Genomic DNA, 55,720 nt, shown 5'->3' with positions numbered 1-55,720 from the left:
GAATCGATAAAATCAATCATCAAATCTTATTTTTGTACGCTAAAGGCATGACCACAAGAGAAATTATGGATACGTTCAAAGCAATATATGATGTTGATATCTCTCCAACGCTCATTTCTAAAGTGACAGATTCAGTGAAAGAACAAGTGATTGAATGGCAAAATCGCCCACTTGATAATCTGTATCCGATTGCTTATTTGGACTGTCTTGTTTAAAAGTGAAACAAGATGGCAGCATTATCAATAAGTCGATTTTTCTTACCTTAGCTATCAATTTGGAAGGTAAAAAAGAACTTTTAGGCTTATGAATAGCTGAAAATGAAGGGGCTAAATTCTGGCTATCGGTATTAACAGAGCTGTAAAATCGAGGGGTGGAGGATATTTTAATTGCTTGTGTTGATGGTTTGAAAGGTTTTCCTGATGCGATTAATTCGGTTTATCCAGAGACTAAAATTCAGCTATGCATTATTCATATGGTGCGCAACAGTTTGAAGTTTGTTAGTTGGAAGGATTATAAAGCCCTAACCAAGGACTTAAAATCGATTTATCAGGCACCGACACAAGAACTGGCATTACAGGCGCTGACTCATTTTTAAGAGGTATGGGATGATAAATACCCATATATTGGTCAGGCTTGGCGACGGCACTGGGAAAACCTCAGTATCTTTTTTGTTTATCCGCAAGATATCCGTAAGGCGGTTTATATAACTAACGCGATAGAGTCTAGGTTTATTTAATATTTTTAACACCAACGATCTTAAATATATAGCTAAGCGTTCTTTATTTAACACATTAAATACAACCTTAGTGAAAAAAGCATTTGTATCTATTTGCACTCCTTTCATTTTTCTATATTATTGAAAATATCATCAATAAAATTCTTATTATTAATTAGGCCTGATATGTATCAATTTTTTGAAAAATTGGTGTCATCTTATCCAAAAGATGAACCTAAACCTATGGCTAAAAATTTTTTTAGTTTCATCTGGCAATCAACTAAAGGAACTCGATTATTTTTACTATTATTAATTATTTTTAGTGCATTAGCTGGAGCTTTTGAGGCTTTTTTATATGCGGCCCTAGGTAAAGTTATTGACTGGCTTGCTGTTGTTGAACCCAACAAATTTTGGCAACAAGAAAAAACAACATTAGCACTATTAGCCTTAATCATCTTAGCAAGTACCATTATTATTGGACTGCAAACTATAATTAAACATCAGTGCCTAGCTGGAAATTTTCCAATGCGAATGCGTTGGAATCTACACCGATTAGTCCTAAATCATAGTATGCGCTTTTTTCAAGACGAATTTGCAGGAAGAATATCAGCAAAAGTCATGCAAACAGCCCTTGCAGTGCGTGATACTTGCTTTTTAGTAACAGATATTTTTATCTATGTTTTGATTTCGTTTATTACTATGGCAACTATCATCGGACAATTAAATATTTGGTTATTAATTCCATTTATGTGTTGGTGTCTTATTTATGGTATAGCTATGTATTATTTTATTCCCCGCTTAAGTAAAGTGGCTAGTATGCAAGCTAATGCTCGTTCTACGATGACAGGGCGTGTAACAGACGCCTATACCAATATTATGACAGTCAAACTATTTTCTCACTCTGGTAATGAGGCAAAATATGCCCAAGAATCAATGGATGAGTTTTTAGTTACTGTTAATAAGCAAATGCGCTTAGTCAGTAGTTTTGAAATTGTTAATCATTTATTATCTATTTTGTTAGTATTAAGCACAACAGGCGTTGCCTTATGGCTATGGACAAATCAATTAATTGGTGTTGGAGCAATTGCAACAACAACAGCTGTAGCGCTTCGATTAAATGGTTTTTCACACTGGATCATGTGGGAAATGACAGCCCTATTTGAAAATATTGGTGTTGTGAAAGATGGTATTAATACTTTTTCTATAACTAAAACTGTTGTCGATCAACCTAACGCTTCTAAACTTAATGTAACTGAAGGAAAAATCGAGTTTAAACATATTAATTTCAGCTATGATGAAAAAAAACAAAGTTCAATAATTAAAAATTTAGATCTAACGATAAAACCAGGTGAAAAAATTGGTTTAGTTGGTCGTTCAGGAGCAGGAAAATCATCGCTTATCAATTTGTTACTCCGTTTTTATGATTTACAGAGTGGCAAAATTATAATTGATGGACAAGATATTACAACTGTCACACAAGAAAGCCTACGATCTCAAATTGGTATGGTTACACAAGATACGTCATTACTACATCGAACAGTTCGAGAAAACTTGCTCTATGGTAACAATCAAGCGACTGAAGACCAAATGATTATCGCAGCCAAAAAAGCACACGCTGATAACTTTATTCAAGCATTAGTTGACGCAAATGGTAGAGTTGGGTATGACGCATTTGTTGGTGAGCGAGGAATAAAATTATCGGGTGGCCAAAGACAACGAATTGCCATTGCACGCGTCATTCTTAAAAATGCGCCTATTTTATTATTAGATGAAGCAACAAGTGCGCTAGATTCTGAAATTGAACAAGCAATTCAAGAAAGCCTATACACATTAATGGAAGGGAAAACGGTGATCGCTATTGCTCACCGTTTATCAACCATTGCGGCAATGGATAGATTAGTTGTAATTGATCAAGGTAAAATTATTGAACAAGGAACTCACCAAGAATTGCTTAAGAAAAATGGATTATATGCACAACTTTGGAAACATCAAAGTGGTGGATTTTTAGGGGGATAAATATTGATCCTTGCCAAAATATTAGGCAGTACCACCTCTATTATTTTATCATTTTATCGTTTTGGTAATATTGTTGTTCATATTGCAGAGGCGATACCCAGCCATTGGCTGAGTGACGATGGATAGGATTGTAATAGATTTCATTATATTCAAATAGTGCTTTGTCAGTGAGTTCATTGACAAAAAAGTGAGAATAAGATAACGCATAATCAACAGATTGTTGTTTAAATTTGATACTAAATTTTTTGACCATAATATTTTTCCTCTATGATTTTTGTATATATCATAGGGGCGACTTTTTTCTACTTTTTTGGCGACGACCAGTTTAATTGCCCATTTTGGGCAAAAGTACAGTTTTTACCCCAAAGTTTACTGGTAAGGGGATGGGTATTTTCTAGCGCAACACACCACGGTTTGCTTGTCGAATATGAGCAATCACTGCTTTAGATTTAATAGAATACTCCTTCACCATTTTAGTAATAGGTGAATAGCTACAGGCCTCGGGAGCTTTAAATGTTCGGCAACCTTTTCCTTCATAAAAAGTAATTCCCCAACCATCTTTGTGAGAGTCTTTATCCCTCCTCATTTTATTAGGCTTGTAAACTAAAACAAATATCGGTTGGCACATTGGCGCGTATACCCAATAATTCGCACATATTATTTAGCCATCTCTTTTTCAATAAGCATAATAAGAATATGAATAACTTTGATGTGTATTTCTTGCACACGATCAGCATAACCAAAGTGTGGAACACGAATATCAACATCGGCAAGCCCATTCATCTTACCACCATCTTTACCTGTTAATGTAATGATTTTCATGCCTTTTTGTTTAGCTGCATCAATTGCTTTTAATACATTAGTTGAATTACCTGAAGTTGAAATACCTAACAGCACATCACCTTTTTGCCCAACACCCTCAACATAACGTGAAAAAATAGAATCGAATCCAAAATCATTACCAACACAAGAAATATGGCTTACATCAGATATTGCTATTGCAGGGTAAGCTGGACGATTATCCCGATAACGCCCCGTTAATTCTTCAGCAAAATGCATTGCATCACAATGAGAACCGCCATTACCACATGATAGGACTTTGCCACCTTGTTTAAATGAATCGGCAATTAAAATTGCCGCTTGTTGAATTTGTTCAAGGTTTTTATCATCTGAAACAAATTTAGTTAATACGTCAATGGCTTGATTTAACTCATTACGAATATCGTCAATGTACACTACTATTCTCCTCAATAAATTTATACACCATTTTAATTCGTTCCAAATAGCTTGCAAGTAATAAAATTATCAATTTTGAACAATACTTTCAGAAAGGCATATGTTTAAGCATAAAAAAATATCTAAATAAAAATAAACTAAAATTATTACTATTAACAAAAAACAAAATCACAACAAAATTTAAATTAATTTTAATGTTAACAAGTACTGTTTTTACAATAGTAAAATTCTTTGCATTTTTTTTTAAATAATATCTTGTATATAACTTGGTCGTAACGCTATTTGTTAATAGGATAAGCCTTTAATTCGTGATACAATTTATTCAGTATTTTTTCATTTAAAAGAAAATGAAACAGCATTTAAAATAAAATCAATAAGGAATTTATATGCAAACAATTGAAGGTAAAGTAGCTACGCCGAAAGCCAAAATTGCAATTGTGGTGGCACGTTTTAATCATTTTATTAATGATAGCTTAGTCAGCGGTGCAATTGATGCATTAACGCGTATTGGGCAAGTCGATGATAACAATATTACAGTTATCTGGGTTCCAGGTGCTTATGAAATTCCACTTGCCGCAAAAGTAGCGGCACAGTCAAAAAAATATGATGCAATTGTGGCATTAGGTACAGTTATTCGTGGAAGTACTGCACATTTTGATTTTGTTGCTGGTGAATCAAGTTCAGGTTTATTAAGTGCAAGCTTAGATAACACTATTCCTGTTGGATTTGGTATTTTAACGACTGAAAGTATCGAACAAGCCATTGAACGTGCAGGTACTAAAGCGGGTAATAAAGGTGCGGAAGCGGCATTAACTGCACTGGAAATGCTAAATATTATTAAAGCAATTAAGGAGTAATTTAGTGGCATTAATTAATCCTCGTCGTCGAGCAAGAGAGTGTGCGGTACAAGCAATTTATTCTTGGCAAGTGTCTAAAAACGATCTTGCAGATGTTGAGAGTAGCTTTATTGCAGAACAAGATATGAAAGGCGTTGATGCCAAGTACTTTCGTGAATTATTAAACGGTGTGGCAAAAAATACCGCCGAATTAGATGCCAAAATGGCACCGTACCTTACCGAACGTACTGTTGATGAATTAGGTCAAATTGAATTAGCGATACTTAGAATTGCGCTGTACGAATTAATGAAACGTCAAGATGTACCTTACAAAGTTGTGATTAACGAAGCGATTGAACTCACAAAAACGTTTGGTGCAGCTGACAGCCATAAATTTGTTAATGGTGTATTAGATAAAATCGCCCCGACTATTCGTACGCGATAATCGATTAATAGTGAGATTGATATGAACGACAATACCGAAAAAAGCAAACCAACTATTTTTTATACTAAAAATAGCGAACCTAAAAAGCACTCTCGCTCAGCTCAGAAAAAGCCTACAGCGTGGAAAGGTAATCGTAAGGATAATTCATCTCAGTTTAAGTCTAAACACGATCATAATGATCGAATTGAAACGTTTAAACCTAAAAGTGACCAAGCAAAATTTGTCAAAAAACGTTTTACAGTTGAACTTAATCAATCTCAATCTGCTATTGACAACAATTCACCATGGCAGAAAAAGGTGCGTGCAAATGATCAAACCCCTACATTTGGTTATGATGGTTATCGTCAACGCAAAGAAGAGACATTAGTTTATAGCGAAAATAGCTGTAAAGCGGTTTTCAAACATCGACGCACAGCCATTATTAAATTATTTATTATTCAAGAAATGACCTATCAGTTTAAGGAATTAATCAGCTGGTTAGTTCAACAGCGTTTAGGTTATGACGTTGTTACAAATGAACAACTGAATAAAATAACCGAAACTCAGCACCATGGTGGTGTTTGTTTAATTGTTAAAAAGCGTACGCCACTTACCTTGTTGAATTATTTAGAAAATAATGGCGGTAAAGATCATGATTGTATTTTAGCGATTGATGATGTGAACAACCCTCACAATCTAGGTGGCTTAATACGAAGTGCTGCTTTTTATGGTGTTAATGGTGTTATGTTACGCCAAACCAATTTACTTGATACGGGTGCAGCTATGCGGGTATCAGAAGGTGGAATAGAAGCTATTACGGCAATTAAAAGTGATGATTTTATTGCTTCAATCGATATGCTTAAACAACATGGTTACCAAGTTGTTGCACTATTACCTTGTCAGGCAAAATCTATTGCGTCAAGCGAATTGCATAAAACCCGATTTAACAAAAAAGTAGCTTTGGTTATTTTTCAGCAAATCAATATGAAGTTGGTTAATAATGCAGATATTATCTTGCATTTACAAGGTAATGAAAATATGCCGGCACTTAATATTTCTGTAGCAACGGGGATTTTATTATCAAATTTGCAAAAGTAAACCTTTGCGAAATTCATCTTTATCATCCGATGTTCAATCAATGATTAAAATGATAATGCTATTTTTTACTGATGATAGATATCAATAGCATCATTTGGTTAGAAATTGCATTTTTTTTCTGTAAAGTGTGAGCAAATATTTGAATATGTCGGTAGCAGTTATGTCGTCTAAATATAAAGTTGGTTTAATTTTTGGTAAGTTTTATCCTTTACATTGTGGTCATATTTATTTAATTGAAAAAGCTGCAAGTCAAGTTGATGAGTTGCATATTTTACTTGGTTGTGAAGCATCACGAGATAAACAACTATTTAATAAAAGCCGACTTTCTAAACAACCTCAAGTCAGTGATCGTTTTTCATGGTTAAAAACGACATTTAAAGATCGTCATAATATTCATATTCATATTCTTGATGAAACAGGTATTGATTTTTACCCTAATGGTTGGCAAGATTGGAGTTGTCGTGTTAAGAAGCTCCTTACCGAACATAAAATTACTCCCGATGTTATTTTTACCAGTGAAGCTCAAGATGTCAAAAACCATGAACACTATTTTGATTGTTCAGTTTCCATTGTTGATGCTGATCGGCACTTTATGAATATCAGTGCCACACAAATCCGTGAAACCCCCTATAAAAACTGGTCGTTTATTGCGCAGTCAGCAAAACCTTTTTTTGTTAAAAAAGTGGCTATTATTGGTCAAGGTAGATTTTGTGAATTACCTATTCAACTGGCTAATATTTATAATACGCAATATGTGCCTAATGGCTATATTAATTATATCGAGCGGGAAATTTCGAACCGTCATAACTATTTAAGTGAATGTGATTATATTAAAATTGCAATGCTACATGTTGAACGACTATCAAAAGCAGTTGAAACTGCGAATAAACTTGTTTTTACCTCGATTGATTTTGAAACATTAGCGCAGTATTACAGCCAAATCTTCGAAAAAGAAAACGATGTTTTACAAGCCCTAAAAAACAGTTACCAATTTGATTTAGTCATTCACGAAAAAGACTTAAAACAACAATGCTCCCAACTGGAATATTTTGAAACAATTTCAAAGAAGGTTAAAGCATTATTGATTTAGTTCATCACATTTATTATGGCTTGTGTTAAAATAAGCTAAATCTTTGTGCTAGGTAAATTTTATGTCTCAATCTTTTGATAAATCAGACAACACAAACCAAGAAAAAATTGATTTTGGTTACACGCAAGTACCCAAACAGGAAAAAGTAAAACGTGTGGCTGAAGTATTTCACTCAGTTGCTGATAAATATGATGTTATGAATGATCTGATGTCGTTTGGCATACATCGTATTTGGAAAAAAATCACCATTGAATATAGTAGTGTGCGCAAAGGTCAAAAAGTTTTAGACCTTGCCGGTGGCACAGGTGATTTAACTGCAAAATTTTCACAACTTGTTGGCGATGATGGATTAGTTATTTTAGCCGATATTAACGAATCAATGTTAAAAGTTGGGCGAGACAAATTACGTGACAAAGGCTTAATTAAAAATATTGAATATGTACAAGCAAATGCTGAAGAACTTCCCTTTGCTGATAACTATTTTGATTGTATCACTATCTCATTTGGTTTACGCAATGTTACCGATAAAGAAAAAGCCTTACGCTCTATGTGGCGTGTATTAAAACCTGGTGGACGTTTATTAATCCTTGAGTTTTCTAAACCGCAATATCAAATTTTAAATAAAGCCTATGATCTGTATTCATTTACCATGTTACCGCTAATGGGCAAAATTGTAGCAAATGATTCTGAAAGTTATCGCTATTTAGCTGAATCAATTCGTATGCATCCAGATCAAAACACATTGAAAAAAATGATGGAAGATGCTGGATTTGTTGATGTGAAATATCACAATATGACTGGTGGAATTGTAGCGTTACATACTGGTTTTAAATTTTGATGCGATAAAACATAATGACATTCTTTCGAATTTTTAAAATATTAACTATATTTCGAGCTTATCAATTAAATGAACTGTTACCTAAACACCGTTCATCAAAATGGCTCCGCGCTTTGTTATTCTGTCTTTTTTGGATTAGACCTAAAGCAAAACACCAAGAAATTGGTGAACGTTTACGGCAAGCACTACAAGAGTTAGGACCAGTTTGGATCAAGTTTGGACAAATGATCTCAACTCGGCGTGATGTTTTACCTAAACACATAGCCGATGCTTTAGCAAAATTACAAGACCAAGTTCCCCCTTTTGACGGTAAAATAGCGAAACAACTGATTGAACAAGCATTAGAACAACCAATTGATTATTATTTTAGTGATTTTGACGAAAAACCACTCGCATCGGCATCAATTGCACAAGTTCACACGGCGATATTAAAGTCTAGCAATGCCGAGGTTGTTATCAAAGTTTTACGGCCTAATATTTTACCTGTTATCCAAGCCGATATAGGTTTAATGTATTGGGTTGCCAACCAATTTACAAAACGAATAAAATCAGGCGAAAGATTACGCGCGGTTGAAATTGTGCATGATTATGAAATAACTCTACTAAAAGAGCTAGATTTACGCAAAGAGGCTTACAACACAGCAAGACTACGCGATAATTTTATCAATAGCGATATTCTGTATATTCCTTATGTATACCAAGATTTATGTCGAAAAAATATTCTAGTTGAACAGCGTATTAAAGGCGTGCCGATCGCTGATATTGACCAGCTTAAACAACATAATGTTAATATGAAATTACTTGCAGAACGTGGAGTTCAAGCCTTTTTCACTCAAGTTTTTCGTGATAACTTTTTCCACGCTGATATGCATCCAGGTAATATTTTTGTTGATATTACCGATCCACAAAATCCACGCTATATTGGCATTGATTGTGCCATTGTTGGTATATTGAGCGATGACGACCAGCACTACCTTGCTGAAAATTTCTTAGCATTTTTTAATCGAGATTATCAAAAAATAGCTGAAACCTATATTGCATCAGGTTGGGTTCCTGCAACAACCGATGTTATCGCACTTGAAATGGCAATGCGCAATGTCTGTGAGCCTGCATTTGCCAAACCACTGGCTGAAATCTCATTTTCACAAATTTTACTGCAATTATTTCAAGTAGCAGGGCAATTTGAAATGGACATTCAACCGCAACTTACACTTCTTGAAAAAACGCTTTTTTATATTGAAGGGCTTGGTCGTCAGCTTTACCCTGAGCTTGATTTATGGCAAACGGCAAAACCTTTTTTAGAGGAGTGGTATCAAGATAAATACAGCGCAAAAAAAATACTACAACAAGCTTGGGGATCACTACCTAAATGGCGCAACATATTGCCTCAATTGCCAGATAAATTAAACGACTACGAACGCATCACCAAACAGATGGATGCGCAATTAAAGCAAATTGAACAACAACTACAGCGAAGCAAAAAACGTGAACGAAACCTATGTGGAATGCTAGGATTAGTTTGTGCTTTATGTATTACTATACTAATAATAAATTAAAACTGGGTATTAACAATACACATTAAGTTGGACATATTGGAATATTATAATTTACGTGTATAATTTGGTTAAATACCACTATTGGAGACAACCATCATGATGCCAAGCTTGCCGCAACTACTTATATTAATAGCTGTAGTAGTATTATTATTCGGAACAAAAAAATTACGTTCATTAGGCTCAGATCTTGGTGAGTCAATTAAAGGCTTTAAAAAAGCGATGAGTGATGATGACGGTAAAAAAGATAGTGATAATTCACAAAAAATCGAAAATACCGACTCATCTGATTCTAATACCAATAATAACAAAAAAGAGTAACCCATGTTTGACATCAGCTTTGGGCAATTATTATTAGTATTAATTATTGGTCTGGTGGTATTAGGGCCAGAACGATTGCCTATTGCAATAAAAACCGTGGCAGGGTGGATAAAAGTATTACGCCGAATGTCAGCCACGGTACAGTTAGAATTAAATAAAGAGCTAAAATTGCAAGAATTGCAAGATAGCCTAAAAAAAGCCGAACAAAGTGGACTAACAACACTTACACCCGAAATTCAAGAATCTATTGATGACTTAAAACGTGTAGCTGAGTCATTAAAAAACGAAATCAGCTCGGCAACACAAATCGAACCACAAACACAAGTTGATTCACAAACAAATTCAGATAAAAAATCATGACAGACGACGCTACTCAACCATTAATTGGCCACCTTGTTGAACTTAGAACACGGCTTTTACGCTCAATTATCTGTATTTTGCTAGTATTAGCCTGTTTGCTCTATTTTTCTAATGATATTTATCATATTGTTGCCAATCCGCTCATTAGCCAGTTACCTCAAGGTAGTAGTATGATCGCAACCGATATTGCTGCGCCATTTTTTACACCGATTAAACTAACTGCAGTGGTGGCAATATTTATCTCTATACCGTATGTGTTATACCAAGTTTGGGGCTTTATTGCACCAGCACTCTATCAGCATGAAAAACGCTTGGTTATGCCCCTAATTGTATCAAGCACGATCCTTTTTTATATGGGTATAGCATTTGCTTACTTTGTGGTGTTTCCACTCGCATTTTACTTTTTTATTCATACCGCACCCATTGACGTTGCAATTAATACCGACATTACTAAATACCTTGATTTTGTTATGACTCTTTTTGTGGTGTTTGGTTTTGCTTTTGAAGTGCCTGTTGCGATTATTTTACTCTGTTGGACAGGTATTACTACACCTAAAAGTTTGCGCAAAAAACGCCCATATATTATTGTTGGTGTATTTGCCATTGCCATGTTTGTTACACCACCAGATGTATTTTCACAAATATTATTAGCTGTACCTATCTGTTTACTGTTTGAAATTGGTACTTTTTTTGCAAGGTTCTATCAACCACGCAAAAAAGACAATGACGATGAGTATTATCATGACTCAAATAATGAACAATAAATAAGGGAATAGTGGTTAAAATGATAAGTAAAGGATAAGCATTAATAATGAAAACATCATTACCAGATTTTAATCGTGCCAATGTATTAGTTGTCGGTGATATTATGTTAGATCGCTATTGGTATGGGGGAACTAATCGCATATCACCCGAAGCTCCAGTGCCTGTAGTTAAAATTGACTCTTTAGAAGAAAGACCTGGTGGTGCAGCTAATGTTGCAATGAATATAACTTCACTTTGTGGTAACGCACGACTGATTGGATTAACTGGCATTGATGAACCTGCTAAAGTTCTTGATGAACAGCTAAGTAAACACAAAGTACAATTTGATTTTGTTTCTGTTTCAACGCACCCAACTATCACCAAACTACGGGTTTTGTCACGCAATCAACAATTGATTCGAATCGATTTCGAAGAAGGTTTTGGTAATGTCGATCCTGCGCCTCTTCTTGAACGTATTCAAACAGCCTTGAAGACCAATAAAGTGTTAGTTCTGTCGGACTATGCTAAAGGTGCATTATCAGCAGTTCAAGCAATGATTAAGTTAGCAAATCAAGCCAATGTACCGATTTTAGTCGACCCCAAAGGTACCGATTTTGAGCGCTACCGTGGTGCAACATTATTAACACCAAATATGACTGAATTTGAAGCGGTAGTTGGACATTGTCAAAATGAAGAAGAGATTGTCGAAAAAGGTTATCAGCTTATCAAAAAGTATGATCTCAAAGCCTTGCTTGTCACTCGTAGTGAAAAGGGCATGACACTACTCCAATTAAACAAACCGATTTACCACTTACCAACTCAAGCCAAAGAAGTCTTTGATGTCACTGGCGCTGGCGATACTGTTATTGCAACCTTAGCTGCTTCCTTAGCCGCAGGGCAGTCTTTAGAAGAAAGCTGCTTTTTAGCCAATGCCGCAGCAGGCGTAGTTGTGGGCAAACTTGGCACATCGACCGTTTCACAAGTTGAATTAGAAAACGCCATCCGCGCCCGTGCTGATGATGGCTTTGGCGTTATGAGTGAAGACGAACTAAAAGAAGAAGTCAAAAAAGCACGCATGCGTGGTGAAAAGATTGTCATGACTAATGGCTGTTTTGATATTTTACATGCAGGTCATGTTTCTTATTTGGCAAATGCTCGAAAACTTGGCGATCGACTAATTGTTGCAGTAAATAGCGATGCTTCGGTTAAAAAACTAAAAGGAGAATTGAGACCGATTAACCCACTCATGCAACGAATGATTGTACTAGGTGCGCTTGATTCGGTTGATTGGGTTGTTCCATTTGAAGAACAAACCCCACAACGACTCATTGCTAATATCTTACCTGATGTCTTAGTCAAAGGTGGCGATTATAAACCGGAAGATATAGCAGGGGGTAAAGAAGTTATTGCTGCAGGTGGATGCGTTAAAGTACTTAACTTTGAAGACGGTTGCTCAACAACTAATATTATCAATGCGATAAAAAATCAATAAACCATAATCAATAAAATCGGTTAGTTGCTAAGTAACCGATTTTTATATCACATTGTATTTTTTTATAATAATATAACAAAATACAAAAATTACTTCCCCTTAAATTAATCGATGCTTGTTTTGCTTATCTAATATACTTGCCTCTATCTTAACGTACTAAAGCAAATATCGAGACGAATATAAAAATAGCTGATAACCTTATTTGGGATAACAAAAAAATATTGCCTTACCTGTCATAGATGATAAAATAACCTCTCTTGAAATAAGCAAATGCATATATTTTTCGATTTCTTAATACTTTATAAAGGAATTTAGGTAAATATGGCGAAGTCAGTTGTTGATTATATTGCTTTAGTGATGAAACATCATACTAAATACGATTCCCTTTCATTTCATAGATTGGACGTATCTTCTGCATTATCTACTTTATTGTTTGTTGGTAGGAACAGATTATGCTAGCTATGCAACTAGCTAACTGGCGCTGTAGTAGCTCAAACTTAATCTGACAGACACGTATTACTCATCGGCTTTCATTTTAACAAAATGCGTGTCCGATGAGCAAAATAAATTCTCCAATTGCTTTTCCTTAACCAATCCCTTTGCATCATTCCATGTTTGCCATGGTGTCTTCCCATAACAATATTTTCCAGAGTGTGCTCTTTCTCGATTGTAAAACTCAAGCCATTGCTCAATATCGTTTTGTATTTCACTCAATTGTGTGTAAATCTTACGTCGAAATAAAATATCATAACATTCTGTTTTCATCGTCTTATGGAATCGCTCACAAATACCGTTAGTTTGTGGGCTGTAGGCTTTGGTCTTGGTGTGTTCAATATCTTCTAGATTAAGATAAAGTTCATAAGCATGGCTCTTTTTATGGCCATTATATTCCGTCCCTCGGTCGGTAAGAATGCGTAAAAGGGGGACTTGTTCGCTGTAAAAGAAAGAAAGCACTTTATCATTGAGCATATCGGCTGCAATCAGACTGTTTTTTTCGGTATAGACTTTAGCAAAAGCGAGTCTGGAATAGGTATCAATAAATGTTTGTTGGTATATTTTCCCTATGCCTTTAATGTGCCCTACATAGTAGGTATCTTGTGCACATAAATAACCCGGATGATGTGTCTCAATTTCACCATGCGCTTCTTTTGATGCTTTGGCTTTTTCAAGGGCTGTAATTGATTTTCCGTGAGCACACATCCTTCTTGTGCCACTTTGGTTTCTAGCGCAATTAGGCGTTTTTTAAAACTTTCTAAATCGTGACGTAGCCAAATAGAGCGTACACCACTCCCTGACACCATGATGCCTTCTTGGCGGAGTTGATTGGCAACCCGATGTTGCCCATAAGCTGGATATTCATAGGCCATATTGACAACGGCTTGTTCTATATGTGGCTCTACCCGATTTTTTTCGATAGGCTTTTTACGACTGATTTCTTGAAGCGCAAGCTCACCCCCTTGCTCATACAGTTTTTTAAAGCGATAATAGCTATCTCGACTGTATCCCATGACTTTGCAAGCTTGTTGAACGTTACCGAGTTGCTTAGCTAATTCTAAAAGTCCTAATTTAGGTTTAATGATTTTGGCGGTTTGATTCATTTCTGACTCTCCTTTTGTGTTATAAAATAACTAAAATGTCAGATTGAGTGAAGACTATTACAAGTTATTTTAGGAAAATGTGAGTCCGATGAATAAAATAATTTTTCAATCGCTCTGGTATTAGCTATTTTTCCTCAGCTAAGTTTATTAATGCATTTGCTATGTAACAAGACTTCCTCAAAAATATAAACTGCTGCTCATTTTTGTAACTATCTCCTAAAATAATTCAATTCAAAAGTTATTTCCCCTCATTTTTAGAAATAGTTTTGTTAAGTCAATCTTTCATTAAAATGACAATTCATATGTAAATACTGTATAGCCAACTCAGAAATATAATGACAAAACATGGTATGTCCGCTTTTTGCGAGGATCACTTTTAGGGCTGCTCATTTTCAAGAGTAATATTAGGATCGTTATACACAGCCATATCCATAAGGCCAATTTCACGATCGGTTGCCACTGCCGCTGTCATAGCGCCAGATACATTGGCTAAAGTTCTTGCCATATCAATAATTGGATCCACGGCTAAAACCATCCCAATTAATGGGAAGTATTCGGCCATCCCCATCCCCGATAAAACAACAGTTGCGGCAACTGTTGCTGTGCCGGGAATGCCGGCGATGCCGATTGAACCAATAACGACCACAATGACAAGCATAATATAAAATTGGATATTTGTTTCAATGCCAACCATATGGGCTACCATCACGGCAAGTAAAGCAGGGAAAAAACCTGCACACCCATTCATTCCCATTGTACTGCCAAGTGAGCCGACTAAATTTGCAGTGCCGGTATTCACTCCCATTCGAATGGTTAACGTTGAGATAGTCATTGGTAATGAGCCAACTGATGAGCGACTAGTAAAGGCTAATAACCATGTTCCTAGCGCTTTTTTTATAAACATAGTTGGTGAAATACCATGAATCGAAACAATGGCAATATGCACAATTAACATAATCAATGTGGCAATATAGATGGCGGCAACAAAGCTAGAAACCTGAATAATAGCCGGTATTCCATTAGAAATAATGGTGCGAGCCAGTAACGCAATGACTGCGTAAGGCATGTATTTTATGATTGTCATTGCAATGGACATCACGATTTTGTAAAGCGCTTCGATAAATGTTTTAAAGAGTGCAATAGGTTGTGGATTTTTCTTTTCCATTCTATTAGCGGCAAGCCCCATTAAAGCCGAGAAAATGACTAATCCAACAATGTTTTCATTTACCATTGAGGCAATAATATTACTTGGGATTAGATTTATAAAGGTATCAATAATATTAGTGTATTGTTTTGCTTGGGCTTGATGTACAGAGCTTGAGCTTATTTCACCTAAAGCAAATAGATTCGCTAGCAAAATACCAACGACACAGGCAATGGCTGTTGTAAACAGTAACCAAAAAATCCCTCTAAATGCAATTTGAGGTAGATTTTTTTTGCCCGAAAAGTCGATAATCACTTTAACAATCGATACAAAAATAAGTGGTATCACTAACATTCGGATAAAGGCAATAAATGCTCGACCAAATAGCCCATACCATGTTGCGGTTTCTTGCATCCAGAGGGTTGATGTATCAGGAAAGCCCGCTACAGCTTGAATGCCTAAGCCAAGTACAGCACCAAGGATTAAGCCAACTAACATACGAACTGAAAAATTGACTTTTTTATCTTGTAACGGTTTCATCACCGCAAAAAAACAGATGAGAAGTAGCCCAATACCAATGAGCGTTTGATAATGAGTAATTGATAGGAACTTTTCAAAAAAAGTCCCCTGAAAAATGGCATCTGACATAATTAGCCTCTCTTTTGATAATTCAATTATCTGGTTAACAATCTATATTTAATCACATGACTTTCTGTTTAACTATAAATACATTAATGCTGCTTATTTGGCTATAGAGCCGGCAATATTTAAAATATCCCAAGGTCTGGAAAAAGGTGGCGCATACAGAAAATCCATCATGGCCAATTCATCAATTTTCACATTCGCCCATATAGCGGTTGCTAACGTGTTCACTCTTAATACCGCGCCTTGCCCACCGGCTATTTGTCCACCTAAAATCACGCGGGTATCGGCATGATAAATAAGTTTTGCTGTTACACTTGTTTGCCTAGCAACATAATTACTGTGATTTTTATCTTTAACTATGACAGTTTTATAGGGGATTGCGGCTTTTTTGGCTTCGTTTTCAGTTAAACCAGTGCGCCCTGCTTCGATATCAAAAACTTTTAACGCTGAAGTGCCAATCGTGCCGGGATATTCGCAATGTCCACCACCTAAATTTTCGCCTACAATTTTACCAAGCTTGTTTGCTCCTGTGGCGAGCGGGATATATACCATTGAATGGCTAACTTTATGGTAAAGCGCGGTGCAATCGCCAGCGGCATAAATATCTGCCATATTAGTTTGTCCAAAGCTGTTAGTGATTATGGCACCATTTTCAAGTGTGTTGATGTTAAGACCTTTATAGATATCACTATTTGGTTTTACTCCCGTTGCAATAATAACCATATCAGCGGGATATCGTCCTTTATCGGTAATCACATGCGTGACATTGTGTGAGCCTTCAAAGCCAAGTACTCGCTCTTGCAAGTGTAGGTCGCAATGTTGTTTAATATTATCTTCAATTAGGTCGGTAATTTGTTCATCAAACGCATCGACAAGGATTCTGTCATCCAATTGAATCAATTTAACCTTTTTTTGTAAGGCGACCAGCGATTCAGCGATTTCAAGCCCAATATAGCCAGCACCGACAACAATAACATTTTGGGTATTTTGGTCTGATAATACGTGTTTGATTGCTAATCCATCGCGCAGATCACGTAATGTAAAAATATTTTTTAGCTGACCATTTTTAAAAACCGGCATAATAGGACTTGCGCCAACCGCCAATAATAATTTATCGTAGCTGTCATCAAAGCAATGCCCAGTATTGTGATCTTTAATGGTTAATTTTTTTTGATTAACATCAATCGCCATTACTTCATGTAACGTTTTAATTTCAATACCATCTTTTTGAAATTGTTCTGGTGTTCGAGATATCATTTCATTGGCATCAGTAAAGTGGTTACCAATGAAATAGGGTAAACCACAAGCGCCAAACGAGACAATATTTGATTTTTCATAAATACGGATGGTTGCCTCTGGGTTCATTCTTTTGGCTTTTGCGGCGGCACTTGCGCCTGCGGCTTGAGCGCCAATGATGATGATTTTCATTTTATTTACTCCTCAGTGCTCAGATACTCAATTATTAATAATATCCTATCATACGCCATAAATTATAGGAGAGATAGACAGCTATTTAGCATTAATATTTGTAAATTTGAATCATTTGAACATTTACAATCACCAGTCTTGCATAATCTTTTTAAGTCACATTACTTATGTAAAAAATTTTAGGAGACTATGAGTTTGAGTATAAGTTTTTAAATGTAAGCGGTTGAGTATGATTAATTAGCTCTATGATAAAACTAATCTGTAAGTCGCTCTCATTTAATGCAGGAATATAATAAAACATTTTTCCGCCTGCATTAAAAAACAGTTCTCGATTTTCTTCATCAATTTCATAAAGGGTTTCAATACAATCTACCGAGAAACCCGGGCAGATAACGTGCACGTTTTTAACGCCACTTTGCGCTAGTGTTTGTAGTGTGTCACTGGTACTTGGTGTAACCCATTTACCTTTACCAAATTTGGATTGGTACGCCATTTGGATTGGTCGATTTATACCATTTGCTCGACATTTTTCGATTAATAACTGTGTGGTCATTTCACAACGTTTAATATAATCTTCTTTTCGTTTGTGAATATAGCTCTCTGGAATACCATGATAAGAAAGTACGAGCACTTCAGGCTCTCCTTGATCTTCAAAAGCCTGCTTAATTTGTAAATAAAGTGCATTAATATAACTTGGATGATCAGCATAATCACGAATATAGCAGATGTTATCGATGATTTGATCAGAGGCGATAATTTGTTTAAGTTTGTCAAGTACTGCCAGAGTTGTGGTTGTGGAATACTGTGGAAAGAGTGGCAATACGGTAATTTTTGAGCATGATTGAAGCTTGTTCAACGCCGTTTGCATATCCGGTTCGCCATAGGTCATGGCTAATTCACATTGGATATTAGGTAAACGCTGCTGTAACTTGTTACATAATAATTGGCTGTAATGTAATAAAGGTGATGCGCCATTTATCCAAATTTTTTGGTAATGGTGAATAATATAAGGTACTCGTTTAGGTATCACAATATACTTTAAAATGGGTGACCAAAACAGCTTAGGTAAATCAACTACATGCCGATCGAGCAAAAACTCAGTTAAATACTGCTTTATTGCATCTGGCGTTGCTGCACTTGGCGTGCCTAAATTAACCAATAATAGACCTTGTTTTTTTTCCACAAGCAATCCTTATTTAGAGTAAAGATAATGGTTGATAATGTTAAGCAGCCGATCCAGTGCCCCTTGATTTTGTTTTAATACTTGATATGCCTGTTCACCAATTTGCTGACTATTACTTTTATTTGCCAAAAGCGTATTAACCGCCGAATAAAGGGCGTCTGCTGAGCTAGCACAAATGATCATCCCGTTAGCTGAAATGAGCTGTTCACAAATAACTTTAAAATTGAAAAAGTGCTCGCCACTAATGATTGGGATGTGGTGGAGTGCTGGCTCTAATGGGTTATGCCCACCATGCTTCACTAAACTACCTCCAACAAAGGCAATATCAGCAATGCCATAAAGTTCTATTAACTCTCCCATTGTATTGCCCAAAATGACTTGTGTTTGTTTAGTCGGAACTTGGTTGCTACTGCGGTTGATATAATTTAACCCGCGGTCATTAATTAATTTTTCGACGGTTTTAAAGCGTTCAGGGTGGCGGGGAACAACGATTAATAACAAATCAGGGCATGTTTGTAATAATCGTTCAAAGGCAGACAAGATGATTTCATCTTCGCCACTATGTGTACTTGCAGCAATAAAGACAGGGCGATTTAATTGCCATTGTTGTTTTAGCATTGCAATTTTTTGCTGCTGTTGAGCCGTTAAATCAATATCAAATTTAATACTACCGGTTATGGCTAAATGATCACTCGGCAAACCCAGTGATACAAAACGCTCTCCGTCTTGCTTATTTTGTGCGGCAATGGCGCTGATTTTTGATAGTAAATGGCTAATCGCTCGTCCTAGTTTGCGATATCGGTTAGCTGATCGTTCTGATAATCTAGCGTTGGCAAGAACCAGCGGAATATTTCGTTTGTAACACTGACAAATAAAATTAGGCCAAAGTTCAGTTTCCATAATAATCACTAATTTGGGCTGAATGGTTTTTAAAAAACGATTTATTGCGCAAGGCAAATCATAAGGTAAATAAACATGATGAACACTATCACCGAGTAACGATTTCACTCGCTCTGAGCCTGTTGGCGTCATAGTGGTTACGGTGATAGGTAAATTAGGATATTGTTGTTGCAATGCTTCGATTAGTGGGATAGCGGCAATCGTTTCCCCCACTGATACGGCATGCAGTAAAATACCGTTAGATTCAACTTTATTTTGGCAAAAACCATAGCGTTCAAGCCAACGCTTACGGTAAGCAGGCGCTTTACAGCTACGCCAAAGTAGCCTGAGCCAAACAAAGGGTTGAATCAAATATAATAAAACAGTATATAAAATTTGCATGCTAATTATTGGGTTAGATCAAAAAAATGTTCGCGGTAATAAACCAGTTCGGCAATCGAATCACGAATATCATCAAGCGCTTGGTGCGAACTCTGTTTGCTAATCCCTTTTAACATTTCAGGTTTCCAGCGTTTAGCTAATTCTTTAATTGTACTAACATCTAAATAACGATAATGAAAATAACGTTCTAAATTAGGCATATAGTTAAATAAAAAACGACGATCTTGCCCAATAGTATTACCACAAATTGGTGAACAGTTTTCAGGTACCCATTGTTTTAAAAATTCGATGGTTTGTTGTTCTGCTTGTTGTTCGCTAATAGTACTTGTACGAACACGCTCAATAAGTCCTGATTTGCCGTGGGTATTTTGATTCCATTCATCCATTAATGCTAATTGCTCATCAGATTGATGAACGGCAATGACTGGTCCTTCAGCAAGGATATTTAAATTAGAATCGGTAACAATGGTTGCAATTTCAATAATGCGATCAGTGGTTGGATTAAGTCCTGTCATTTCAAGATCGATCCAAATAAGATTGCTACTGTTAATTTGTGGTTGTTTGCTCATAATTTGCGATAGACATTTTCTTTTTGATACTGAGTAGTGTAGCATAACTGACAATCTGTTTTAGTAAAAAATGAGTGCTATGGCAAAAAATCAACTCTCCCAAAATCAAAAAAGGCGCGTAGCGGCAAAACACCAGCAACGATTAGCTATAAAACAAGATGAAAGTCTATCAAATTTTTCATCCCCTCGTGATGGCGTGGTGATCAGTCGTTTTGGTAAATCGGCTGATGTCGAAGATGATGCCGGCCTTATTTATCGTTGTAGTATTCGGCGCACGTTACCGTCGTTAGTCACTGGCGATAAAGTTTTGTGGCGCGAAAGTTTAGAGCCGAACACCAATGGCATCATTGAAGCGGTTCATCCTCGGCATTCTGAACTTGTTCGGCCTGATTTTTATGATGGTGTTAAACCCGTTGCCGCAAATGTTGATCAAATCGTGATTATTTCGGCTGTCTTGCCAGAACTATCACTAAATATTATCGATCGCTATTTAGTGGCTTGTGAAAATACTGATATACAACCGATTATTGTTTTAAACAAAATTGATTTACTCAATGATCAGCAACGCGCTGATGTTGAAAAACAATTGGCGATTTATACTCATATTGGTTATCAATTATTATATGTTTCATGCCAAAATCAACAAGGTATTGCGGTATTGCAAGATGCCTTGCAAGGTAAGGTTTCTATTTTAGTTGGGCAATCTGGTGTGGGTAAATCAAGTATTATTAATTTACTGTTACCTCATCAATCACAATCAGTGATGACTGGAGATATTTCAGAAATATCAGGTCTTGGTCAACATACAACCACATCCTCTCGGCTTTACCACTTACCAAATGGTGGCGATATTATAGACTCACCAGGGATCCGCGAATTTGGTTTATGGCATTTAGAGCCAGAACAGGTAATTAGGGGGTTTAAAGAATTTGACAATTATTTAGGTGGTTGCCATTTTCGTGATTGTAATCACCTTGATACGCCAGGTTGTTTGCTACAAAAAGCAATGCAAGACGGTCAAATTGCCCCATCAAGGCTTGATAACTATCATCGAATTTTACAGACAATGCAAGAAGTAAAGGCAAAAACTAATAAAAGTTATAAATAATCAGTTATACTATTTTAGTGGGCAGTTAGGTAAATCACCTAGATTCCACCATGAAGTGCAATTTGTCTTAACTCCTTCGAATAAAAGGAGGCAGGGCTTTTAAACTTATGCCGTTTTCTTGGGCGTGTGTTCAATAGATATTGTATTTTCTTTATCTGTTCGTCGTCAACTAATGAAATGGCCGCTGACTTTGGTATAAACTGACGTATTAAGCCATTGGTGTTTTCATTTGTGCCTCTTTGCCAGCTTTTATAAGGCTCCGCAAAGTATACGCTAGTATTTAAATAATGCTCAATCGCATGATGATAATTAAATTCCATCCCATTATCAAAGGTGATGCTTTTAACCATCTTTTTAAACGGCGTTAGCAATTTTATTATCATATCTCTCGTTTTGGCGGCGGTACGTTGATTGAGGCGTTCAATGAGTACTAGTCCAGTTTTGCGCTCAACTAACGTCAATAATGCTTGCTTATCTTTACGGCTAATTATGGTATCGCCCTCCCAATGTCCTTGCGTTTTCCGGCTTTCTACATAACTTGGACGTTGTTTAATTGGCCGTTTATATCGACGGCCTCCTTCTTTAATACTCGGTGCCTTGCAATGCCGATAAGCTTTACCTTTTCGCCTTAGATAAGGTTTGAATTGTTCATAGCGTGCTTTATTTTGATAAAGGTAGTTATAGACTGATTGGACGCTGATTTTCTTTAAACGTGCAGCAATCTGCTCTGGGCTGTAATAAAGCATGAGGTATTTTTCAACTTGACGCCATACCGAATACTCTATTGCCTTACCATTACCGCTGTTTTTTCGCCTTTTCCTAGCAAGTGTCACCGCCTCATGTGCTTGATAGGCTTGATAAGGATGTCTATTGAGTAGCTGCGTTATCTCTTTTTATTCTTTCCAGCTTGTAATAATACAAAAATCTGGTATCTTTCCTTCCCAGAAAGGTGATTATAATACATAGCAATCTCCAAACTGTGGTGGTGCGAAGGGGCTAGTATAAATCACCTTCCTACTTTCTTCACTCCACCGTGTCTAAAATTGCACTTCATGTTTGAATCCAGGAATATCAATTAATGCGATTTGAATTATAGATAATGGGGTTAATTTAATAGTACAATCCCCAATTATATTGGGGGATTTAATTAAAATTTTCTTTTACTGTTTATATTGAGATAAAAATTTAGCAAACCTTCCAATAGCATCTTCAAGTTCACCTAAATGAGGTAAAGCAACCATCCTAACATGATCTGGTTTATGCCAGTTAAAACCAGTTCCTTGCACAAGTAAGACTTTTTCTTGTAATAAAAAATCTAAAACTAATTTCTGATCATTGTGAATATTAAACTTTTTTTGATCAAGTTTTGGAAATAAATACAATGCACCTTGTGGTTTGGTGCATGAAACTCCAGGAATATCATTAAGCAAACGCCATGCTAGCATACATTGATCGTACAAACGTCCGCCAGGAGTGATAAATTCATTAATACTTTGGTAGCCGCCTAGCGCTCCTTGAATAGCATGTTGTAATGGCACATTAGCACATAAACGCATGGAAGCAAGCATATTCAAACCTTCAATATAGCCTTTTACATGGTGTTTTGGGCCACAAAGCGCCATCCAACCTTGCCTAAATCCAGCTACACGATATGTTTTTGACAGCCCACTCATAGTAATGACAAATAAATCTGGTGCTAATGCAGCAATGGAATGATGCACAGCATCATCATATAAAATTTTGTCGTAAATCTCATCAGCAAAAATAATTAAGTTATTTTGACGAGCTATTTCTGCGATCTCAAGTAATACTTCTTTACTATAAACAGCTCCCGTTGGGTTATTCGGGTTAATAATGACAATACCTTTTGTTCTTGGTGTGATTTTTTGTTTAATATCATCTAAATCTGGCGACCAGTTTGCTTCTTCATCACAAAGATAATGTACGGCGTTACCTCCAGACAAGCTAACCGCCGCTGTCCATAATGGATAGTCTGGCATAGGCACAAGTATTTCATCACCAGTGTTAAGTAATGCTTGCATGGACTGAACAATAAGCTCAGATACGCCATTACCAATATAAATATCTTCAACATCCAAGCTTGTGATCCCTCTAGCCTGATAATGTTGCATAATTGCTTTTCGTGCAGAGTAAAGTCCTTTTGAATCACAATACCCTTGTGATGCAGGTAAATTGCGAATAACATCAACCAATAATTCATCTGGCGCGGCAAAACCGAATGGGGCTGGATTTCCAATGTTGAGTTTTAAGATTGTTTGACCTTCTTCTTCTAATCGTTTTGCGTGTTCAAGGATTGGTCCTCGGATGTCATAACAAACATTATCCAATTTGTTGGATTTTTGGAAATTTACCATAATTTTACTCTTTTTTTATTTTTACTGAAAAAAATAATCTACTCCTATTTAGATAATTTTTAAAGATATTATTATGACAAGCTTAAAAAATATCACTTAGTTGAGTGAAATTTATGCGTCATAGAGATGTAAAATAATTTTAAACGCAATAAAACCATTAGTTAGGGAATTAAGAATCTGGTTAAACTTGAAAAATCTATTGGAGATAAATTAAAACAGTAAGCTAAAGGCGATAACAAAACCTACCTGAGAGAAATGCTGCAGGTTGATACCAAAGGTTTACCTTTACTTAAAAATAAAACCAAACAGCAAACTAGAGAATTTTTGCTTGTTGGTATAAATATGATTTTTTGTTTTTTTTACATAAACACAGGGCGTTCCTGAAACTTCTTGACAAAAATGGCGCTGTCTTTGTTGGTTAGATAAATGTTTATGTAGATAAACTGCGATAACTAGCGTATCAAGCAAAAATCGACAAAAACCACCTACCCATAAACCAATAGGAAAGCCGTTAGAGGATTATTTTAATCATGAATGTAAACAACTCAGCGTTTCTATACCTGATGCAATGCATTTTAGTTCTATAAAAATTTGTAAATCAAGTGCTATAAATATCTTAGAGCAAGAGGCTAAAGGAGAAGCAATCATTTGTAAAGATGGTGGAAATCGCACAAGGACAGAGATACGCCGTGAAATAACAAATCGAATAATCGATTTTTTAGCTAAAGCGAATTTAAATTAAGCGCCTATATTTTAGAAATATACTGCGGCAGGAGCCACAGTATATTTAATGAATTACTCATTAAAGGCTTTGTAGTACTTTTTCAACACTGTCTTTCGCATCACCAAATAACATATAGCTATTTTCTTTAAAAAATAGTGGATTTTGTACGCCTGCATAACCAGTATTCATTGAACGTTTAGAAATGATAACAGTCTTTGATTTCCAAACTTCAAGAACAGGCATGCCTGCTATTGGGCTATTAGGATCTTCTTCTGCCGCTGGGTTAACTGTATCATTAGCTCCAATTACCCAAACAACATCAGTATCAGGGAAGTCATCATTGATTTCATCCATTTCTAATACAATATCATAAGGCACTTTTGCTTCAGCTAATAATACGTTCATATGCCCAGGTAAACGCCCTGCAACGGGGTGAATACCAAAACGAACTTCTATCCCCATACCACGTAGTTTTTCTGTAATATTACTGACAGCTCCTTGAGCTTGCGCAACAGCCATACCATACCCCGGAACAATGATAACAGAACGTGCTTCTTTTAATGTTTGAGCAACTTCCGCTGGTTGCATTTCGCGGTATTCACCTTGTTCTTCATCAGATGAACTTGCTGAACTGCCATCACTACCAAATCCACCGGCAATAACACTGATAAATGAGCGGTTCATTGCTTTACACATAATATATGAAAGAATTGCACCTGATGAACCAACTAATGCGCCTGTTACAATTAATAGATCGTTGCCTAACATAAAGCCTGCTGCTGCTGCAGCCCAACCAGAATAAGAGTTTAGCATTGAGATTACAACAGGCATATCAGCACCACCAATTGAAGCGACAAGGTGGAAGCCAAATACAAATGCAATTATTGCCATAATTAATAGACTAATAAGTGCACCAGCTCCGCTTTCTACTTCAATGAAGGTAAACATTAAAATGATAGAAACAACAATTGCAGCTAAATTCCAATAATGTTTATTAGGAATAGAAAGTGGTTTTGAGCTAATGCGTCCATTTAATTTACCAAATGCGACAACAGAGCCGGAGAAGGTTACTGCGCCGATAAAGACACCAACAAAAATCTCAACTAAATGTACGGTTAACTCCCCGCCTTGAAAATTTTGAATGTGTGGATCTAAATAGCTGTTTAGGCCAACTAGAACCGCAGCCATACCAACAAAGCTATGAAGTAGCGCAACAAGTTCTGGCATTTGCGTCATTTCAACTTTCTTAGCAAGATATAACCCAATTGCTGCACCAATAATCATTGCGATTACGATCCAGTGTAATCCACCTTTAATACTTGCAACTGCAGCAATAAGAGCGATAGCCATACCAATCATACCGTAGATATTTCCTGATTTGGCTGATTCTTGGTTAGAAAGACCACGTAAACTAAAGATAAAAAGTAATGCAGCGATAACATAGGCTGCTTGAATGATTCCATTACTCATGGTTTATTCCCTCTCTTACTTGCCACGTTGGAACATTTTTAGCATTCTTTGCGTAACAAAGAATCCACCAAAAATATTGATACTAGCAATCAAAATAGCAACAAAGGCAATTGCCGTAGTTAAGCCATTATCATCACCGACTTGTAATATTGCTCCGACTAATATAATTCCGGATATCGCATTAGTTACCGACATGAGTGGTGTATGTAAAGAATGTGTAACATTCCACACTACGTAGTAACCAACAACGCAAGATAATGCAAAAACAGTGAAATGCCCTAAAAAGCTTTCAGGTACAGAATTCGCAAGCCAGAAATAGGCAAGAATGGCTAATGCAAAAATTCCATATTTTTTACGTGGATCCATTGTTTTTGGTTCAGGTTTAGCAATTGGCTCAGAAGTTTTTTTCTGAGGTTGAGCTGATACTTGAATTGGTGGTGCTGGCCAAGTGATTTCTTTATCCTTAACTACAGTTACACCACGAATTACAACATCTTCAAAATTGATATCAATATTGCCATCTTTTTCTTTAGCAAGCAGTTTTAATAGATTAACAATATTAGTACCATAAAGCTGTGATGCTTGTGCTGGCATACGATTAGCTAAATCAGTATAACCAACAATTTTTACATTATTCTCAGTTTCGAAAACCTCACCTGGTTTAGTTAACTCACAGTTACCACCAGTTAACGCAGCCAAATCAACAATAACACTACCCGGTTTCATTGATTCAACCATTTCTTTCGAAATGAGTTTTGGAGCTGGTTTACCTGGAATTAGTGCAGTTGTTATGATGATATCAACATCTTTAGCTTGTTCTGCAAATAGTGCCATTTCAGCTTCAATAAAGGCCGCTGACATCTGTTTAGCATAACCGTCACCTGAACCAGCTTCTTCTTCAAAATCTAACTCTAAAAAGTCAGCGCCCATGCTGTTAATTTGTTCGGCAACCTCAGGGCGAGTATCAAATGCGCGAACAATTGCGCCTAAACTTACTGCAGCACCAATTGCTGCAAGGCCTGCAACACCTGCTCCAATAACTAATATTTTAGCAGGGGGCACTTTACCTGCTGCAGTAACTTGACCTGTAAAGAATCGACCAAATTGATTTGCTGCTTCGATAACTGAACGATAACCAGCAATATTAGACATTGAGCTAAGAGCATCTAAAGATTGCGCACGTGAAATACGTGGAACACAATCCATAGCCATGACAGTAATATTTTTGGCGGCTAATTTTTCTAATAATTCTTTATGCTGAGCTGGATAAATATAACTAATAAGGGTTGAACCCTCTTTCATTAAAGCTATTTCATCATCAGTTGGTGCGTGAAATTTCAAAATTAGATCATTTTGCCAAATATCTTGTGTGTTTTGGATTGTTGCTCCAGCATCAATAAAAGCTTGGTCTTCAAAATGAGCTGCATGTCCAGCTCCTTGTTCTACAGAAACTGTAAAGCCAAGTTTTAACAGTTGTCCAACCGTTTGAGGAGTTGCTGCAACTCTAGCTTCATTGGCTAACCGTTCTTTAGGTATACCGATATGCATTTTGTTACATCCTTATGTTAGTTTATAGAGAGTGTGTTGATTTTAGCATAAATAGGCATCAGTGCGAGTAGGGAATCAGTTTTTTATTCAAGAAATAAGATTTTAATTTATTTTAATGATATTTATTAATTAATATTATTATAAATTCAAATATACCAGTAATCATTTAAATGATGCCATTTTAATTCTTTCTTAGAATTCCATTACAAAATTACTCTATATTGTTATATAATTGACGTCATTTTTGTCTATGCCGTGAATAATGGATATTCTGCGGTATGTTTCTATTTTGTTCTCCTTGAATTAAGGAACGTTTATGATTGATTTTTCCCAATCAGTGCCGGAACTGGTCTCTTGGGCAAAAAAGAATGATTTTTCGATCACGCTACCGGTTGAAAGGTTAGCTTTTTTATTGGCCATTGCCGTATTAAATAGCGAACGCTTTGATGGTGAAATGACCGAATCTGAATTAATTGATGCTTTTAGGCATGTTTCGTCAATTTTTGAACAAAGTGAAGATACCATCACAATCCGTGCTAATAATGCAATTAACGATTTAGTACGTCAGCGATTCATTACCCGATTTACAAGTGATATGACTGATGGTTTTTCTATTTATCGTCTAACACCATTAGGAATAGGCATTTCTGATTATTATATTCGCCAACGTGAATTTTCAACGCTGCGCTTATCCATTCAGTTATCTATTGTTGCGCAAGAATTAAAACGAGCTGCGGATGCAGCCGTCGAAGGTGGTGATGATTTACATTGGCATCGAAATGTCTTTGCGCCATTAAAATATTCGGTCGCTGAAATTTTTGACAGTATCGATATCACACAACGAGTGATGGATGAACAACAGGCTGATGTTAAACAAAATATTTCTGCTCTATTAAGTCAAGATTGGCAAGCAGCAATTAGCAGTTGTGAAGGATTGTTAACTGAAACATCACAAACATTGCGTGAACTGCAAGATACTTTAGCTGCTGCAGGTGATAAATTACAAGCCAGTTTACTTTTAATACAAGATGCGACGCTTGATAATCCAGAACTCGATAAAATCAACAATATCGTTATGGATCTGCAAGGTAAACTAGATCGAATTATTGGTTGGGGGCAAAAAGCGATTGACCTTTGGATCGGTTATGATCGCCATGTTCATAAATTTATTCGTACCGCTATTGATTTAGATAAAAATCGTGTATTTTCGCAACGTTTACGAAAATCAATTCAAGGATACTTTGATCTGCCTTGGTCACTCACTTTTGCTAATGCCGATCGCTTACTTGATATGCGTGATGAAGAATTGGCTTTACATGATGCTGAAGTAACTGGGGAATTACCGTCGGAACTTGAATTTGAAATGATTGAAGAGATTCAAGAACATATTATTGCTCATATTGAACAAAATTTAATGGTATTTAAGCAAGAAAATAAACCACTTGATATGGGCGCTACCATTCATAACTATTTGGCTCAGTTCCCGCGTGAACAACATTTTGATATAGCGAGATTATTTATTGATCAGGCTATTCGTCTCGGTATTGCTGAAGATGATTGGCTTGGAATTCCTGCCGAATGGAAACCTATTAACGATTATGGAGCTAAGGTACAAGCACATGTCATCAACAGATACTAACGATTTCGAAACACAACAAAGCGCACCTCATCTTGATGAAGTTATGGGGCGTATAGCAGCGAGTTCTCAGGCGTCCATCGATAAATATATGCCGGTTAAGTTGGCTCAAGCAATTGCTAATCCGATCTTTCCAGAACTGGATAGTTTACTACGCTCTGGCCGCCATATTGGTATTGATGAACTTGATCATCATGCTTTTTTAATGGATTTCCAACTTGAGCTTGAACAATTTTATCAACGTTATAATGTTGAGCTAATTCGCGCGCCTGAAGGATTTTTCTATCTTCGCCCTCGCTCAACAACATTGATTCCTCGTTCAGTATTATCGGAGCTTGATATGCTTGTTGGCAAAGTACTTTGTTATTTGTATTTAAGTCCTGAAAGATTAGCGCATGAAGGGATTTTTACCTTACAAGAATTGTTTGATGAACTAGTTTCATTAGCCGATGAGAGTAAGTTACTCAAATTAGTAAACCAACGTTCAACAGGTTCAGATTTAGATCGCCAAAAACTATTTGATAAAGTGAAAACAGCGCTAAATCGCCTGCGTCGACTAGGTATGATTTTTTTTATTGTTGGTAATGACAGTAGCCGTTTTCGCATCAACGAGTCTATTTTCCGTTTTGGTGCCGATGTACGAAGTAGTGATGATGCACAAGAAGCGCAATTACGCCTAATTCGAGATGGCGAAGCAATTAAAATCGAATCAGCACTTATTTTAGATGATAATAATGAAGAACAAGATGAAGATGTTAATGAGGAGACTGAATAATCATGATTGGACACGGTAAATTTCACTCATTAACGCTAATTAACTGGAATGGTTTTTTTGCACGAACTTTTGAGCTTGACCAATTAGTTACGACATTATCTGGTGGTAATGGTGCTGGTAAATCAACCACCATGGCGGCATTTGTAACTGCATTAATACCCGACTTAACTTTATTACACTTTAGAAATACAACCGAGGCTGGAGCCACATCAGGCTCACGAGATAAAGGCTTGCATGGTAAATTAAAACCAGGTGTCTGTTATTCTATGCTGGACGTAATTAACTCACGGAACCAAAGGATTATTTGTGGTGTACGTTTGCAACAAGTAGCAGGGCGTGATAAAAAAGTCGACATCAAGCCATTTTTATTACAGGGGTTACCTGTTGGTATTAGTCCAACTGAATTAGTAACCGAACGTTTAAACGATAAACAAGCGCGAATCTTATCGTTACCAGAGTTAAAAGATAAAGTCGAATCAATGGAAGGCGTTATCTTTAAACTATTTAACTCAATTACTGATTATCATTCGGTTATGTTTGATTTTGGTATTTTACCAAAACGCTTACGCTCTCCATCCGATAGAAGTAAATATTACCGTTTGATTGAGGCCTCACTTTATGGTGGTATCTCAAGTGCCATTACTCGTTCCTTGCGTGATTATTTATTACCAGAAAATAGTGGTGTACGAAAAGCTTTCCAAGATATGGAAGCCGCATTACGCGAGAATCGGATGACGTTAGAAGCTATTCGAGTAACTCAATCAGATCGTGACTTATTTAAACACTTAATTACTGAGTCAACTAATTATGTGGCAGCTGATTATATGCGCCGTAATAATGAACGCCGGGTTCATATAGAATCAGTACTTGGCCTGCGTCGTGATATGTTTAAAACGCAAGATCTGCTTATAAGCAATCAATACCGCCAAGTTGAAATGGCAAAAGAACTTAAAGAATATCAAGATGCGCAAAATGATTTGGAAACCGATTTACAGGCTGCTAATGATCACCTCAATTTAGCACAAACAGCGCTGCGCCAACAAGAAAAAATTGATCGTTACCAAGCAGATTTAGATGATTTAAACTTAAAGTTAGAAGAACAAAACGAAGTGGTGCTTGAAGCGAATGAACAGTATCAAACCTATCGTGATCAAGTTGAACAAACAGAACAAGAAGTTGACGAAATCAAGACTCAATTAGCTGATTATCAACAAGCGCTTGATGTTCAACAAACTCGTGCAATTCAATACCAACAGGCTTTACAAGCATTAAAAAATGCGCAAAGTTTATGCCAGTTACCAAAATTAGGTATTAGTAATATTGAAAATCACTATGAATTGTTTGAAGAAAAACAAAAAGAGATCACCGAACAAATTCTTGAGCTTGAGCAAAAATTAAGTGTATCTGATGCGGCAATTAATCAATTTGACCGTGCTTATCAATTAGTGATTAAATTAGTCGGCGATGTCAGCCGAAGTGATGCTTTTGCGGCAGCGAAAGAAGCATTAAGACAATGGCCATCACAATGTTACCAAGCAGAGCAAGCCGAGCATTTACAGCTACAACTAGATGAGCTAGAACAACGATTTTTTGAACAAAAAGAAGCCGAATTATTATTAACACAATTTTGCAAACGTATTGGTCGCCAAGTTAATTATGATGAGCTTGATGAACTAAAACAAGAGCTTGAAGTACAACTTGATAACAACGCAGTATTGGCTAATGAATCAAGCGAAAAACGTATCGAATTTAGACAAGAGCTTGAACAAATTCAATCAAAAATAGCTGATTATCGTCAAAAAGCTCCATTATGGTTGAAAGCACAAGATGCATTAATCGCTTTACAAGAACAAACTAGCGAACAGTTTAATAACAGTCAAGATGTCACTCAACATATGCAAAAACTGCTAGAAAAAGAGCGAATACTTGTTACTGAGCGAGATCAAATCAGTTTTAGACGCAACCAATTAGATGTTCAAATTGAACAACTAAATCAACCTAGTGGTGTCGATGATGGCCGTTTGTCTTCGTTAGCAGAACGATTTAATGGTGTATTACTTTCTGAAATTTATGAAGATGTAACAATTGATGATGCACCTTACTTTTCTGCATTATATGGTCCATCAAGACAAGCTATTGTTGTACCAGATTTATCATTAGTTAAACAGCAATTAGAAAACCTTACTGCAAGTGATGAAGATTATCCTGAAGATATCTATTTTATCGAAGGTGATCCTTCATCATTTGATGATAGTGTTTTTGATTGTGAGGAAATGAATAAAGCGGTACTTGTCAAAACGGGCGATCGTCAATGGCGATTCTCAAGCTTTCCTCAAGTACCGCTATTTGGGCGAGCAGCTCGAGAAGTTCATCTTGAAAAACTATCTGCTGAGCGTGATGAGTTACATGAACGTTATGCGACAATCTCATTTGATTTACAGAAATTACAACGTATTGAACAAAATGTTGGGCAATTTGTTGGTCAATATTTAGCTGTAGCTTTCGATGTTGATCCTGAAGCCGAAGCGCAAAAGCTTTCGTCACGACGCAACGAAATTGAACGTCAATTATCGTCTCAGGAAAGTATTGATAAACAAAATCAGCAACAAGTTACTAATTGCAAAGAACAATTAGCAACCATAAATCGCTTGGTTGCGCAAATGCATTTATTGGCTGATGATGATCTGGCCGATAGGGTTGACGATTTACGTGAACAAGTAGCACAAGCACAAGAATCTGCGCAATATGTTAGCCGTAATCGTAATACCGTTTCAGAGCTTGAACCAATTTTAGCTGTTTTACAAAGTGATCCTGAACAAAATGAGGTTTTACGAGAACAATACAATACAGTTAAAGCACAACAACAGACTATCCGCCAACAAGTTTTTGCCTTAACTGAAGTAATGCAACGTCGTGCCCACTTTAGCTATGAAGACTCGGCAGGTATGTTAAATGAAAATAGTGATTTAAATGAAAAATTACGTTCTCGATTAGAAGTCGTCGAAGTTCAAAGAACTGAAGCTCGCAGTCAGATGCAACAGTATCAAGACAAATACAATCAATATAACCAAACGCTAGCTTCGCTTAAAAGTGCATTTGAAACTAAGCGCGATATGCTTAATGAGCTACAAAAAGAAATTGAACAAATTGGGGTAAAAGCCGATGCGATCACTGAAGAACGTGCTCGATTACGTCGTGATGAAATCCATCAAAAATTAAATAACAATCGTCAACATTGTACATCGCTTGAAAAGCAACTCATTATGTGCGAAAGCGAAATGACACAATTGCAAAAACGACTAACTCAAACATTGCGAGATTATAAGCAACTACGGGAACAGGTAGTGCAAGCCAAAGCGGGTTGGTGTTTAGTCTTAAGGCTTGTTAAAGAAAATAGTGTTGAACGGCGTTTACATCGACGTGAACTTGCTTATTTAAGTGCTGATGAATTGCGCTCAATGTCAGATAAAGCATTAGGTTCGTTACGTTTAGCTGTTAATGACAATGAACATTTACGGGATGTATTAAGACTATCAGAAGATCCAAAACGCCCAGAACGTAAAATTCAATTCTATATCGCTGTTTATGCTCATTTGCGTGAACGGATTCGCCAAGATATTGTTAAAACTGACGATCCAATTGAAGCCATTGAACAGATGGAAATCGAATTGTCACGCTTAACAGAAGAACTCACTTCGCGTGAACAGCAACTGGCAATTAGCTCGAAGAGTGTATCGAATATTATTCGTAAAACCATACAGCGCGAACAAAATCGTATTCGTATGCTTAACCAAGGATTACAAGCAGTGGCATTTGGTCAAGTTAATGGCGTGCGTTTAAATGTCAATGTTCGCGAAGCTCATTCAACTCTTTTAGCTGCACTTGCCGATGAGCAAAATGAACATCAAGATCTATTTAGTAATAATCGTATTACCTTCTCAGAAGCGTTAGCTAAACTTTATCAACGTTTAAATCCACATATTGATATGGGACAACGAACTGCTCAAAATATTGGTGAAGAACTGCTAGATTATCGAAATTATCTTGAAATGGATGTTGAGGTGAATCGAGGTGCAGATGGTTGGTTACGTGCTGAAAGCGGTGCATTATCAACGGGTGAAGCAATTGGTACAGGTATGTCAATTTTACTTATGGTGATTCAAAGTTGGGAAGAAGAATCCAAACGACTTCGGAATAAAGATATTTTACCATGTCGTCTACTATTCTTAGACGAAGCAGCTCGACTAGATGCCAAATCAATTGCAACACTATTTGAACTTTGTGAACGATTAGAAATGCAATTAATCATTGCTGCTCCAGAAAACATCAGCCCAGAAAAAGGTACAACCTATAAGCTAGTCCGTAAAGTTATTAATAACCAAGAACATGTGCATGTAGTTGGTTTGAAAGGTTTTGCGTAATATTCTATTATTTTTTGCTTTTTCGCCGACAATTGTCGGCGAAATTTTGGTTGAAAATACAAACAAACTATGAGTTTCTTAAATTCAGTTAAATTATATAAAAAGAAGACCTAATCGATAAATTAAGAGATTACTGATTATTCTTGCTGGTTCGTCTCTTGACTCTTGTGCTCTTTCGGATCTTTAATTTTTTTTACATTTTCAGTTGCTACAGATGCCATTCTACCCATAGTGTCCCTTAAAATTTTGCCATCATCAGTTTTAAATGATGGAAGTTGCTCTATTCCATTTTCATCAACTTCAAAATAGGTAGCTTCAACAAAACCAAGTTTACTTGCATAAAATAAATGAGGAATACTACCACGGGTTGAATTATAAATTTGAACAGCAGCGTTATAAGCCTCTCTTCTTTCTAAAATAGTATTTTCAATTTCATCAAGCTGTGTCATCAATTGTTGATAAATTGAATTCGCTTTTAAATCAGGAAAACGGTTAGCCATCATCTGGACATTGCCTATAATACGTGATGTTTGAGAGGATGTAATATTTGCATTAGAAACACTATCGCTCTCAGTAATAGTGAAATGAGCTAACTTTTCGTGATCACCATAATTAGATGCTATATCAGACAGTCTTTGTGCTATATCATGTCTTTTCTTTATTGTTACATAAATATTTGATTGTTTTTATTTAACATTTTCAGCTAAATGTCTAAGCTTATTGTATGCAAAAAATAACCAAATTAAAGCTATAATTAATACTAGGAGAAAATTTATTAACATAAAGTAAAAAATTCCTTATAATCAAATTTCTATATTTTTATTGTTTGACATATTACATTAAAAGGGGGGCCAAAATTTTTTGTTTTTTTATTGGTCTCTAATAGGTTATTTATGATTCAATTGTAGTGTATATTTTTATAGCCCTTTATGTATATATCCCTGATTTTATTTAGCTAACATATTTAAAATAATTGCAAGCAAGCTAAATTTTACGTTAACATAAATTTATTCATTTTTCAATTCATTATAAAATGGTAAGTTATTTTTAGATGTTGTAGAAATTATGCTAATCTAGTAAAAAAATGTTTATCAAATTGTAAATAAAGTTTTTCAATAAGACTTTTACCTATAAATGAGATAAATTATTACACTAACCATTCTTTCAGTTTTTTAGAAAATAACTTTTATTGTTTAAAAAAGGAGAGGTAGTTAAAAATATGCGTTATAACGAACCACAAATGTTAACGTCAATAGTGACGCATGCCTCTTGTTTGTCTAAAATTCAAGATAGAACTAATGCATTAAAAACATTATCTAAAGTTGTTAGTGATTTATTGCCCTTGCCATTGAGTGAACAATGTCGTGTTGCTAATTATCGTCAAGGTATCTTAATTTTAGAAGTAAGTACCGCCAGTTGGTTGACTAGATTGAAATATGAACAAAGCAATTTAATCTCTGAGATACGAAAAACTGTTTTACCGTCCCTGTCATCTATTCAATATTTGATTAACCCAAATATATCAGCAAGGTTATCACAACGCCAATCCCAAACATCTAAGTCATCGTTGGCTCCGAGTGTAATGACAGCTAAAAGTTCAATGATTTTATATGCGTTAGCAGAAAATGCACCAAACAAATTAAAAAAACAATTGATAAAACTTGCTAACCATGCAAAATAAGCACTGATAACAATACATTAATTTTATATCTTAAAGATACAAGGAGTGAGTTATGGATAAATATATATTTACTTATCTTATAATTGGGTTAGTGGTTGGTTTTATTCTTGGTTTTATTTTTATGAATATTATTAGTCCTAAGGCTCGTAAATATGCAAAAATTAAGCAGGAACTAGATCAAGCAAAAGATGAATTAGTTGAGCAAAAACAAATGATTGCCAAGCATTTTTCTCACAGTGCGGAAATATTGGATAATATGGCAAAAGAGTTTCGTCGCCTTTATCAACATATGGCCGAAAATTCTACTCAATTTATTCATAGTGATAAAGGAGCATCTTTGGATTTTGACTCTACCTCTGATTCAGATGAGCCAAAAGAAATTATGCTTGATAAGCAACCAAGAGATTATTCAGATAATTCATCTGGTTTATTTAAAGATGAAAACAAATCTTAACTAAGATTAACTATGATAGTTTTATTTGCCATTAATTAATGGCAAGATATTTTTATAGAGATTAATTTTTTGTAAAAGTGAGAGTTATAAAATGATTGATTCATTAAAAAAACAAAAAAAATTGTTAAGTATTATAGCATTAAGTTTAGGGTTAAGTTTATCTGCTCTTACAAATGCTTATGCTTCTTTTCCTCCTATCTCAACTGATAATAATGCACAACAACCAAGTTTAGCCCCTATGCTTGAAACGGTATTACCTTCAGTTGTCAGTATTAAAGTTGAAGGCACTGCGCAAATGCAAAACAATATGCCTGAGGAATTTAGACGATTTTTTGGTTATCCTGATAGTCAATCAAGAGCTTTTTCAGGTTTGGGATCTGGTGTGATTATTGATGCTGAAAAAGGCTATGTGGTTACCAATAATCATGTTATTGATAATGCTGATAAAATCACAGTTTTATTAAATGATGGACATGAATATAAAGCAAAACTTATTGGTAAAGATCCACAAAGTGATATAGCTTTGCTTAAACTTGAAGATGCAAAAAAATTAACTGCAATTAAGCTTGCTGATTCAGATAAATTACGTGTGGGAGATTACGTTGTTGCAATTGGTAATCCATTTGGCATTGGTCAAACTGTCACCTCAGGAATTATTTCAGCACTTGCTCGAACAGGGCTTAATATGAATGGTTTTGAGAATTTTATTCAAACTGATGCATCAATTAATCAGGGTAACTCAGGTGGTGCGTTGGTCAACTTGAATGGTGAGTTAGTTGGTGTCAATACTGCAATTATTGCTCCTAACGGAGGTAATGTTGGTATCGGTTTTGCAATTCCAAGTAATATGGTAAAAAATCTAACTTCTCAACTTATTGAATATGGTGAAGTGAAACGTGGTGTACTTGGTATAAAAGGTAATGAGTTAACTTCTGATATAGCAAAAGCATTTGATTTAGATATTCAAAAGGGAGCGTTTGTTAGTGAAGTTCTTGACGATTCTGCGGCAAAAGCGGCTGGAATTAAGTCAGGAGACGTTATCGTTTCAATGGATGGTAAACCAGTAAATAGTTTTGCTGAATTACGCGCTAAAATTGCCACAACGGGCGCAGGCCGAACAGTAAAATTAGGATTAATTCGAGATGGTAAAGAGATAACTGTTGAAGTTAAATTGAAAAATAGTGACGAGACAACAGCAGAAGCAAAATCATTGCATTCTGCTCTTGATGGTGCAACGCTTATCAATGGCGAAATAAAAGGACAAAAAGGTGTTTTAATAGAAGATATTGCTAAAAATTCGTCTGCATCTCGACTCAGTTTGCAAGAGGGCGATCTTATTATTGGTGTTAATAAAGAACGAGTAACGAATATTACAGATCTTCGTAAAATTATTGATAGTAGCCCATCGGTAATTGCATTGAATATAGTTCGTGGTAATAGTCGTTTATATCTAATTTTGCGTTAATTAGTTTAACTTTATTTTGTCGATGCCTTGGCATCGACAAAAACTCCAATTTTAACCTTTATACAAATGTGTTAAAATTTTTACTATTCTTTCTATGACACCCCCTAAAATTAATGCTTAAAAAAATTCTATGGCCAATATTAATTGGTACGGTTTTAGCTATCGTTTTATTGATTGTTTTCCCTTCTTTACAAAAAGGAACTCAATCAAATTTTCCAAATTCAATTTTTAGTGATAACCCATTAAGTTATTCTAGTGCTGTTAAAATTGCAGCTCCTGCAGTAGTTAATATTTATAGTCGTTCTATTAATTCTTTATCTAAAGAATCACAAGATAGTGCAATAACTCCGCTTGGTTCTGGGGTAATTATGAGTAAGCAGGGATATATTGTGACTAATTACCATGTTATAGATGGTGCAGAACAAATTATTGTTGCATTACAAGATGGGCGAATTTTCGAGGCGCTGTCTGTTGGTTCTGATAAGCTAGTGGATATTGCGGTGTTAAAAATTGAAGCAACTAATCTTCCAACTATATCCATAAACCTCAAGCGTGAACCAAAGATTGGTGATGTGGTTTTAGCAATTGGTAATCCTTATAATATAGGGCAAACCATTACACAAGGTATCATTAGTGCTACTGGGCGAGATGGATTAAGTCCTTATCGAAGACAAAATTTTATTCAAACTGATGCATCAATAAATCACGGTAATTCTGGCGGGGCACTAGTTAATACCAAAGGTGAATTAATGGGGATTAATACGCTTACCTTTGCAAAAAATTTAGGGAACGATGTTCCAGAAGGTATTGGATTTGCGATTCCAACTTCTTTAGCTGTAAAAATTATGAATAAATTAATCCAGGATGGAAAAATTATTCGTGGTTATATTGGGATTGATGGTTTAGAGTTTGCGCCAACTCAAAATCCAAGTGATATACCAGTGGTATTAGGTATTTTAGTTACCAATACTGAAGGTCCTTCGTTACAAGCAGGCATACAAACAAATGATATTTTGATTATGGTAAATAACAAAACCGTTAAATCAATAGTTGAAACAATGGATGAAATTGCTGAGTTGAAACCTGGCACAACAGTCCCCATTATTGTATTGCGAAATGGTGAAAAAGTTGAGTTACAAGTAACAATAGGACAGTTACCTGTTTAATTATCCTTTTGTAGCTTGATTATTTAACCTTTAAGGCATATAATTTGCAGCCTTATCATGTTTTTTAGCCCTCGTATGGTGTATAGATTTTGCTTTTATAGCCATTTATATAGCGATACGAACAAACTTTAGAGGTTTATTATGAAAGAAGGTATCCATCCAGAATATACTGCAATTAATGCAACTTGCTCTTGCGGTAACGTAATTAAAACTCATTCAACTATTGGTCATGATATTCATCTTGACGTATGTGGTGAATGCCATCCGTTTTATACTGGTAAACAACGTGATGTTGCAACTGGTGGACGTGTAGATAAATTTAAACAACGTTTTGCTATGGTTGGTGGTAAAAAATAATATTGCGATAAGCAAAAATAAAAAGGCGCTTAATGCGCCTTTTTATTTTTCAAGAAAAAGTCGTTATTGAAAAATAACCTTTTACTCATCAATTAAATCTGGATCGATACCTAAATTTCGCATCATTTTTTGTGTTTCCATCGGGATATCGTCTTCTCGGTCTTTTTGCAAATCTTCATCACATGGTAAAGGTTGACCTGTGTAAGCATGAAGAAAAGCTTCACATAATAATTCACTATTTGTGGCATGACGCAAATTATTCACTTGTCTGCGAGTGCGCTCATCAGTTAAAATTTTTAATACTTTAAGTGGAATTGACACTGTGATTTTTTTTACCTGCTCACTTTTTTTACCATGCTCTGCATAAGGGCTTATGTATTCGCCGTTCCATTCCATCATTGTTCACCAAAATTACATCACAAATAATGTGGGTAATTTTATCTTTTTTTTCAGATTACTGCAATCTACACATCAAGACAGTTAGACGTCTAGACATGTTGACGTCTTTTTTTTGTGTGTTATGCTTAAAGAACTAATCTTATATTAAATAAAATATTGTTTGAGGGCATTATCATGACTATTCAAACTGAAAACTTAAGTCAAGGGACTATTGCTGTTCGCGGTGGATTAAATACTGATGATCAATATGGCAGTGTTGTTCCCGTTATTACTCCATCTACTTGTTATCGCTATGAAGCATTTGCTAAACCAAGAGAGTTTGACTACGCTCGAAAAGCCAATCCTAGCCGTCGCTTGGTAGAGCAAACAATTGCTAAACTTGAAGGTGGCATTGATGCCATTTTAACTAATTGTGGTATGTCGGCGATTCATTTAATCAGTGTTGCATTATTAACGCCTAATGATCTAGTTGTGGCACCACATGATTGCTATGGTGGTAGTTACCGGCTTTTTAATAGTTTAAGTCAACGTGGCTATTTTAAAGCCAAATTTGTTGATCAATCCGATCCTGTTGCATTAAAAGAAGCGCTTAGTTTACGCCCAAAATTAGTATTAATTGAAACACCAAGTAATCCTTTATTGCGGGTTGTTGATATTCAAAAAATTGCAGAGCAAGCTCATCAAGTTGGGGCATTAGTTTTAGTTGATAACACTTTTATGACCCCAATATTACAAAAACCACTAGAACTTGGTGCCGATATTGTTAGCCATTCTTGTACTAAATTTTTAAACGGACATTCAGATTTATTAGCGGGAATTTTAGTCTTTAAAGATCAGCAACTAGCTACAGATGTTTTATGGTGGGCTAATAATATTGGCACAATGACATCATCATTTGACAGTTATCTTCTGTTGCGTGGATTAAGAACACTTTCAGCGCGAGTAAAATTACAGCAGGACAATGCACAAAAAGTTGTTCAGTTTTTAGCTAATCACCCCAAAATAGCTAAAGTTTACCACCCCTCTTTACCCTCAAACCTTGGGCATGATATAGCCAAAAAACAGCAAAAAGGCTTTGGCTCATTACTTAGTTTTGAATTAGTAGGTGATGCTGATACCATGCCAACGTTTTTACAATCGCTTAAAATTTTCACCTTAGCTCAATCACTTGGTGGTGTTGAAAGTCTTGTATGCCATCCAGCAACGATGACTCATTCAGGCATTAGTGCTGAGGCTCGAAAAACAGCGGGTATTTCCGATCAGTTATTGCGTATTTCTGTTGGGTTGGAAGATATTGCCGATTTACTTGCTGATTTACAACAAGCATTAGCAAAAGTTTAATTTTTAAGTTTTATCTACAGTTAGCTATTTGGATTAATGAAATAGGTTTATTTCGTTAATCCTATTGTTTTTATATTCTTTGATATGTAGAAAAACGTCGGGTTGTTTACACTTCATGATTAAAATAATCCTTTAAACGCATAAGGCGTTTTCCCCAAAATCGTTTTGGACGGTTTAACGGTATTATGAAAGTTAATAAATCTCTAAGGTTCTGTTTTTTATAATTTAAACCGCTAAATATTTGCTAGTTATGCCACATTTTAATTTGAAATACATATTACTCTTTTGATTTTTTTAATCTCCAAACGGTATAGAATCCTGAATATTTTTTACAAAAATATAACCTAAAAAGCGAACAATCGAGTAATTACTCAATAGAATGATCATAGCTTACCTAAAAAATTACATCGTTTATTTTAGTTTTTTATGTTCATCGCAGTAATGTTATTTAATGTCATGTGAACTTTTGGGAATTATAAATAGCATGTTCTAGATAGACGCTTGGCCTCGATATGTCGTATTTTACTAAGATAGATTTTTTATAGCGTTTAGCAAATCAGTAGCAGTTATTTTTTTTATGATATCAGCACCATATTGCTTGTCTGTGATACTGGGGATGTTGTTTTTTTATGTACAGTTATTACAGTAGTTTCTCAAATTACTGTAAACAACGTAATTAATTTCTACGTCTAATACATTGGCTTGCTAAAATAGTCGTTTGTTATTTTTTCAATGGCAGAAAAGACCTCATCAATAGTGTGTTTTCTGCTTCGACTACATACTTTAGCCATTTCTTGGCAGACTAAACATTGCCTTGAGTGGTGATCAAATTTAGCGCGAGAAATACTTTGTTGGGTTATTGGGTCTATGACATCAATATCCCACAGGCGACCTAAAGGATGATTATCTTCGATATTAATACAGTACTGCTTTAGTACATCGGCAGCGCATTTTGCGATAATAATGGCTTCATAGCCAGTAATGTGATGAAATTGGATTTCATGTATTAATGGAATGCTGTTTTTTGATAAGCTGTTGTGTATAGTGGCAATGGCCTCTTTAAATAATCGACTGGCGCCACTACTATTTTTTATTGGGCCGGGAATAACTAAGCTTAATGAAATAAGCGGATAATGATAACGTTTTATTGCTTCTTGTTGGCTTTGTACACGTTTTTCTTTAGCCAAAAGCATCTGTTCAAGTGTGATAGGGGTGCCATCATCAAATTTAATTAATAGATCATTCATAATGAAAAATAAGCAGCATGACATCGACTAGTGCCATGCTACCTTGTGGTTAATTAGTCCTTAACTTGACGAACCACATCAATGACTGAACCATCACGGAAATGGACAATACCAACGATTTTATCATTAAATTCAATTGGTTTTGGTTCACCCGTTAAGGAAACAGCACGTTGATATAGCTCTTCAATACTCATAACTGGCAAATTAGCCGCTTTTAATCGTTCTGTAATTTCAGGGCGAGCAGGGTTAACCGCTATACCATGGTCAGTAACAAGAACGTCGACACTTTCACCCGGCGTTACAACTGTTGTCACTTTCTTAATTACAGTAGGGATTCGGCTACGAATGAGTGGCGCAACAATAATCGTTAAATTTGCACCAGCAGCGGTATCACAGTGACCACCTGATGCGCCACGCATAACACCGTCAGAACCGGTTAACACGTTAACGTTATAATCAAGGTCAATTTCTAACGCACTAAGGATCACAATATCTAACTCATCGACACTCGCACCTTTAGAGGCTGGGTTTGCATAGACATTCGTTGAAACTTCAATATGATCTTTATTTCGACCTAAAGATTGTCCCGCTGCGCCATCAAAACTTTGTGTATCAAGTAAGCGTTTTACTAGACCTTTTTCATGCAGATCAACAATACTTGCAGTAATACCACCTAAAGCAAATGATGCGGTGATATTTTTAGCGCGCATACGATTTTCTAGGAAACGTGTTGCTGCGGTTGAAGATGCACCAGAACCTGTTTGAATAGAAAATCCATCTTTAAAATAACCAGAATACTCAATAACATCTGCCGCATAACGCGCAATCATCAGTTCACGAGGGTTACTAGTAATACGAGCAGCACCAACGCTGATTTTAGTTGGATCACCAACTTCATCGACTTTAACAATATAGTCCACTTGATCTTGACGGATACTTGCAGGGTGATTAGGGTAGCCAACAATATCTTCAGTAAGTAATACCACTTTCTTAGCAAATTGTGCATCAACCATGGCATAACCTAATGCACCACATTGTGATTTACCCGATACACCATTCGCATTACCTTGTTCATCGGCAGTAGAAACCGCTAAAAATGCGATATCAATATTAATTTCGCCACTTTGAATCAGTTTTACACGTCCACCATGAGAATGGATATGAACAGGGTTATCCATTAAACCGTGTGAAATGGCATCAGCTAATTTACCACGCAAACCCGATGTATAGATCTTGGTAATCACACCTGATTCGATATGAGGGATAAGTGCTGCATTACAACTTAATAAAGAACTTGACGCTAATGTTAGGTTTTTAATTCCTAATTTGCTAATCGTTTCAACCACTTTGTTGATAACTTTATCGCCCTCACGAAATGCATGATGGAAAGAAATTGTCATACCATCACGCAATTCACATTTATGAATTGCTTGTTCAATAGAATCGCACAATTTACGCGTGTATTTAGACTCATCTTTTAAATATGGAGTCGTAGCATTAGCGTCAATAAAAGGCTTAATATTCTTGAGATCAGGGTGCTGTTTAAGCAAATCATCAATTTTTTTGTTTATAGAAGTAGTCATTTTTCAATCCTATCAAATTTCTTTACGTACACCGGAATATTTTGCTAACTCAATCACTTTTCTAGCACGAGCAATAATCGGAGCATCAATCATTTTGCCATTTAGAGAAATAACACCAAGGCCTTTTCTTTCACCTTCTTCAGCAGCTTCAACTACTTTTTGGGCATTTTCAACTTCAGCAGCAGTTGGCGCATAAGCATTATGTAACAGTTCAATTTGTCTTGGATTGATAAGTGATTTACCGTTATATCCGAGTTTTTTAATTAGGCTGACTTCTTTTAAAAAGCCTTCATCATCATTAACATTTGAATACACCACATCAAAGGCATCAATGCCAGCTACACGCGCAGCATGTAAAACGGCACAACGAGCATAAAATAACTCAGTACCATCGCCACGTTCAGTTTGCATATCAACAAGATAGTCAAATGCCGCCAGTGCAATACCAATTAAACGAGGTGAAGATTGAGCGATCGAAACCGCATTAACCACACCTTGAGCAGATTCAATTGCAGCCATTAATTTAGTGCTGCCTACTTCGCGCCCACACTCTTTTTCAATTCGTTCTACATGCGCTTCTAGCTCATGGATATCTTCAGCGCTATTGGTCATTGGTAAACGCACAACATCAACACCAGCTCTTACTACTGCTTCAAGGTCTTTTAAACCAAATGGAGTATCAAGCGCGTTGATTCGTACTACTGTTTCAATTCCATGTTCTTTATAAACAGGAAGAAGTAAAGTTTGTGCAACTAATAAACGAGCTGAATCTTTTTCTTTGATTGAAACCGCATCTTCAAGGTCAAACATAATTGAATCGGGTTTATAAACAAAAGAGGTTGATAACATTGCTGCATTTGCACCAGGAAGAAATAGCATACTTCGACGTAATTTTTTCATAGTAGTTTACTCCAATCTAAGTTTTCTTCTTCTGCGCCACGTAATACAGCACATTGAATTCTTGCTTTAATAGCGCAATCAAGTGCGCCTTTGTCATCAATAATAATTAGGCCATCGGTTACATTTAAGTCTTGTAATGTTTGCTCAACCACAGCGCGAATTTGATCGCCAAATTGCTTATTAACATCACTATTAATAACAATTTCAATCCCAGTATTAGGTATAACTTTGACTAACAAATCACTTGATTCGAGAGTCCCTGCCATGGCTTCTTTTTGTATTTTCATTTTGTTACCTTTTAAAATGTATTAAATTTTAAATTGATCCAAATTAGCTGAAAGGTAATCCCACGTTGTTGGTGGAACTAGTTTTTTTACCTGCTCATATTGCTTAGATGCTAATAATTTCCTCACTAATGAGGCTGATACAATAGTATCGTCTTCGGTTATTCGTGGAACTTCAACCACATTTATCACTGATTGAGCAGTGACTTTTTTATCTTCAAGCCAATAGCGCATTGCTTCATTATAAGCTTTCGTCACTTCATCATAAGGTTCAGTCCCAACAAATCGATAGGTAATGTTAAGCGCTGGCGCAATATAATTTCGGAATATAAGCAGATCAATCCCCATATAAGCTTGATCTATTTTTGTCTTATCTTTTAAAAAATAAGTAGGAAACGTAGCTCTTGAAATGATATAAGGCGAGCTTGCATGCACTGTAACATTTTTTATTTGTCTTGTGCCATCTTTAACTAACTTCAAACGTGTATCAAATGAAAATAACGATGCATTTTCATTGACGACAAAAACATGCAACCAGTCACATTGGCTCGCTGCATATTGCACAAGATACTGATGTCCTTTTGTAAAAGGGTTGGCATTCATCACAATACTGCCAATTTTCCCCCCTTCTTTTTGCTGTATATTGAGTTTTTTACAATACTGCTTAATACCAACAGGGGTGTTTTCCATAAGGACGACCAGATCGGTAATTTCTACAATAGGGTAAAAGCCACATCCTTTAAAAAAGTCAATATTTTCAGGTTTAGTATATAAAAAAAGGTGAAAATAGCCATTATCGTTGGCATATTTTATGGCGTGATCCATTAAAGTTAGATTTAGTTGATTACCACGATAATCAGAATCAATAGCAACACATTTAATAATATCACGCTCAATACCTGCACAAGCTATAATTTTAGTATTAAATTTAGCAACGATAAAAATAGTCACTTGTGAATCTAAATTAAGATCAGAACGTAATAATAACTGCTTAATTTCTTGATAATCTTGCTCAGATTTAGAAATATCAACAACGGCATAATCAACCAAATCGTACATAAATTTACCCTTTTTCAGCGACTATATAATTGGTTAAACGACCAATCCCAGTTATTTCAACTTCTATTGTATCACCATTTTGCATAAACACAGGAGGATTACGTTTTTTCCCCACGCCGCCTGGTGAACCAGTTAAAATTACATCACCAGATGATAAATGAGTAAATGTACTAATATAAGAAATTAACTCGGGAACAGTATGCACCAGATTTTTGACTGAATCATGTTGCATTTCTTGACCATTTAAATAAGTGGTTAACGATAATACTGTTGGATCTGGGATCTCATCACTTGTTGTAATACATGGACCAAATGCTCCCGTGCTTGGCCAGTTCTTACCTGCGGTAAACCAAGTGTATTGCCAGTCACGAATTGAACCATCCATATAACAGCTATAACCTGCTACATAAGATAGCGCATCTTCTTGGCTAATACGAAAACCTGCTTTCCCAATGATAATAGCTAATTCACCTTCATAATCTAATTCATTAGTGATAGCAGGTTTAATAATATTAGTTTTATGACCTGTTTGAGAATCAGGGAAGCGAACAAAAAGTGTTGGTGCTGAACTGGTTTCATTAAATTCAGCGCGTTTTTCAGCGTAATTCATACCAACACATAAAATCTTATTTGGATTTGGAATAACAGGTAAATAAGTAATATCTTGTTCATCTATGTCGCTTGGGGCATCAAGATAGGTTTTAGCAATTACTAGGCCTTCATCATCGGCAAGTAGTGATTTTAAATCGGTGTATTTATCACCTAATTTTTGCTTTAAATCAACAATACCGTTATGAGTAAGAAGACCAAAACTTGCTCTACCAGAGACAAGATAACTGATAAGCTTCATGAAAACTCCTTAAAAGCTGTTTGTACTAATTGTAACTATAAAATAAACAACCCTAGTATAAACTAAGGTTGTTTTTTGAAATGTAAAATCTATACTAAGAAATTGCCCAAAATGAGTAATGATACAGACACATTGATTGCGCCACCAATACGCGTTGCAATTTGTGCAAATGGCATTAATTCCATACGTTCGGCAGCAGTTAGAATTGCCACGTCACCTGTTCCGCCTTGACCACTTTGACAACAAGATATAACCGCAGCATCAACTGGATACATACCAAGCGCTTTTGACACAAAGAAACCAGTAGTCACTAAGCTCACAACAGTACAAACAATAACAATTAAGTTAGTAATAGTGAAAGCATCAACAATTTTTTCCCAAGGAGTAATTGCCACACCTACTGCAAATAAAATAGGATAAGTTACAGATGTTTGGAAAAATTTATAAACAACTTGTGAACCGCTCAATACTTTTGGTGAAACACCTGATACTAGCTTAACAAAAACGGCAGCAAATAACATCCCAACTGGCGCTGGAAGGCCGATTAATTTGTGACCAATCATACCTACCATATAAAGGATAGCTGCTAGTAAAACACCTGAAGCAAATGTTGTAACGTCTATTGCCATTTCAATTTTAGTATTTTTTTGGTTCATTGAGTGATCATCTTTAGAAGCTGGTAATAAACGACCGTTACCAGTTAAATGCGGGTAAGCTTTACCAATACGGTTCAGAATACCACCACAGATAATACCTGTTAAACCACCAAGCATAACAATTGGTAACACGCGACCAAGCGCATCGCCTTGTTCCATACCTAAAATTGTCGCATAACCGATTGAAAGAGGAATAGCACCTTCACCAACACCACCAGCCATAATTGGTAATACTAAGAAGAAAAATGTTTCAAACGGAGTTAAACCAAGTAAATAACCAACAGAAACACCAACGATCATACCAACAATTTCACCACAAAGCATTGGCGCAAAGATTCTTAAGAAGCCTTGGATAAGTGTTCGCTTATCCATATTCATAATACTACCCACGATAATACAGCAGATATATAAGTAAAGGATATGGGTATCTTTATAGAATTTAGTTGTTGCTTCAACAACGGGTTTAGGCAAAATACCATAATAAACTAGTGCAGATGGAATAAATGTTGCACAAATTGCAGCTGCACCCATTTTCCCAACAATCGGTAAGCGTTTACCTATCTCGCCACATAAAAAACCAAAGAAAGCACAAGTTACCACCATTACAACAATTTCGCTAGGTAATTTACCGGTTACTAACACTTCTAAACAAATAAGAATACCGGCAATAATAAATAATGGAAGTGGGATGACACCAATTTTATAATTGTCCATCAGTCGCCACCAGTTATATGGCCACCCTGTTTGTTTTTCTTCTATATGATTAATTGCTGATTTTTCTTCATTATGCGTTTTTCCAATTGAATTGAAATCCACCATGTATTTTTTCTCCAAAAATGATTTTATTTATTCGAAATCAATGGCGGGTATCTTTACAAAAAATTAATTAATTTTTTGTGATATAAATCATAAATTAACTGTGGTTTTTATGATTTTAAAGGATCTATGTTTTTTAATGCTGTGTTACACTTATTTCAACTTAATCTAGGACATAATCATGTGAAAATGCAAAAAAAACTTCAATTATCGTTTACAACAAAGCTTTTTTTATCGCTTTTGTTGTTTTCGTTGACTGTTCTTGCGTTATTACAAAGCTACATTTGGAATATAACAGAAACCAATTTATACAGAAGCCTAGGCGAAAAGGCTCAAATTCAGGCAAAAGAGTTATCTGTTTTACCAAATTTAATTCAATATGTCCAAGACAAAGACATTAATAAAATAGCCCTTTTAATTAAGGAAATATTTGAACAAAGTGATGCGAGCTATATTGTTATTGGCGATGTGAATGCAAATCGCCTATTTCATACATCTGGTAGATCTTTATTTTCGCCCATGATAGGCAATGATAATCAAGAGGTGCTTAATGGCAATAGTAGTATCACAATTAGCGAAGGATCTTTAGGGTTAGCACTAAGGGGTAAAGCGCCAATTATTGAACATGGTAAAGTTATAGGAATTGTTTCAGTTGGTTACCTGATTGATGATATTTATGCATTGCGTATTAAGCAATTTATACCGTTTATTGTTTTTTGTTCCTTATTGTTTTTAGCATTATTTATTTTTTCATACTTTTTTTCAAAAGCGATCAAAAATCAGATGCTGAATCTAGAACCTAAAGCAATTGCGCTACTCGTAAAAAGCCAAAAGTCGATCATGGAGTCGATTTTTGAAGGCGTTATCGCAATCGATCTTAATTATAAAATAATCAATATTAACCAATCGGCCAGATGCATGTTAGAAATTAGCTACAACGATGATTCCTTAATCAACCACAAATTAAGTGATTTTATAAAATCTAACGATTTTATTTATGGCAAGGACAATCAACATCAAGATATACATGACCACATCTGTTACTTTAACAATATTAGCGTCATTGCCAATAGAATCCGTATTATTGTAGACGAAAAAATCCAAGGTTGGGTTATCACATTTCGTAATTTTAACGACATAAACTTACTGAGCATGCAATTAACCCAAGTGACGCAATATGTCGATAATCTACGTGCTATTAGGCATGAACATCTTAACTGGTTGGCAACGTTATCAGGATTGATTTATATGAAACGGTATGCAGAAGCGCAATCATTTATTGCCTTACAATCTGCTGATAACCAAAATAATCTGGATTTTATTACCGAAAATATTCAAATCCCCGCGATTTGCGGATTACTCATTGGCAAATATTCAAAAGCGCACGAAATCGGTCTAAAGCTCATATTTGACCCCGCATGCCAATTAAGTGCATTATCGTCACTTATCACCGAAACAGAATTTATGTCAATTTTAGGTAATTTACTTGATAATGCTTTCAACGCTAGCTTAAAAAATGAACATGGCGATAAAACAATTTACTTATATCTTAGTGACGCAACAAACGAAATAGTCCTTGAAATTAGCGACCAAGGTTGTGGGATCGATCAAGGTATTCGTAGCTCTATCTTTGAACCTGGAGTTACCTCTCAAGAAGGTAAAGAGCACGGTATTGGCTTACATCTTGTTTCAACCTACATAAAAAAAGCTAATGGTTATATTACATTTGAAGATAATACTCCGTATGGAACAATTTTTTCTGTATTTATTCCCAAATAATAGGAAGGTAATTGTATGAACGAATTTCAAGAAAACGCCATTAAAGTACTTATTGTCGAAGACGAACCAATATTAGCCGAATTAAATGCAGAGTTTATTCAAAAAGATACCAAAGTTAAAGTCATAGGGATTGCATCAAATTTAGACGAAGCCAAAATTATGGTTGAAAAACTAAAACCAACTTTAATCTTACTCGATAACTACTTACCAGATGGGCAGGGAATCGAATTATTTGAATACATAATCAATAACCACTTAGACAGCTATGTTATTTTTATTACCGCAGCAAGCGATATGGATACTTGTAGTAAAGCGATTCGTTATGGCGCTTTTGATTATCTAATTAAACCGGTGTCTTATCAGCGATTAAAACATTCTTTAGAACGTTTTGAGCTTTTTTTATATCGTCAAAGCCTGCAAAAACACGTTAATCAACGCAGAATTGATGAACTATTTAATTTGCAAACTAAAGATTTTGTTGATATGAATCGACGCTCAAAAGGTATTGAGGAAATCACACTACAAAAAGTCAAAGATTTATTTATGCAAACCGATCAAGCACTCACCGTTGACGAAATAGTAGAAAAAGCCAATATTAGCAAAACAACAGCTAGGCGATATTTAGAATATTGTGTCCAAATCAAATTATTAACAGTCGAACTTAATCATGGAAAAATTGGACGACCAGAAAGATTATATAGACGGTTAGGAAAATAAATATTTAAGTTAAGATAATTTTCATATAGTGACTTATCTTCTATATAATTGATAATTATATAAATATGCTTATTTGTTATTTTAACTGCAAAATATTTGATGCTAAATTTAGCCCACCTAGTTGCCAAATAGTTAAAATTTTGCGGTACAAAAAAATAAGGAGTAAGTGTATGTCTTTAGTTATAGGAAAGATTGTTACTACTGAAAATAATGAGATTAACGAAAATGGTGTATTTGTCCGTCAGGCTAATCGCTTTGTTACACCATTTGGCGAAGAACCTGGACAGCTACCGGTTGAAGCAGGTCGTTATCGTTTAATTTGGGCGGCTGTTTGCCCATGGGCGCATCGCTCAATGATTGCTATTAAATTATTAGGATTAGAAGATGTAATTAGTGTTGGAAAAGTAAGTCCAATTAGAACCTCCGATGGCTGGGAATTTTCGCTTGATGCTAACGGCAAAGATCCTGTACTTAAAATCCGTTATTTACCCGAAATTTATGCCTTAACGGATCCTCAATATAATGGTAGAGCAACGGTGCCAACCGTTGTCGATGTAAAAACAGGAAAAGTCGTTAATAATGATTATTTTAAGCTTACTTATTATTGGGAAACTGCATTTAAACCTTTTCATAAAGCGGGTGCTCCTGATCTTTATCCTGAAAAACTACGAACGGATATTGATGAACTAAATGATGTTATATTCCATGAGGTGAATAATGGTGTGTATAAAGCAGGTTTTGCTCGTTCGCAAAAAGCGTATGAAGAAGCATACTACCTTGTTTTTAATCAATTGGATAAGTTAGAACAGCGTTTGAGCCAATCACGTTACTTATTCGGTGATAAAATTACTGATTCAGATATTCGCCTCTATGTGACGTTGGCTCGCTTTGATGTTGCCTACTATTGTGCCTTTAAAACTAATCGTAATCGAATTATCGACTACCCGAACTTATGGGCTTATGCTCGAGACCTTTATCAAATCCCCGCTTTTGGTGAAACAACAGATTTTGAAGCAATAAAAAAAGGCTATTTTTTGGGCGTTAATTCGAATAATCCTTATGATATTTTACCTTTAGGTCCCAATGTCAGTAATTGGCACACTCCACACAACCGAGCAAAACAGTTCAGTTCGAATAACTAATTTTATTAATCGGAGTAATTATAATGCCAAATATATTAGATATTCGATTAATTTTCACCCAAATTCCAACATTACTGGCTTATTTACCTGTAACACTTTTTATTACCTTTTTCTCAATGCTACTAGGGGTGATGTTGGGATTAATTATTGCTATCATCAAAATGAATAAAATACCGATATTATCACAGATATCGGCGATATTTGTCTCTTTTATAAGAGGAACCCCATTATTAGTACAGCTCTATTTAAGTTTTTATGGTATTCCTATCCTATTGCGTTATATCAATTATTTTTATGATACTCACTATAATATTAATGGTATATCCCCAATATTTTTTGTATTAATTGCCTTTTCTTTTAACGAGGCTGCCTATAATTCAGAAACTATTCGTGCAGCGTTACTGTCTGTGAATAAAGGTCAGATTGAAGCTGCGCAATCATTAGGAATGACTTATAGTCAGTTGTTACGAAGAATTGTGATTCCTGAAGCTGTTATTGTGGCATTACCTAATTTAGGTAATGCACTAATTGGTTTACTAAAAGGCACATCATTAGCATTTGTTTGTTCGGTGACAGAAATGACCGCTAGAGGGAAAACTCTAGCAGGACATAGTTACCGTTATTTTGAAGTTTATATTTCATTGGCTTTAATTTATTGGGCATTAACCATTATTATTGAGCTAACCATGAAATATTTAGAAAAACGTTTAACGATTTCTGACAGTGTTGACACTCCAAGTTATCGCCGAGGAAAATTATTATGATTAATGTTCAAAACTTAACATTATCTTTTCATCATAATTTGATATTGAATCAACTTAACTTTCATATATTTCCTCATGAAATTGTTGCAGTTATTGGCGCATCGGGGGCGGGTAAATCAACGCTTTTACGTTGTTTAAATTTATTAGAAAAACCACAGCAAGGTAAGATTTGTATTGATAATTTTGAATTTGATGTCAGCTGCAGAAAAAGGCATAAAGTAGTAGCATTTCGCCAACAAACAGCAATGGTGTTTCAACAATTCAATTTATTTCAACAAAAAAATGCATTAGAAAATGTCATGGAAGGGTTAATGATTGTAAAAAAATACTCAAAGGATAAGGCAAAGCAGATAGCATATGAAAAACTAGCTCAGGTCGGCCTTACTGAACGAATTTATCATTATCCAAAACAGTTATCAGGAGGACAACAGCAACGAGTTGCAATTGCCAGAGCATTAGCAATGGAACCGAAAGTTTTGTTACTTGATGAACCAACCTCGGCACTCGATCCTGAGCTAGTGGGAGAAGTGTTAGCAACAATAAAAATAGCAGCTAAATCAGGTATTACTATGATTTTAGTTTCTCATGAAATGAGTTTTGTTCATGACATTGCAACTCGGGTGTTATTTTTAGATAAAGGAAAAATCATTGAAGATGGTTCACCGCAGCAGGTATTTTCAAATCCAACTCAACAAAGAACCAAAGATTTTTTAGCAAGATATTACTCTGCCGGACAAATAAATTATGAAATTTAATAAATGGAGTATGAATGAATATTATTATTCAACAACATTGTGATGGTATTAATTGGCAAGATGTCGCTGATTTACTGGCTTTTTACGGGCTTAGTTCATTGGACGCTAAGAGACAAGAACAAGTGTTTCGTAACAGCTATGCTGTTGTATTTTTGCTAGAAAGAGAGCACGTTGTTGGTGTTGGTCGCGCATTATCTGATGGTATTTGTCAAGCTGCAATATATAACATTGCGTTGGCAAAACATCTACATGGGCTACAGTATGGAAGGCTGATAGTTGATAAACTTGTTGAGCAGATAATACAGTGCAATATTATTCTTTACACCCATCCACAAACTGTTGAGTTTTATAAGAATTTAGGCTTTGAAGTAATGAAAACCGGCATGGTTCGTTATCAATCCGATGCTCTAACTGAAATGAGAAACATGGGTTTTATTTAAAATGTAGATAAAAAACACTTCAATCAATCCGTTGGCAATATTGAGCCAAATTTAAGGAGGAAATAGCGTTATGAATTACAAAAAGTGGTTAAATATTTTAGTAGTAGGAACTTTATTTTTTACTGGCTGTGATAATCAAAATAAAGATACGCAAGCAAAAGGTAAAGAAAAAATTATTATTGCAACCTCAGGAGCTCCAAGTCCTTTCACAACAGTAGATAAAAAAGGTGAATTAATAGGGTATGATATTGATGTGGTAAAAGCAATCTTTGCAAAGCTACCGCAATATGAAATTAGCTTTGAAATTACTGAGTTTTCATCAGTTTTAGCAGGACTTGATTCTCAGCGTTATCAAGTGGGTGCTAATAATTTTGCCATGAATGAAAAACGGAAAGAAAAGTATTTTTATTCTGATCCTATTTTTAAAAATCAATATGCAATTGCAGTTGCAAAAAACAATAACGATATTAAACAGTTTACCGATCTTAATGGCAAGTCAACCGAGGTAACACCAGGGCTTAATTATGCTACAGCACTAGAACTATATAATGAACAATATCCAAATAATCCTGTTAAAATTGTTTATAGTGAAGCTGATTTATTGGCTGCACTTCAACATGTTGAAACAGGGCAATATGATTTTCAATTAATCGATAAAGTAATGCTATCGCAATTGATTAACGAACATAATCTTAATCTTAAAATAATAGAATTAAACAAAGATGATAGCAATCGTATCGGCTCGCCATACAGTTATTTTTTAATTAGTAAAGGAGCTAAAGGTGAACAGCTAACCAAAGATATTAACCAAGGTATACAACAAATCATCAATAATGGCACGCTATCGAAAATTAGTAATCACTATTTTGGTTCTGATTATTCTCCTAAATAATCAATTTTTTATACAATATGTAGAAAAACGCCGAGTTATTTACACTTCATGATTAAAATAGTCCCCTAAAAACGCATAAGGCGTTTTGCCTGAAATCATTTTATGCGGTTTAACCGTATTATAAAAATCAATAGAACGCTTAAGCTTCTGTTTTCTTTTTTGTATCACTAAATATTTGTTGATTATGCCACATTTCAATTTAAAGCTCGTATCACTCTTGTAAATACCCCATTTTTAGCAAAAAACTCACATAGAAAATTGACCCTATAAATAAATTTTTGTATTTGCTGATTTTTAAACTACTCTATTGAGTAAAAAAAGAAGTAAATACAAATGGACTAAAAA

The 55,720-nt window shown here is 35.5% G+C and carries 46 protein-coding genes and 5 pseudogenes; 29 read left to right on the top strand and 22 right to left on the bottom strand.

The genetic code is table 11. From position 1 onward, the window contains the following. Both GQ590_RS08330 and GQ590_RS08325 read left to right on the top strand, forming a co-directional pair. A pseudogene (locus tag GQ590_RS08330) lies at nucleotides 1–724 on the top strand (IS256 family transposase); the annotation flags it as partial. Between the two features lie 177 nt (nucleotides 725–901). Continuing rightward, complete coding sequence (locus GQ590_RS08325; protein WP_160407979.1) at nucleotides 902–2,731, top strand: ABC transporter ATP-binding protein; 1,830 nt, start codon at nucleotides 902–904, stop codon at nucleotides 2,729–2,731. Nucleotides 2,732–2,771: 40 nt separating this feature from the next. Here GQ590_RS08325 and GQ590_RS08320 read toward each other — a convergent pair whose 3' ends face one another. The 3 genes and pseudogenes from GQ590_RS08320 to lpcA form a co-directional block, all read right to left on the bottom strand. Beyond that, a complete protein-coding gene (locus tag GQ590_RS08320) occupies nucleotides 2,772–2,984 on the bottom strand; it encodes a hypothetical protein (protein WP_160407981.1) in 213 nt (70 codons plus the stop codon). 73 nt (nucleotides 2,985–3,057) lie between these two features. Next, a pseudogene (locus tag GQ590_RS08315) lies at nucleotides 3,058–3,387 on the bottom strand (class II glutamine amidotransferase); the annotation flags it as partial. A 1-nt stretch (nucleotide 3,388) separates the two neighbouring features. Next, nucleotides 3,389–3,967: a D-sedoheptulose 7-phosphate isomerase gene (lpcA, locus tag GQ590_RS08310; protein ID WP_160407983.1), complete on the bottom strand. Its 579-nt coding sequence runs from the start codon at nucleotides 3,965–3,967 to the stop codon at nucleotides 3,389–3,391. 386 nt (nucleotides 3,968–4,353) lie between these two features. On the opposite strand from lpcA, the gene ribE reads away from it, so the two are divergent. The 10 genes and pseudogenes from ribE to hldE all read left to right on the top strand — a co-directional run bounded on the left by ribE (nucleotide 4,354) and on the right by hldE (nucleotide 12,723). Then, nucleotides 4,354–4,824, top strand: coding sequence for a 6,7-dimethyl-8-ribityllumazine synthase (gene ribE, locus GQ590_RS08305; protein WP_160407985.1), 471 nt, complete (start codon nucleotides 4,354–4,356; stop codon nucleotides 4,822–4,824). 13 nt (nucleotides 4,825–4,837) lie between these two features. Then, nucleotides 4,838–5,248, top strand: a complete 411-nt coding sequence (gene nusB / locus GQ590_RS08300) for a transcription antitermination factor NusB (protein WP_160408019.1) — start codon at nucleotides 4,838–4,840, stop codon at nucleotides 5,246–5,248. 21 nt (nucleotides 5,249–5,269) lie between these two features. Continuing rightward, nucleotides 5,270–6,325, top strand: a complete 1,056-nt coding sequence (locus GQ590_RS08295) for a TrmH family RNA methyltransferase (RefSeq protein WP_160407987.1) — start codon at nucleotides 5,270–5,272, stop codon at nucleotides 6,323–6,325. A 127-nt stretch (nucleotides 6,326–6,452) separates the two neighbouring features. After that, entirely contained in the window at nucleotides 6,453–7,415 is a 963-nt protein-coding gene (gene nadR / locus GQ590_RS08290) for a multifunctional transcriptional regulator/nicotinamide-nucleotide adenylyltransferase/ribosylnicotinamide kinase NadR (RefSeq protein WP_160422572.1), read from the top strand. Nucleotides 7,416–7,476: 61 nt separating this feature from the next. Continuing rightward, nucleotides 7,477–8,253 (top strand): bifunctional demethylmenaquinone methyltransferase/2-methoxy-6-polyprenyl-1,4-benzoquinol methylase UbiE, encoded by a 777-nt coding sequence (gene ubiE, locus GQ590_RS08285; RefSeq protein ID WP_160407991.1) that lies wholly within the window; start codon nucleotides 7,477–7,479, stop codon nucleotides 8,251–8,253. Between the two features lie 14 nt (nucleotides 8,254–8,267). Next, the gene (ubiB, locus tag GQ590_RS08280; protein ID WP_160407993.1) at nucleotides 8,268–9,809 is read left to right on the top strand and encodes a ubiquinone biosynthesis regulatory protein kinase UbiB; all 1,542 of its coding nucleotides are present in this window, start codon (nucleotides 8,268–8,270) and stop codon (nucleotides 9,807–9,809) included. Between the two features lie 93 nt (nucleotides 9,810–9,902). Next, nucleotides 9,903–10,127, top strand: a complete 225-nt coding sequence (gene tatA / locus GQ590_RS08275; RefSeq protein ID WP_337189578.1) for a twin-arginine translocase TatA/TatE family subunit — start codon at nucleotides 9,903–9,905, stop codon at nucleotides 10,125–10,127. A gap of 3 nt (nucleotides 10,128–10,130) precedes the next feature. After that, nucleotides 10,131–10,409 (top strand): annotated as a pseudogene (gene tatB, locus GQ590_RS08270) (Sec-independent protein translocase protein TatB); the annotation flags it as partial. A 74-nt stretch (nucleotides 10,410–10,483) separates the two neighbouring features. Further along, the gene (gene tatC, locus GQ590_RS08265) at nucleotides 10,484–11,251 is read left to right on the top strand and encodes a twin-arginine translocase subunit TatC (RefSeq protein ID WP_160408000.1); all 768 of its coding nucleotides are present in this window, start codon (nucleotides 10,484–10,486) and stop codon (nucleotides 11,249–11,251) included. A gap of 47 nt (nucleotides 11,252–11,298) precedes the next feature. Then, nucleotides 11,299–12,723 carry a bifunctional D-glycero-beta-D-manno-heptose-7-phosphate kinase/D-glycero-beta-D-manno-heptose 1-phosphate adenylyltransferase HldE gene (gene hldE / locus GQ590_RS08260; RefSeq protein WP_160408002.1) on the top strand — a complete coding sequence of 475 codons (1,425 nt, stop codon included), beginning with the start codon at nucleotides 11,299–11,301 and terminating at the stop codon, nucleotides 12,721–12,723. 516 nt (nucleotides 12,724–13,239) lie between these two features. On the opposite strand, the pseudogene GQ590_RS08255 reads toward hldE, so the two are convergent. The 6 genes and pseudogenes from GQ590_RS08255 to orn all read right to left on the bottom strand — a co-directional run bounded on the left by GQ590_RS08255 (nucleotide 13,240) and on the right by orn (nucleotide 20,571). Beyond that, nucleotides 13,240–14,321: pseudogene (locus GQ590_RS08255) on the bottom strand (IS481 family transposase). Nucleotides 14,322–14,697: 376 nt separating this feature from the next. Next, complete coding sequence (locus GQ590_RS08250) at nucleotides 14,698–16,113, bottom strand: cation:dicarboxylase symporter family transporter (RefSeq protein WP_160407922.1); 1,416 nt, start codon at nucleotides 16,111–16,113, stop codon at nucleotides 14,698–14,700. 93 nt (nucleotides 16,114–16,206) lie between these two features. After that, nucleotides 16,207–17,538, bottom strand: coding sequence for a CoA-disulfide reductase (locus tag GQ590_RS08245; RefSeq protein WP_160407924.1), 1,332 nt, complete (start codon nucleotides 17,536–17,538; stop codon nucleotides 16,207–16,209). Nucleotides 17,539–17,725: 187 nt separating this feature from the next. Beyond that, on the bottom strand, nucleotides 17,726–18,721 hold the full coding sequence (hemH, locus tag GQ590_RS08240) for a ferrochelatase (RefSeq protein WP_160407926.1): 996 nt from the start codon (nucleotides 18,719–18,721) through the stop codon (nucleotides 17,726–17,728). A 9-nt stretch (nucleotides 18,722–18,730) separates the two neighbouring features. Further along, complete coding sequence (gene waaA / locus GQ590_RS08235; protein ID WP_160407928.1) at nucleotides 18,731–20,002, bottom strand: lipid IV(A) 3-deoxy-D-manno-octulosonic acid transferase; 1,272 nt, start codon at nucleotides 20,000–20,002, stop codon at nucleotides 18,731–18,733. Between the two features lie 5 nt (nucleotides 20,003–20,007). Beyond that, nucleotides 20,008–20,571, bottom strand: coding sequence for an oligoribonuclease (gene orn, locus GQ590_RS08230; protein WP_160407930.1), 564 nt, complete (start codon nucleotides 20,569–20,571; stop codon nucleotides 20,008–20,010). A gap of 79 nt (nucleotides 20,572–20,650) precedes the next feature. On the opposite strand from orn, the gene rsgA reads away from it, so the two are divergent. Beyond that, a complete protein-coding gene (gene rsgA, locus GQ590_RS08225; protein WP_160407932.1) occupies nucleotides 20,651–21,679 on the top strand; it encodes a small ribosomal subunit biogenesis GTPase RsgA in 1,029 nt (342 codons plus the stop codon). Nucleotides 21,680–21,717: 38 nt separating this feature from the next. Here rsgA and GQ590_RS08220 read toward each other — a convergent pair whose 3' ends face one another. From GQ590_RS08220 to pntA, 4 genes are all read right to left on the bottom strand, one after another. Beyond that, nucleotides 21,718–22,566: an IS30 family transposase gene (locus tag GQ590_RS08220; RefSeq protein WP_160408014.1), complete on the bottom strand. Its 849-nt coding sequence runs from the start codon at nucleotides 22,564–22,566 to the stop codon at nucleotides 21,718–21,720. A gap of 273 nt (nucleotides 22,567–22,839) precedes the next feature. Further along, a complete protein-coding gene (locus tag GQ590_RS08215) occupies nucleotides 22,840–24,054 on the bottom strand; it encodes a pyridoxal phosphate-dependent aminotransferase (RefSeq protein ID WP_160407934.1) in 1,215 nt (404 codons plus the stop codon). A gap of 802 nt (nucleotides 24,055–24,856) precedes the next feature. Continuing rightward, nucleotides 24,857–26,248 carry a Re/Si-specific NAD(P)(+) transhydrogenase subunit beta gene (pntB, locus tag GQ590_RS08210; RefSeq protein ID WP_160407936.1) on the bottom strand — a complete coding sequence of 464 codons (1,392 nt, stop codon included), beginning with the start codon at nucleotides 26,246–26,248 and terminating at the stop codon, nucleotides 24,857–24,859. Nucleotides 26,249–26,263: 15 nt separating this feature from the next. Further along, nucleotides 26,264–27,796 (bottom strand): Re/Si-specific NAD(P)(+) transhydrogenase subunit alpha, encoded by a 1,533-nt coding sequence (gene pntA, locus GQ590_RS08205; RefSeq protein WP_160407938.1) that lies wholly within the window; start codon nucleotides 27,794–27,796, stop codon nucleotides 26,264–26,266. Between the two features lie 316 nt (nucleotides 27,797–28,112). On the opposite strand from pntA, the gene mukF reads away from it, so the two are divergent. From mukF to mukB, 3 genes are read left to right on the top strand one after another with little or no spacing between them, the layout of a single operon-like run. Further along, nucleotides 28,113–29,435, top strand: coding sequence for a chromosome partition protein MukF (gene mukF / locus GQ590_RS08200; RefSeq protein WP_160407940.1), 1,323 nt, complete (start codon nucleotides 28,113–28,115; stop codon nucleotides 29,433–29,435). Between the two features lie 43 nt (nucleotides 29,436–29,478). Further along, on the top strand, nucleotides 29,479–30,207 hold the full coding sequence (mukE, locus tag GQ590_RS08195) for a chromosome partition protein MukE (protein ID WP_160408016.1): 729 nt from the start codon (nucleotides 29,479–29,481) through the stop codon (nucleotides 30,205–30,207). Between the two features lie 2 nt (nucleotides 30,208–30,209). Next, on the top strand, nucleotides 30,210–34,628 hold the full coding sequence (gene mukB, locus GQ590_RS08190; RefSeq protein ID WP_160407942.1) for a chromosome partition protein MukB: 4,419 nt from the start codon (nucleotides 30,210–30,212) through the stop codon (nucleotides 34,626–34,628). Nucleotides 34,629–34,765: 137 nt separating this feature from the next. Here mukB and GQ590_RS08185 read toward each other — a convergent pair whose 3' ends face one another. Further along, the gene (locus tag GQ590_RS08185; RefSeq protein WP_160408017.1) at nucleotides 34,766–35,302 is read right to left on the bottom strand and encodes a LemA family protein; all 537 of its coding nucleotides are present in this window, start codon (nucleotides 35,300–35,302) and stop codon (nucleotides 34,766–34,768) included. A gap of 545 nt (nucleotides 35,303–35,847) precedes the next feature. Here GQ590_RS08185 and GQ590_RS08180 point away from each other — a divergent pair. The 5 genes from GQ590_RS08180 to rpmE all read left to right on the top strand — a co-directional run bounded on the left by GQ590_RS08180 (nucleotide 35,848) and on the right by rpmE (nucleotide 39,751). Continuing rightward, nucleotides 35,848–36,309, top strand: coding sequence for a DUF721 domain-containing protein (locus GQ590_RS08180; protein ID WP_160407944.1), 462 nt, complete (start codon nucleotides 35,848–35,850; stop codon nucleotides 36,307–36,309). Nucleotides 36,310–36,361: 52 nt separating this feature from the next. Continuing rightward, nucleotides 36,362–36,763 (top strand): DUF1043 family protein, encoded by a 402-nt coding sequence (locus tag GQ590_RS08175; RefSeq protein ID WP_160407946.1) that lies wholly within the window; start codon nucleotides 36,362–36,364, stop codon nucleotides 36,761–36,763. Nucleotides 36,764–36,854: 91 nt separating this feature from the next. Then, complete coding sequence (locus GQ590_RS08170) at nucleotides 36,855–38,228, top strand: Do family serine endopeptidase (protein ID WP_160407948.1); 1,374 nt, start codon at nucleotides 36,855–36,857, stop codon at nucleotides 38,226–38,228. A 113-nt stretch (nucleotides 38,229–38,341) separates the two neighbouring features. Next, the gene (gene degS / locus GQ590_RS08165; protein ID WP_160407950.1) at nucleotides 38,342–39,394 is read left to right on the top strand and encodes an outer membrane-stress sensor serine endopeptidase DegS; all 1,053 of its coding nucleotides are present in this window, start codon (nucleotides 38,342–38,344) and stop codon (nucleotides 39,392–39,394) included. Nucleotides 39,395–39,535: 141 nt separating this feature from the next. Next, nucleotides 39,536–39,751, top strand: a complete 216-nt coding sequence (gene rpmE / locus GQ590_RS08160) for a 50S ribosomal protein L31 (RefSeq protein ID WP_065636780.1) — start codon at nucleotides 39,536–39,538, stop codon at nucleotides 39,749–39,751. A gap of 81 nt (nucleotides 39,752–39,832) precedes the next feature. Here the strand turns inward: rpmE and metJ are convergent, their stop codons facing one another. After that, on the bottom strand, nucleotides 39,833–40,150 hold the full coding sequence (gene metJ / locus GQ590_RS08155) for a met regulon transcriptional regulator MetJ (RefSeq protein ID WP_160407952.1): 318 nt from the start codon (nucleotides 40,148–40,150) through the stop codon (nucleotides 39,833–39,835). A gap of 174 nt (nucleotides 40,151–40,324) precedes the next feature. On the opposite strand from metJ, the gene metB reads away from it, so the two are divergent. Beyond that, nucleotides 40,325–41,491, top strand: coding sequence for a cystathionine gamma-synthase (gene metB / locus GQ590_RS08150; RefSeq protein ID WP_160407954.1), 1,167 nt, complete (start codon nucleotides 40,325–40,327; stop codon nucleotides 41,489–41,491). 689 nt (nucleotides 41,492–42,180) lie between these two features. On the opposite strand, the gene citX is transcribed toward metB, so the two are convergent. The 7 genes and pseudogenes from citX to GQ590_RS08115 all read right to left on the bottom strand — a co-directional run. Continuing rightward, nucleotides 42,181–42,738: a citrate lyase holo-[acyl-carrier protein] synthase gene (gene citX, locus GQ590_RS08145; RefSeq protein WP_065636783.1), complete on the bottom strand. Its 558-nt coding sequence runs from the start codon at nucleotides 42,736–42,738 to the stop codon at nucleotides 42,181–42,183. A gap of 53 nt (nucleotides 42,739–42,791) precedes the next feature. Then, nucleotides 42,792–44,321, bottom strand: a complete 1,530-nt coding sequence (gene citF, locus GQ590_RS08140; RefSeq protein WP_160407956.1) for a citrate lyase subunit alpha — start codon at nucleotides 44,319–44,321, stop codon at nucleotides 42,792–42,794. 12 nt (nucleotides 44,322–44,333) lie between these two features. Continuing rightward, nucleotides 44,334–45,221 (bottom strand): citrate (pro-3S)-lyase subunit beta, encoded by an 888-nt coding sequence (gene citE, locus GQ590_RS08135; RefSeq protein ID WP_091121291.1) that lies wholly within the window; start codon nucleotides 45,219–45,221, stop codon nucleotides 44,334–44,336. Further along, nucleotides 45,218–45,508, bottom strand: a complete 291-nt coding sequence (gene citD, locus GQ590_RS08130) for a citrate lyase acyl carrier protein (RefSeq protein ID WP_065636786.1) — start codon at nucleotides 45,506–45,508, stop codon at nucleotides 45,218–45,220. Before citD ends, citE begins: the two co-directional genes overlap by 4 nt. A 21-nt stretch (nucleotides 45,509–45,529) precedes the next feature. Then, nucleotides 45,530–46,564: a [citrate (pro-3S)-lyase] ligase gene (citC, locus tag GQ590_RS08125; protein ID WP_160407958.1), complete on the bottom strand. Its 1,035-nt coding sequence runs from the start codon at nucleotides 46,562–46,564 to the stop codon at nucleotides 45,530–45,532. Between the two features lie 4 nt (nucleotides 46,565–46,568). Next, entirely contained in the window at nucleotides 46,569–47,414 is an 846-nt protein-coding gene (locus tag GQ590_RS08120) for a fumarylacetoacetate hydrolase family protein (protein WP_160407961.1), read from the bottom strand. 89 nt (nucleotides 47,415–47,503) lie between these two features. Continuing rightward, nucleotides 47,504–48,796, bottom strand: a pseudogene (locus GQ590_RS08115) (2-hydroxycarboxylate transporter family protein); the annotation flags it as partial. 279 nt (nucleotides 48,797–49,075) lie between these two features. On the opposite strand from GQ590_RS08115, the gene GQ590_RS08110 reads away from it, so the two are divergent. From GQ590_RS08110 to GQ590_RS08080, 7 genes are all read left to right on the top strand, one after another. Next, entirely contained in the window at nucleotides 49,076–50,665 is a 1,590-nt protein-coding gene (locus tag GQ590_RS08110; protein ID WP_160407965.1) for a sensor histidine kinase, read from the top strand. 15 nt (nucleotides 50,666–50,680) lie between these two features. Beyond that, a complete protein-coding gene (locus GQ590_RS08105; RefSeq protein ID WP_160407967.1) occupies nucleotides 50,681–51,382 on the top strand; it encodes a response regulator in 702 nt (233 codons plus the stop codon). 170 nt (nucleotides 51,383–51,552) lie between these two features. Then, the gene (locus tag GQ590_RS08100) at nucleotides 51,553–52,524 is read left to right on the top strand and encodes a glutathione S-transferase family protein (protein ID WP_160407969.1); all 972 of its coding nucleotides are present in this window, start codon (nucleotides 51,553–51,555) and stop codon (nucleotides 52,522–52,524) included. 23 nt (nucleotides 52,525–52,547) lie between these two features. Further along, nucleotides 52,548–53,288, top strand: a complete 741-nt coding sequence (locus tag GQ590_RS08095; RefSeq protein WP_160407971.1) for an amino acid ABC transporter permease — start codon at nucleotides 52,548–52,550, stop codon at nucleotides 53,286–53,288. Next, complete coding sequence (locus GQ590_RS08090) at nucleotides 53,285–54,043, top strand: amino acid ABC transporter ATP-binding protein (RefSeq protein WP_160407973.1); 759 nt, start codon at nucleotides 53,285–53,287, stop codon at nucleotides 54,041–54,043. Before GQ590_RS08095 ends, GQ590_RS08090 begins: the two co-directional genes overlap by 4 nt. A gap of 14 nt (nucleotides 54,044–54,057) precedes the next feature. Beyond that, nucleotides 54,058–54,483, top strand: a complete 426-nt coding sequence (locus tag GQ590_RS08085) for a GNAT family N-acetyltransferase (RefSeq protein WP_160407975.1) — start codon at nucleotides 54,058–54,060, stop codon at nucleotides 54,481–54,483. Nucleotides 54,484–54,553: 70 nt separating this feature from the next. Further along, nucleotides 54,554–55,375 (top strand): transporter substrate-binding domain-containing protein, encoded by an 822-nt coding sequence (locus GQ590_RS08080; protein WP_160407977.1) that lies wholly within the window; start codon nucleotides 54,554–54,556, stop codon nucleotides 55,373–55,375. The last annotated feature ends 345 nt before the right edge of the window (nucleotides 55,376–55,720 follow it).

Source organism: Gilliamella sp. Lep-s35, assembly GCF_009795845.1.
Classification (GTDB): Bacteria; Pseudomonadota; Gammaproteobacteria; order Enterobacterales; family Orbaceae; genus Gilliamella.
Note: the sequence above shows the minus strand (reverse complement) of the source record. Positions and strands in the feature narration are given on the sequence as shown.

Bases quoted from the DNA above. Each gene is read 5' to 3' on its own strand.
- tatC (WP_160408000.1), top strand. From the start codon at position 10,484: ATGACAGACGACGCTACTCAACCATTAATTGGCCACCTTGTTGAACTT.
- citX (WP_065636783.1), bottom strand. From the start codon at position 42,738: ATGAATGATCTATTAATTAAATTTGATGATGGCACCCCTATCACACTT.
- GQ590_RS08175 (WP_160407946.1), top strand. From the start codon at position 36,362: ATGGATAAATATATATTTACTTATCTTATAATTGGGTTAGTGGTTGGT.
- GQ590_RS08245 (WP_160407924.1), bottom strand. From the start codon at position 17,538: ATGAAAATCATCATCATTGGCGCTCAAGCCGCAGGCGCAAGTGCCGCC.
- GQ590_RS08320 (WP_160407981.1), bottom strand. From the start codon at position 2,984: ATGGTCAAAAAATTTAGTATCAAATTTAAACAACAATCTGTTGATTAT.
- GQ590_RS08120 (WP_160407961.1), bottom strand. From the start codon at position 47,414: ATGAAGCTTATCAGTTATCTTGTCTCTGGTAGAGCAAGTTTTGGTCTT.
- GQ590_RS08095 (WP_160407971.1), top strand. From the start codon at position 52,548: ATGCCAAATATATTAGATATTCGATTAATTTTCACCCAAATTCCAACA.
- GQ590_RS08090 (WP_160407973.1), top strand. From the start codon at position 53,285: ATGATTAATGTTCAAAACTTAACATTATCTTTTCATCATAATTTGATA.
- GQ590_RS08080 (WP_160407977.1), top strand. From the start codon at position 54,554: ATGAATTACAAAAAGTGGTTAAATATTTTAGTAGTAGGAACTTTATTT.
- GQ590_RS08180 (WP_160407944.1), top strand. From the start codon at position 35,848: ATGCGTTATAACGAACCACAAATGTTAACGTCAATAGTGACGCATGCC.
- GQ590_RS08215 (WP_160407934.1), bottom strand. From the start codon at position 24,054: ATGGTAAATTTCCAAAAATCCAACAAATTGGATAATGTTTGTTATGAC.
- ubiE (WP_160407991.1), top strand. From the start codon at position 7,477: ATGTCTCAATCTTTTGATAAATCAGACAACACAAACCAAGAAAAAATT.
- GQ590_RS08325 (WP_160407979.1), top strand. From the start codon at position 902: ATGTATCAATTTTTTGAAAAATTGGTGTCATCTTATCCAAAAGATGAA.
- degS (WP_160407950.1), top strand. From the start codon at position 38,342: ATGCTTAAAAAAATTCTATGGCCAATATTAATTGGTACGGTTTTAGCT.
- GQ590_RS08100 (WP_160407969.1), top strand. From the start codon at position 51,553: ATGTCTTTAGTTATAGGAAAGATTGTTACTACTGAAAATAATGAGATT.
- metJ (WP_160407952.1), bottom strand. From the start codon at position 40,150: ATGATGGAATGGAACGGCGAATACATAAGCCCTTATGCAGAGCATGGT.
- pntA (WP_160407938.1), bottom strand. From the start codon at position 27,796: ATGCATATCGGTATACCTAAAGAACGGTTAGCCAATGAAGCTAGAGTT.
- GQ590_RS08170 (WP_160407948.1), top strand. From the start codon at position 36,855: ATGATTGATTCATTAAAAAAACAAAAAAAATTGTTAAGTATTATAGCA.
- citF (WP_160407956.1), bottom strand. From the start codon at position 44,321: ATGACTACTTCTATAAACAAAAAAATTGATGATTTGCTTAAACAGCAC.
- metB (WP_160407954.1), top strand. From the start codon at position 40,325: ATGACTATTCAAACTGAAAACTTAAGTCAAGGGACTATTGCTGTTCGC.
- mukF (WP_160407940.1), top strand. From the start codon at position 28,113: ATGATTGATTTTTCCCAATCAGTGCCGGAACTGGTCTCTTGGGCAAAA.
- ubiB (WP_160407993.1), top strand. From the start codon at position 8,268: ATGACATTCTTTCGAATTTTTAAAATATTAACTATATTTCGAGCTTAT.
- rpmE (WP_065636780.1), top strand. From the start codon at position 39,536: ATGAAAGAAGGTATCCATCCAGAATATACTGCAATTAATGCAACTTGC.
- GQ590_RS08295 (WP_160407987.1), top strand. From the start codon at position 5,270: ATGAACGACAATACCGAAAAAAGCAAACCAACTATTTTTTATACTAAA.
- mukB (WP_160407942.1), top strand. From the start codon at position 30,210: ATGATTGGACACGGTAAATTTCACTCATTAACGCTAATTAACTGGAAT.
- ribE (WP_160407985.1), top strand. From the start codon at position 4,354: ATGCAAACAATTGAAGGTAAAGTAGCTACGCCGAAAGCCAAAATTGCA.
- waaA (WP_160407928.1), bottom strand. From the start codon at position 20,002: ATGCAAATTTTATATACTGTTTTATTATATTTGATTCAACCCTTTGTT.
- citD (WP_065636786.1), bottom strand. From the start codon at position 45,508: ATGAAAATACAAAAAGAAGCCATGGCAGGGACTCTCGAATCAAGTGAT.
- GQ590_RS08250 (WP_160407922.1), bottom strand. From the start codon at position 16,113: ATGTCAGATGCCATTTTTCAGGGGACTTTTTTTGAAAAGTTCCTATCA.
- hldE (WP_160408002.1), top strand. From the start codon at position 11,299: ATGAAAACATCATTACCAGATTTTAATCGTGCCAATGTATTAGTTGTC.
- pntB (WP_160407936.1), bottom strand. From the start codon at position 26,248: ATGAGTAATGGAATCATTCAAGCAGCCTATGTTATCGCTGCATTACTT.
- citC (WP_160407958.1), bottom strand. From the start codon at position 46,564: ATGTACGATTTGGTTGATTATGCCGTTGTTGATATTTCTAAATCTGAG.
- rsgA (WP_160407932.1), top strand. From the start codon at position 20,651: ATGGCAAAAAATCAACTCTCCCAAAATCAAAAAAGGCGCGTAGCGGCA.
- mukE (WP_160408016.1), top strand. From the start codon at position 29,479: ATGGGGCGTATAGCAGCGAGTTCTCAGGCGTCCATCGATAAATATATG.
- GQ590_RS08105 (WP_160407967.1), top strand. From the start codon at position 50,681: ATGAACGAATTTCAAGAAAACGCCATTAAAGTACTTATTGTCGAAGAC.
- GQ590_RS08110 (WP_160407965.1), top strand. From the start codon at position 49,076: ATGCAAAAAAAACTTCAATTATCGTTTACAACAAAGCTTTTTTTATCG.
- orn (WP_160407930.1), bottom strand. From the start codon at position 20,571: ATGAGCAAACAACCACAAATTAACAGTAGCAATCTTATTTGGATCGAT.
- GQ590_RS08085 (WP_160407975.1), top strand. From the start codon at position 54,058: ATGAATATTATTATTCAACAACATTGTGATGGTATTAATTGGCAAGAT.
- citE (WP_091121291.1), bottom strand. From the start codon at position 45,221: ATGAAAAAATTACGTCGAAGTATGCTATTTCTTCCTGGTGCAAATGCA.